The organism is Rouxiella sp. T17, assembly GCF_036663475.1.
Classification (GTDB): Bacteria; Pseudomonadota; Gammaproteobacteria; order Enterobacterales; family Enterobacteriaceae; genus Rouxiella.
The window spans coordinates 1-57,297 of record NZ_JAWUEA010000013.1; the positions used below are offsets into that span (position 1 = coordinate 1).

Here is a 57,297-nt window from a genome sequence, read left to right on the forward strand (position 1 = left end):
AGAAGTGAAACGCCGTAGCGCCGATGGTAGTGTGGGGTCTCCCCATGCGAGAGTAGGGAACTGCCAGGCATCAAATTTAACATCCTACTGTGAATTGACCAGTGAGATGTTGTAGTAGATTAGTATGCTGATATGGCTCAGTTGGTAGAGCGCACCCTTGGTAAGGGTGAGGTCCCCAGTTCGACTCTGGGTATCAGCACCAGAAATAAAGCGTCAAGTTTTAAAAGAATTTGCCTGGCGGCACTAGCGCGGTGGTCCCACCTGACCCCATGCCGAACTCAGAAGTGAAACGCCGTAGCGCCGATGGTAGTGTGGGGTCTCCCCATGCGAGAGTAGGGAACTGCCAGGCATCAAATAAACAAACAAGCCTCAGTCGAAAGACTGGGGCTTTTTTGTTTACCTAATACTTGCCGTTTACTGCTCGAGTCAGAGAGTAGGACTCCCGTCGAAGGCGGTTTACACTTTGCTTCATGAAGTAAAACGGCTCACCTATCCCGATTTCTGCTCAAAAATCCTGCTCTGCCCCCATTTCTTAATAGCTAAATTCCCCTTTTTCTGACTTATAAATAACCAATGGTTATGTAAATTCCTTCAAAGCTGAATAATTTTCACCTAGTAGATGCAAGCTCGACATAGAGGAAAAAAACCGTTATCTTCGGGCATCTAGATGTCTAAACGTATAAGCGGATGCAGTGAGGAAGTTGTTATGCCGATTCGGGTTCCAGATGAGTTACCAGCCGTGAGTTTCCTGCGCAATGAGAATGTCTTTGTGATGACATCTTCTCGTGCAAAAACTCAAGAAATTCGTCCTTTGAAGGTGCTGATACTCAATTTGATGCCGAAGAAGATCGAGACCGAAAATCAGTTTTTGCGTCTTCTATCCAATTCCCCTTTGCAGATTGATGTTCAGTTGTTGCGTATCGACAGTCGTGAGTCTAAAAACACGCCTGCCGAGCACCTGAATAACTTTTACTGCGATTTTGAAGATATTCAACACGATAACTATGATGGGCTGATCGTCACTGGTGCACCTCTAGGTCTGGTTGATTTCTGTGACGTTGCCTATTGGCCGCAAATTGAACGTATCGTGCATTGGGCCAAAGAGCACGTGACCTCCACGCTCTTCGTATGCTGGGCCGTGCAGGCTGCCTTAAATGTTCTTTATGGTACGCCGAAAATGACTCGTGAAACCAAGCTGTCAGGTGTTTATGACCATCAAACACTGCAACCTTTGGCTCTGCTAACCCGCGGATTTGACGAGAATTTCTTGGCACCTCATTCGCGTTACGCCGACTTCCCGATCGAGGAGCTGCGCAAATATACCGACCTGGATATTCTGGTTGAGTCGGAAGATGCAGGCGCTTATCTGTTTGCTACAAAAGACAAACGCATGGCCTTTGTTACGGGTCATCCTGAGTACGATGCAGGCACGTTGGCGGGTGAATACCTTCGCGATTTGGCCGCTGGTCTATCGCCAGATATGCCGCATAACTATTTTCCGAAGGACAATCCAGAGCTTGCCCCAAAGGCCAGCTGGCGTAGCCACGGACATTTACTATTTACTAACTGGCTGAATTATTACGTTTATCAGATTACACCGTTCGACCTCCGCCATATGAATCCTACGCTGGAATGAACTCTGCTCTGATTTAACGCTAACGGCCATTAATTTGGCCGTTAGCGTTTCTTCAAGTTACACCGGTCTTGGAATAGACCTCGAAGTTTTGAGAATGATGCCAGACTTTGTCGCGAGCAAGGCGCTTGGACAAGGTATGCTAGGGTTATTGTCGGTTTTTAAAGCATAAATGGCCGCGTAGACGGGCTTGGTGAAAGCAGCGACGCATTGCACGCAATGAGTGATGAGGCTAAAAGTGACGAATCGAGTGGACGCATTAAAGGCACAGCTGGCAAAACGCATCCTGGTCTTGGATGGCGGCATGGGCACCATGATCCAAAGCTATCGCCTTGAGGAAGAAGATTATCGCGGAGAACGTTTTGCCGATTGGGCAAGCGATCTCAAAGGTAACAATGACCTATTGGTGCTTTCAAAACCTGAAGTGATCGCCGCTATTCATTATGGCTATCTCGAAGCCGGTGCAGACATCCTCGAAACCAACACTTTTAACGCCACGCCCATCGCAATGTCCGACTACCACATGGCGTCGCTTTCTGCCGAAATTAACTATGAGGCCGCGCGTCTTGCTCGGGTTTGTGCCGACGAATGGACGGCGCGTACCCCTGAAAAGCCACGTTACGTTGCAGGCGTTCTCGGGCCAACGAACCGCACCGCCTCGATCTCGCCTGACGTCAACGATCCCTCTTTTCGTAACGTTTCATTTGATCAACTGGTTAACGCGTATTGCGAATCTACCCGCGCACTGATTGAGGGGGGTGTAGATCTGATCATGGTGGAAACGATCTTCGACACCCTCAATGCTAAAGCCGCTACTTTCGCTGTCGAAACCGTGTTTGAAGAGATGGGCGTTTTACTGCCGGTCATGATTTCCGGCACTATCACCGATGCTTCCGGACGCACGCTATCAGGCCAAACTACCGAAGCTTTTTATAACTCGTTACGTCACGTCAAGCCGCTGACTTTCGGGCTTAACTGCGCGTTAGGTCCTGATGAGTTACGTCAATATGTCGCTGAGTTATCTCGCATTTCTGAATGCTATGTTACGGCGCACCCCAATGCGGGTCTGCCAAACGCTTTTGGAGAGTACGATCTTGAGCCTAAAGAGATGGCCGAGCACATTGGCGAATGGGCGCGATCCGGTTTCCTGAATATAGTCGGCGGTTGTTGTGGTACTACGCCGCAGCATATTGCCGAGTTTGTAAAAGTACTCGAAGGGGTCGCTCCGCGTCAGCTGCCAGAAATTCCCGTTGCCTGTCGCCTCGCGGGCCTTGAACCTTTAAATATCGATCCCTCGACCCTGTTTGTTAACGTAGGTGAAAGAACCAACGTCACGGGTTCGGCGCGTTTTAAAAAACTGATTAAAGAAGAAAAATACTTTGAAGCGTTGGCCGTTGCTCAGCAGCAGGTCGAGAGCGGGGCGCAAATCATTGATATCAACATGGACGAAGGCATGCTCGATGCCGAAGCGGCCATGGTGAAATTCCTGAATCTGATTGCGGGTGAACCCGATATCGCTCGTGTGCCTATCATGATCGACTCCTCCAAATGGGACGTCATCGAAAAAGGCCTCAAGTGCATTCAGGGTAAAGGCATCGTTAACTCGATTTCAATGAAAGAGGGTGAAGAGGCCTTCCTTAAATACGCCCGCAAGGTGCGTCGCTACGGCGCAGCCATGGTGGTCATGGCTTTTGACGAAGCCGGGCAGGCAGATACCCGCGCGCGAAAAATTGAAATTTGCCGTCGCGCCTACAAATTGCTAACAGAAGAGGTGGGCTTTCCACCCGAAGACATTATTTTCGACCCCAATATCTTTGCCGTCGCGACAGGTATCGAAGAGCACAATAACTACGCCGTCGATTTTATCGAAGCCTGTGCCGATATCAAAAGCGAGCTGCCGCACGCGCTGATTTCGGGCGGTGTCTCCAATGTGTCATTCTCATTCCGTGGCAACGACCCTGTGCGTGAGGCCATTCACGCGGTATTCCTTTATCACGCTATCCGCAACGGCATGGATATGGGCATTGTTAACGCCGGACAGCTGGCTATTTATGATGATTTAGCCCCTGAACTACGCGAAGCCGTTGAAGACGTCATTCTTAATCGCCGCGAAGACGGCACGGAACGCCTGCTCGATCTGGCCGAAAAATATCGCGCGAATAAAGATGACGGCGAAGCCAACAAGCAGCAGGCCGAATGGCGGAGTTGGGAAGTCAGAAAACGCCTCGAGTATTCACTGGTAAAAGGCATTACAGAATTCATCGAGTTGGATACGGAAGAAGCTCGCCAGCTCTCTGCTCGTCCGATCGAAGTTATCGAAGGTCCGCTGATGGATGGCATGAACGTGGTCGGCGACCTGTTTGGCGAAGGGAAGATGTTTCTGCCGCAGGTCGTAAAATCTGCACGCGTCATGAAACAGGCCGTGGCCTATCTCGAACCTTATATTGAAGCCAGCAAAGAGAAAGGAAAAACTAACGGTAAAATCCTGCTGGCGACGGTTAAAGGCGACGTACATGACATCGGTAAAAATATCGTAGGTGTCGTGCTGCAATGTAATAACTACGAGATTATCGACCTCGGTGTTATGGTGCCAACCGATAAAATCCTTAAAACCGCTATTGAAGAAAACGTGGATATTATCGGGCTTTCTGGCCTGATTACGCCCTCACTCGACGAAATGGTCAACGTGGCTAAAGAGATGCAGCGCCGCGGATTCACCATTCCCCTGCTGATTGGTGGCGCCACAACGTCGAAAGCGCATACCGCCGTTAAAATTGAACAGAACTACAAAGGCTCGACGACTTATGTGCAAAACGCCTCACGCTCCGTGGGCGTGGTTTCTGCGCTACTGTCGGATACCCAGCGTGAAGCTTTTATTGAAAAAACGCGCAAAGAATATGAAACCGTGCGCATTCAGCACGCGCGTAAAAAGCCACGAACGCCGCCTGTGAGTCTTATAAAAGCGCGTGAAAACGCGACTCAGATTGACTGGGATAACTACACGCCGCCGGTGGCGAAATGTTTAGGTATTCAGCAGGTTGAAGCCAGCATTGAAACCCTACGCCATTACATCGACTGGACGCCATTCTTTATGACCTGGTCGCTGGCCGGCAAATATCCGCGCATTCTTGAAGATGAAGTGGTCGGCGAAGAAGCCAAGCGACTGTTCCAAGACGCCAACGAGCTGCTCGACAAACTTTCCAGCGAAAAGCTGCTTACTCCACGCGGCGTGTTTGGGCTTTTCCCTGCAAATCGTAACGGCGATGACATCGAAATCTATCGCGATGAAAACCGTGAAGAGGTGTTGGTTGTGAGTCACCATCTGCGCCAGCAAACCGAAAAAACCGATTTTGCCAACTATTGTCTGGCCGATTTCGTTGCGCCTAAAACCAGTGGCAAAGCTGATTACCTGGGCGCGTTCGCCGTCACTGGAGGTCTGGAAGAAGACGCGCTGGCCGAGGCTTACGACAAGCAGCACGACGATTACAATAAAATCATGATTAAAGCGCTGGCCGATCGTCTGGCAGAAGCCTTTGCAGAATATCTTCACGAGCAGGTGCGAAAGGAGTATTGGGGCTTTGCCGCGTTAGAAAATCTAAGTAACGAAGAGCTAATTCGCGAAAATTATCAGGGCATTCGACCTGCGCCAGGTTATCCGGCCTGTCCGGAGCATACCGAAAAAGGGCAAATCTGGCAGCTGCTTGATGTGGAAACCCATACCGGCATGCAGCTCACCGAATCCTTTGCCATGTGGCCGGGTGCCGCCGTGTCAGGCTGGTATTTCAGTCATCCAGACAGCAAGTATTTCGCCGTCGCACAAATCCAGCGCGATCAGGTTGAGGATTACGCCGCGCGTAAGGGCATGCCGATTGCCGACGTTGAACGCTGGCTAGCCCCCAATCTTGGCTACGATGCAGACTAGCTCCTTACTATTATATTTAACTTAAGCCTATCCAACTTCGACGTCGATATGTAAGGCGTCATAACGCCAATACTCGAGATCGCAGTCAATGATCCGATCCTTGAGATCACGATTGATCCGTGTAATAAACAGCGCCGGACTGCCTGCCGCTACTTTTAACGCGCTGGAGGCTTCTTCGGGTAAACGTGTTGGCACCATGTCAAAACGTACTTTTCCATACTTTATGCCGTAGCGAGAGAAGTAGAGATCGGTCAAAGATTGCGTGAGGTCGGCATCAATAATGGCGGGGAAAAATTGCGGATTCAGGTAGTGCTCAACGTATAACACCGCGCGGCCATCGATATAGCGCAGGCGACGAATACGGTAAACCGCACTCTGCGCGGGCAGGTTTAGCTTTTGACATATTCCGTCACTGGCCAGCATTTGACAGGCATCGATTAGCTCAGTGCGCGCAAGCCGACCCTGATCTTTCGCCATCGCTTGAAAATGACTGCGCTGCAGCGGGTTATAAAGCAGTCGCGGGGGCGAGATAAACCAGCCTCGACGCACCTCGCGATAGATAAGCCCCTGAGCTTCAAGCTGGCCTAAAGATTCCCTTAACGTAATTCGCGTCGTCGAAAATTGCTCGCTCAACGCCCGTTCCGAAGGCAGGCGTCGCTCGGCAGCATAAAGTCCGGCGGCTATATTTTCGCTTAACGTCTGACAGATAGTAGCAACGGTGGTCTGCGATTCACTCATCGGTCTTCAGCCTCATTTCAGTGCATTTTTGCACCACCATGACCATTAAAAGATGAAAGTTTGTGTCCTCGCTAACAACGCTCGACGGTAAAACTGTCGCTTTTTCGCGCTGTCATCTAAATATCACAAACGATCGTTAGATTGGCTTGGATCTTGCTGGACTAGACCAGCACCCCACACACTACCATCTGGAGCATCCGTTATGAAACAGTTGTTCGCTTCTGTGTTAACCACCACGCTCATCATGACCACCACCAGCGCATTTGCCGCCGATTCCATGGCAGACCTCGAAAAAGCCGCCAAAGCCGAAGGTATGGTAAACAGCGTCGGGATGCCTGATTCCTGGGCGAACTGGAAAGATACCTGGAATGATTTAACCAGCAAATACGGCATCAAACATAGCGATACTGACATGAGTTCGGCACAGGAAATCGCCAAGTTTATCGCGGAAAAAAGCAATGCCAGTGCAGATATTGGTGATGTGGGTGCCGCTTTTGGTCCCGTAGCGGTGAAGCAGGGCGTGACGTTGCCTTACAAACCTAGCACTTGGGATCAGGTGCCTGACTGGGCGAAAGATAAAGACGGCAACTGGGCGCTGGCCTATACCGGCACCATCGCCTTTATCATTGATAAATCACAGGTTAAAGATGAGCCGCACAGCTGGGCCGACCTGATGAAAGGCAAATACAAAGTGACTATCGGCGACGTGAGCACGGCTGCACAGGCTGCGAACGGCGTATTGGCAGCGACTTACGCGATGGGCGGCAATGAAAAGAACCTGAAACCGGGCCTGGAATATTTCGGCAAGCTGGCGAAAGCGGGCCGTTTAAGCCTTACCGATCCAGTTATCGCCTCGCTGGAAAAAGGCGAAGTTCAGGTCGGCATCGTCTGGGATTTCAACGGGCTTAACTATCGCGACCAGATTGATAAAAACCGTTTCGACGTCGTCATTCCGACTGATGGCAGCATCACTTCCGGCTATACCACTATCATCAACAAATACGGCAAGCACCCGAATGCCGCCAAGCTGGCGCGTGAATATATCTTCTCCGATGCAGGACAGATTAATCTCGCGAAAGGCTATGCGCGCCCGATTCGCGCAGAGCATTTGACCCTGCCAGATGACGTGAAGGCCAAACTGCTACCAAACAGCGAATACGCCAACGCGCATCCGATTGCGGATCCTGAAGCGTGGGCTAACAATGCCAAAACGCTTCCCCGTCTCTGGCAAGAAAACGTCATGATCAACCAACCACAATAAATCTTCGTCATCTTTCGCGCTGTAGATGCGTTGGCTACGCGGTCTCACCCCAGTCACTTACCCATGTAAGCTCCTGGGGATTCGCCCGCTTGCCACCTTCCTACAGCACGAAATATTTTGAAGATTTGGCAGGTTGTAATGTTTATAAAAATTAAAAAATTCTAAATAAAAACTATATTTCTACGTTATCAGGGCCTTCGTCATGAAAACTATCTTGGTGGTATTGGATGGCCTGAACTATCAGGTCGCTCGCGAAACAATGGGTTATTTGCATGCGCAGTGTGCGGTAGGGCGCGGGAGGCTTTATCAGCTGGAATGCGAGCTGCCTTCGCTTTCTCGTCCGCTGTATGAGTGCATTCTGACCGGCGTGCCGCCCGTATTGAGCGGTATTGTGGGTAATCATGTGGATAGGCTCTCGACCGGGCAAAGCGTGTTTCACTATGCGCGCGAAGCGGGGCTGACCACGGCGGCGGCGGCTTATCACTGGGTCAGCGAGCTCTATAATCGCACGCCGTTTGTGCCCGCCCGCGATCGTCATACTCACGATAAATCGTTGGCGATTCAGCACGGACATTTCTATTACGACGATACCTATCCCGATTCCCACCTGTTCGACGATGCCGAAAGCCTGCGTTTGCAGCACGATCCTGATTTCTTGTTTATTCACCCGATGAATATTGATGATACGGGCCATAAGTTTGGTCAGGACTCGATGCAGTATCGCAACAAGGCGCGGGTGGCGGACGGCATTCTTTCACACTATTTGGGCACTTGGCTTGAAGAGGGATATCAGGTCATCGTGACTGCCGATCACGGCATGAATAACGATCGCAGTCACGGCGGAATTCTGCCGGAAGAGCGACAGGTGCCGATGTTTGTCTTTGGCGCTGCGTTTAGTCAGCAAGAGGCCGCGCCGCTGCAAACTGAGCTGTGCGGCACGGTTTGCCAGCTGCTTGATATTAATCACGATAAACCTTACTGCGCTGATTTACTGGCCTGAATCGCGCGGCAAGGTCGAGGATAACGGATGAAAGCCAAGTGGCTCGCCCTGCTTTTTACGCTGCCTTTTGTAGTGTTTTTCATTGCCTTTCAGCTGGCGCCGCTGGCTTGGGTCGCGGTCAGCAGTTTTTATAGCAACACTTACGAAGCGTGGGGATTCGGTAATTACAGCGATATTCTCACCTCGCCGTTCTATCTGCAGGCGATGAAATACTCGCTGGATATTTCGGTATGGTCGAGCGTTTACGGGCTGCTGATCGCGCTGGTGGGGAGCTACTCGCTGCGCCAACTTGGCCCGACGAAGCTGCATGATTTCGTGATGTCTTTCACCAATATGACCAGTAATTTCGCAGGCGTGCCGCTGGCTTTCGCCTTTGTGATCCTGCTTGGTCTGAACGGCACGCTCACGCTTCTTCTACGCAAATATGGCCTGATGAGCAGTTTCAACCTCTATTCGAAAGACGGGCTGATCGTGCTTTACACCTATTTCCAAATTCCGCTGGGCGTGCTGCTGCTCTATCCGGCTTTTGATGGTCTTCGTGAAGACTGGAAAGAGTCCGCCGCGCTGCTTGGGGCCGGGAAATGGCGTTTCTGGCGCTACATTGGTTTACCTGTCATGGCGCCCGCCTTGATGGGCACTTTCGTGATTCTGCTCGCCAACGCGCTGGGTGCCTACGCCACGGTGTATGCGCTCACTACCGGCAACTTCAACGTGGTGCCTGTGCGTATTGCGGCGCTGGTTTCCGGTGATATCTCTCTCGACCCGAATATGGGCAGCGCGTTAGCCATCTTGCTGGTGCTGTTGATGGCCGTTATTACGCTGGTTCATCAGTGGCTATTACGCAGGAGCTATCTCAATGCACGTTAAGCCTTTTGTCATCAATACAACAAAGCCGGGGGCCCACGATGTCGAATGCTGAACGTCTTTATCATCGGCTGGTGGTGTGGATTTTATTCCTCGTCCTACTTTTGCCGCTCGCAGTCACGCTGATTTACGCGCTGGTGCAAGAGTGGGGTGCGACCATTTTGCCAAGCGGCTTTACGCTAAATTGGTTGATTGCGCTGTGGAGCGATCCGCGTTTTCTGGTGGCGCTCGGCCACTCGCTGCTTATCTGCCTCGGCACGCTGCTGTTCTCGCTGGTGCTGATTCTGCCGCTGATGTTTGTGATTGCTTACTATTTCCCAAAGCTAGACGTGCTGATGAATATCCTGATTCTGCTGCCGTTTGCCGTGCCGCCGGTGGTGTCCTCCGTAGGGCTGATGCAGCTCTATTCTGCACCGCCGTTTGAACTCACCGGCACGCCGTGGATCCTGATTGGCTGTTATTTCACTATCGCGCTGCCGTTTATTTATCGCGCCATTTCCAACAACATTCAGGCTATTAACCTGCGCGATTTAATGGACGCCGCGCATCTGCTGGGCGCCAGCACCTGGAAGGCCGCGCTGCTGGTGGTGTTGCCGAATCTGCGCAAGGGCGCGACCATCGCCGTGCTGCTCTCCTTCTCGTTTTTAATCGGCGAGTTTGTCTTTGCCAACTTGCTGGTGGGCAATCGCTATGAAACGCTTCAGGTTTATCTCTACAACATGCGCAACGGCAGCGGCCACTTCACCAGCGCACTGGTCATCTCCTATTTCTTCGTCGTGCTTATCTTTACTTGGGCGGCGAACTTATTGAATAAAGGGAAACGCTGATATGTCCTATCTCGACGTGACGCAGTTGAACAAACATTATGGGCAGACGCAGATTTTCAATAACATCGATTTCAGCGCCAAAGAGGGCGAATTTGTCACTCTGCTCGGGCCGAGCGGCTGCGGAAAATCGACGCTATTGCGCTGTCTCGCTGGATTAACTTCAGTCGACAGCGGACAGATTATTTTGCAGGGCCAGGATATCGTGCCTTTAACGCCTCAGAAGCGCGGCATCGGCATGGTGTTTCAGAGCTACGCGCTATTCCCGAACATGACGGTCGAGGGCAACGTCGCGTTTGGCCTCAAGATGCAGAAACTTTCATCGAGCGAGACGACACGCAGGGTGAACGAAGTGTTGGCGCTGGTGGAGCTTACCGAGTTTGCCCGCCGTTATCCGCACCAGCTTTCTGGAGGACAATGTCAGCGCGTGGCGCTCGCGCGTTCGCTGGTGACGCAGCCTCGCCTGCTGTTGCTCGATGAGCCGCTTTCGGCGCTGGACGCGCGTATTCGTAAGCATCTGCGCGAACAAATCCGCCGTATTCAGCGTGAAATGAACCTGACCGCCATTTTCGTGACACACGATCAGGAAGAGGCGCTGACCATGTCTGACCGTATTGTGCTGATGAATAAAGGGCAAATCGTTCAGAATGGCGACGCCGAAACATTGTATACTGCACCGGTCAACGCTTTTGCCGCCGGGTTTATCGGCAGTTATAACCTGCTGACGCCCGAACAGGCATTCACATTGACGGGGCAAAGTTATGGTTCACAGGTCGCTATCCGGCCCGAATCGATCGCACTTTGCGCGCCCAATCAGGGAATTACCGCCCGAATTCTTCACCATAGCCTGCTGGGCAACGTCGTGCGTTATCGTGTTGTGGCTCACAATGTCGAACTGTCGGTGGATGTTTTAAACCGTTCTGTCGAGGCTTTGCTCCCCGACGACACCGATATTGGTCTACAGTTAGATCTTGAAACTCTAAGAGAAGTTGCATGAATCTCGCGCTTTTTGATCTCGATGAAACGCTGATTAGCGGCGACTGTTCGAGCCTCTGGTCGGCCTTTATGGTTAAAGAAGGATGGGTCGAAAAACCCGATTTGTTCCTCGAGCAAGACGCTGAAATGATGCGACTCTACGCCATCGGCCAGATGGACATGACCGCGTACATGAACTGGACCTTAAGCCCGCTTAAAGGTCGCAGCGAAACCGAGGTGACGGCGATGGTCGAGCGCTTCGTCCATGAGATTATCGCCGCGCGCGTTTATGACGACGCGCGACAGTGCATCGACCAACACCGCGCCAATGGCGATCGCACGATTGTGATTTCCGCATCAGGCGAACACCTGGTGGCCCCGATTGCGAAATACCTTGGCATTGACGAGACGCTGGCAATCGGCGTCGAAACGGCCAACGGTCTGTATACCGGCTTTACCCAAGGCGTGCTGACTTTCCGGGAAGGAAAGGTGGCGCGGCTGATGACCCTGTTAAATCAGGACGCGACTCAGCTCGCCCACGCTATTTTTTATTCGGACTCACACAACGATTTGCCGCTGCTGAATCTGGTCGGCAAACCTTGCGTTGTTAATCCGGATGCTATCCTGCTCCAACACGCCAGGCAGGCAGGATGGCCTATACATGCCTGGCGCTAAAGGAGTTTTTATTTAGTGTTAACTCTTCTTCATTTACTTTCTGCAGTTTCTTTACTCGTGTGGGGTACGCATATTGTGCGTACAGGCATCATGCGGGTGTTTGGTGCCAACTTGCGGCGCGTGCTCAGTAGCAGCGTCGAGAAAAAGCCGCTGGCCTTTGTTTCCGGTATTGGCGTAACCGCGCTGGTGCAAAGCAGTAACGCAACCGCACTGCTGGTTACCTCGTTTGTGGCACAAGGTCTGGTCGCACTTTCTCCGGCACTGGTGATTATTCTCGGAGCCGACGTCGGGACCGCGCTGATGGCTCGCGTGCTGACCTTCGATCTCTCCTGGCTTTCGCCGCTGCTGATTTTCGTGGGCGTCGCCTTCTTCCTGAGTCGTAAACAGACACGCGCCGGCCAGATGGGCCGCGTCGGTATTGGCCTCGGGCTGATTTTGCTGGCACTGGAGCTTATCGTCACGGCTGCGACGCCGATTATGCAAGGCTCCGGCGTTAAAGTGCTGTTCTCCTCGCTTACCGGCGACAGTATTCTCGATGCGCTGACCGGCGCCGTTTTTGCGATTATCAGTTACTCGAGTCTGGCGGCGGTATTGTTAACCGCAACGCTTGCCGCGACGGGCGTGATTTCGCTGAAAGTGTCGCTGTGTCTGGTGATCGGTGCCAACCTTGGCAGCGGCATTTTAGCGATGATCAACGCCAGCAAACAGAATGCGGCGGGGCGTCGCGTGGCGCTCGGCAGCCTGTTGTTCAAGCTGATCGGCTGTATTATCGTGCTGCCGTTTATTGGGCCGCTGACCGATCTGCTGGCACGAATCGGCATTCCCGATGAAGAGCTGGTTATCTATTTCCACGTGTTCTACAACCTGATCCGCTGTCTTGCGCTCGTTCCGGCAGCAGAAATGATGGCGAAAATCTGCGAGCTGTGGATTGCCGAGCAGCCCGAAGATGACCCGCGTTTGCGTCCGCGACACCTTGATACCAGCGCAATCGACACGCCGTCACTGGCGCTGGCCAACGCCGCGCGCGAGACGCTGCGCATGGGCGACGTCGTTGAACACATGATGATTCTTCAGCATGAAGTGATGCACGGCAAGCTGGCGCAGGACCGCGAAATCCGTCGTTTGGACGATGACGTTGACGTGCTGTATACCGCAATCAAACTTTATCTGGCGCAAATCCATAAAGACGATTTGGGTGAAGACGATTCACGGCGCTGGGCCGAAATCATTGAAATGGCGCTGAATCTTGAGCAGGCGGGCGACATTATCGAGCGTATGACCGGCGATATCACCGCCAAGTCGCACGACACGCGCCGCGCCTTCTCGGCAGAAGGTTTGGGCGAACTTGATAACCTGCACGAGAAGCTGGTGGATAACCTGCGCTTGAGCCTGTCGGTATTTTTATCCAGTGATATCACCAGCGCGAAACGCCTGCGTCGCTCGAAACACCGTTTCCGCCTGCTAGACCGTCGTTATGCCCACGCGCACGTCGACCGTTTGCATCAGCATAACGTGCAAAGTATTGAAACAAGCTCGCTGCACCTCGGCCTGCTCGGCGACATGAAACGCCTCAACTCGCTGTTCTGTGCCGTAGCTTATAACGTGCTGGAAAAAGACGAGCAAGACGACGAGCGCGAAGATCTCGACGACGCCCGCAGCATGGTCAAATAACCTAAAATACCGCCATTAAAAAAGGGTCACGTTTATCGCGTGACCCTTTTTATTCAATGATTAAATTCAAGATTTCCTATCCAAGTCTGCGAAATCACCTCTTGTATAAAAAATCATGTATTTTGATTTGTTTGGCAGTCAGGTTTTTCAATTATGACTTTGGTCGAATCATCGCGGAGTTTTGCGTTAATTTCTATAATACGTGCCTCAGCTAGAGCCTGCTTGGTTGTAGCCGAAGGACGTTGCCTGTATTCCGCGAGTAGATTATTTGCTTTCATTAAGTTTCTCTCCGTTAGCTCTAGGCATTGTACTTTCGGTACAAACAATGAACAATTAACGTAAAGTATTTATCCTTGATTACCGCCATTAAAAAAGGGTCACGTTTATCGCGTGACCCTTTTTACTTTCAAAAACTGACGATAACAAATAGCCGCTAATTAGCGAGGAAGGCTATTTTTCTCGTCTTTATTGACCGGACGACCCGACCAGTAACCGGCCAGCAGCGAGCCGGAGAGGTTGTGCCAAACGGAGAAGATGGCGCCGGGCAGGGCGGCGATCGGGGTGAAATAGAGTTTACCGAGCGTTGCTGCCAAACCTGAGTTCTGCATGCCGACTTCAAGCGCGATGGTGCGGCAGGTGGTCTCGTCGAAACCAAACAGCTTGCCACCAAAGTAGCCGCTGAGCAGGCCAATCGCGTTGTGCAGGATTACGGCGATGACGACGACCAGTCCAACGGAGCCGATCAAACTCTGGCTGCCCGCGATAACCGCGCTGATGATGGCAAGAATACAGACCATCGAAAACAGCGGCAGGAAAGGTTCAATGCGTTTTACGGCTTTGGTGAACAGGTGATGAATAATAAGGCCCGCTAGAATCGGGATCACCACGATTTTCAGGATGCTCATCAGCATGCCTTCAACATCCACCTGAATGTGCGTGTCGACATACAAACGGGTAAGAAGAGGCGTGGCAAATACGCCGACCAGCGTGGAGACGGAGGAGATGGTCACGGAAAGTGCCACGTCGCCTTTAGCTAGATAAATCATTACGTTGGATGCCGTTCCGCTGGCCACGCTGCCGACCAGAATCATGCCGGCCGCCAAATCGTCAGGCATATGGAACAGCTTTGCCAGCAGCCACGCCGCGAGCGGCATCACCAGATAATGCAGGAAAGTGGCCGCCGCAACCGGCGCAGGACGCGAAAGAACGCGTTTAAAATCGCCAAACTCCAGCGTGACGCCCATCGCGAACATAATCAACATTAACAAGGTGCTGACGTGCGGGCCGATAGGCGTAAAGGTGTTTGGCGTGTAATAGGCGGCAACCGCCAGCAAAACGGCCCACAGGGGGAACAGACGTGTGATTTTGGCTAACATGCAGGGACTTCCTCAGTGTTTTATAGTTTTATGTTTCGATGTTGTGTATTTCTTATTTAGGGGGTCTTGCTCATTTAAAAAAAGCCGGGTCTTTCGACTCGGCTTTTCTTGTTACGCGCGGGAATCGAAAATCGATTAATCCTGCTCGAATAGGTTGTGGTGCAGCTTTTGCACGACCTGATTGGCGTCATCGCCCGGCACCAGGAAGCACAGGTTGTAGCTGCTCGCCCCGTAACAGATCATGCGGATGTTGAACGGGTCCAGCACGCCGAACACTTCTTTACCTACGCCGCAGGCCTGCGACAGCTTGTTGCCGATAATCGCGATCAGCGCCAGATTCTCTTCAACCTCAACGCGACACAGCGAAGAGAGCTCGGTCAGTAGCGAGGTGGTCAGCAGGCTGTCACCGGACGAGGTTGAGCCGGTGGTATCCAGCGTCAGCGCGATGCTGACTTCGGAAGTCGTAATCAGATCCACAGAGATATTATGGCGCGCCAAAATGCTGAACACTTCGGCGAGGAAACCCTGTGAATGCAGCATGGTCATGCTGTGCAGCGTCAGTAAAGTCTGCTTGCGGCGCAGGGCCAGCGCGCGGAACAGCGGCGGGTTTTCAGTGGTGTTGCACACCAGCGTGCCGCCGGCTGACGGGTCTTTGCTCGAGCCGACAAACACCGGAATGCCGCGACGAACCGCAGGCAGCAGCGTGGCCGGATGCAGCACTTTCGCGCCAAAGGTCGCCATTTCGGCGGCTTCTTCAAAGGCGATGCGATCGATACGTTTTGCGGCAGGCACGACGCGCGGGTCGGTCGTGTAAATGCCCGGCACGTCGGTCCAGATGTCAACGCGCACGGCACCCAGCGCTTCGCCCAGCAGGGCGGCGGTGTAATCGCTGCCACCGCGTCCGAGCGTCGTTGTGCGACCTTTAGGTTCGGCACCGATAAAGCCCTGCGTGACGATCAGCGCTTCGGCAATGCGCGGCGCCAACTGCTGGCTGGTCAGTTCGAGAAGCGCGTGCGTGTCTGGCTCGGCACGACCAAAACGGTCGTTGGTACGCATGATTTTACGCACGTCAAACCATTCGGCAGAAACCTGACGCTGACGCAGAATTTCAACAAACAGCAGGGTAGACATCATCTCGCCATGGCTGACCAGCTCGTCGGTCAACGCGGTCGAGGTCGCCAGACTGGCCGCTTCGGACAGCATGCCGATATTTTCGAGCATACGTTCGATTTCGTCGTGAATAACGGACGGCGTATCGAGACGGTCGATAATGGCGGTTTGGATGCGGCGAATCTCTTCCAGCAGCACGGCGCGGCGTTCGCTCTCTTTGCCTTCGGCCAGTTCTACCAGCAGATTAGTCACGCCAGCGGAGGCGGAAAGGACCACCACGCGAACGTCAGGATTGGAAAGCACCACATCGGCGCTGCGGTTCATGGCTTCGAAATCCGCCACGCTGGTGCCACCAAATTTGGCGATGACCGTTTTGCTCAGGGGAGACAGGTCTGCGTTGCGGGGTGCTGCTTGATTCATTTAAAACCTCGTGTCAGGGTCGTCCTTTTATAAGACGGCCTTTTTAATTGCATATTCCTTGGCACAAGGGTAGAGCGGGAAACGGGAGCAGGCGTAGAAATGCTACGGTACACCCAGAAGCGCCCCACCATGCCAATAGCTCTGAGAGCTATAGCGGTGACAACCCAGAGGATTCAGCCCCTGTAGTCGATCTTTTCCCAACCGTTGGGTGTCTGACCTCGGCGTCGCACCCCATAATGCACCTTCATCGGATACGGTTCCTCCGATACATTGCCTGGGCGACGCGCCTCTTCTGGCCTACACGCGCGGACGCGCATAAGTTAGGCGCCTAGAATTACCGGTTCTGCGCCTCCTGTCAACGATCAGAGGGCATCTGAACCACATTTTGAAGAATTGTCATCTATTCTTTCTTGCGGTAGTTGTCTATTGAGCGGCTTTGCCAACAGTTATTACCTATTGCAAGAAACGCAAGAAAAGGCATCTCATCTTCCGAAATAGCGGATACAATCAAGGCAGTTGCGCTAAATAATAGTCAAGATGTCACCTTACATTCTCAGCCTAAGAGCATTGCTATGAAAAATATCAATCCAACTCAAACCGCTGCCTGGCAAGCCCTGCAGCAGCATTTCGACCGAGTAAAAGATGTAGAAATCAGTCATCTGTTTGCTGAAGATGGCGATCGTTTTTCCAAGTTCTCGGCGACCTTCGACGATCAGATTCTGGTCGACTATTCAAAAAACCGCATCACCACAGAAACGCTGGAAAAACTACAGGCGCTGGCGAAAGAGACCGAGCTGCAGGAAGCGATTAAGTCGATGTTCTCCGGTGAGAAAATCAACCGTACCGAAGACCGCGCCGTGCTGCACGTCGCGCTGCGTAACCGTAGCAACACGCCCATTGTCGTTGATGGCAAAGACGTGATGCCGGAAGTCAACGCGGTGCTGGCAAAAATCAAAAGCTTCACCGAGCGCGTGATCGGCGGCAGCTGGAAAGGTTATACCGGCAAGCCAATCACTGATGTGGTTAACATCGGTATCGGCGGCTCCGACCTGGGTCCATTCATGGTGACCGAGGCGCTGCGTCCTTATAAAAATCATCTGAACATGCATTTCGTTTCCAACGTTGACGGTACACACATCGCCGAAACGCTGAAACCGCTGGACCCTGAAACCACGCTGTTCCTGGTGGCGTCCAAAACCTTCACCACGCAAGAAACCATGACCAACGCCCACAGCGCGCGCGACTGGTTCCTGAAAACCGCCGGTGACGAGCAGCACGTCGCGAAACACTTCGCCGCGCTCTCGACCAATGGCAAAGCCGTTTCCGAATTTGGAATCGATACCGACAACATGTTCGAATTCTGGGACTGGGTCGGCGGTCGTTATTCACTGTGGTCCGCGATCGGTCTTTCTATCGCACTGTCCGTCGGTTTCGAAAACTTCGAGCAGCTGCTGAGCGGCGCGCACGCGATGGACAAACACTTCGCCGAAACGCCTGCCGAGAAAAACCTGCCGATTATTCTGGCGCTGATTGGTATCTGGTATAACGATTTCTACGGCACCGAAACCGAAGCGATTCTGCCATACGACCAGTATCTGCACCGCTTTGCTGCCTATTTCCAGCAGGGCAACATGGAATCCAACGGCAAATACGTTGACCGTAACGGTTCGCCAGTGGATTACCAAACCGGCCCAATTATCTGGGGCGAGCCGGGCACCAACGGCCAGCACGCGTTCTATCAGCTGATTCATCAGGGCACCAAAATCGTCCCTTGTGACTTCATCGCGCCCGCTATCAGCCACAACCCGCTCAGCGATCACCACTCCAAACTGCTGTCTAACTTCTTTGCACAAACCGAGGCGCTGGCCTTTGGTAAGTCACTGGAAACAGTAGAAGAAGAGTTCGCCGCGCAGGGTAAAAAGCCGGAAGAGGTCAAGCACGTTGCGCCTTTCAAAGTGTTCGAAGGCAATCGCCCAACCAACTCAATCCTGCTGCGCGAAATTACGCCGTACAGCCTGGGCGCGCTGATTGCGCTGTATGAGCACAAAATCTTTACGCAGGGCGCTATCCTGAACATCTACACCTTCGACCAATGGGGCGTAGAGTTAGGTAAGCAGCTGGCTAACCGTATTCTGCCAGAGCTTGAAAACAATGAAGAAATCAGCGGTCATGATGCATCGACCAATGGTTTGATCAACCGTTTCAAAGCGTGGCGTTAAGGTTTTTTGCCGATAAAAAGGCAGTAAAAGTTTAACAAGACCGACCTTATTTCTGCCGCCTCAAACCACTAGGTTTAGGCGGCAGACTTGTTTTTTATTTATAGAATTGTTTGGTTTATCAAAACCGCATGTTGTTTATAATAATATTTGCCCCCGCTTCCATCGGCATTGCCGACTCGATATTTAGCAACAAATTATCCTGCTCAATAAAATAGCCCGGCGCAGAAAATGCGTTTGCTGCGAATCGGCGCTGACCCTGAACAAAGGTCGCGTACCGCGCCTGATAGTAATTAATGCCGCCTTCAATCTCGAGATGCAGCCCGTCAGCGTGAGATAATTCGCTGTGCAGCGGCCCCAAAAGCCAACTCACTGGACCCTCGCCGCGCCTCGATATTCGCGCCAGCGATGAAGGATCGGCGTTTATCGTCGTTTCGCCATTAATCACCAGCTTTTGCGCTATTTCGCCCGCCATAATCAACGCCAAATTATTGATTTGGCAGGCTGAAAAATGCGTTTCCTGATTATTCAGCAGCAGCGACGTTTCGGCGTGGACGCCCTCAAAATGGCAGTGCGAAAAATAGACTCGTGATGCGCCCTGCAACGAGTTGCGCAGCGTAGGGGAAGGATGAGAACCAATGTAAGGATCGTCGCGTTCGAGATCGCTGATGGTGGAGTCGTGGCGAGCATCGAGCGTAAACGCGCAGTTATCCAGCAAAGTCATTTTCTGGCTAAGCTGCTGATGCTGAACCAGCGTTAACTCGCCGTTTACGCTACAGTTTCTGACCGTCAGGCCGTCACAGTGCAGGCGCAATATGCCTAATCCGCCGTGGGTATCGTTGCGATAAATCTGCACGTCGGTGAGAGTTAAGTCGCTGATAAAGGTATTGGCGATCAGGACGGAACAGACGTGCTGACTGATAGCGATTCTGGCGGCGGACTGCCCCCATTCAATGCCCGAATTGGCGAGCGTGATGATGCCGGAATTGCCAATAAACTGTAAATCGTGCTCGTATTGGCCGTGGGTGACAAAAGCGCCGGTGCTGTCACCGTCGCTGTGACAATTTTGCACCACGCAGGAAGAGCTGGCGGTTAAGTCATTGAGATGACGCGCATTAGAGGTCGTGCAATCGACAATATTTCCATACTGACAGTAAATTTGCTGCGTCAGATAACCCGCGCCGCCCCATGAAACCGAAGGCGGATTGCTCAGCGAACACTGCTCGGTGCGAAAGAACGTGTTCCAACGGCGAAAAATCACCGACCAGAAAGTGCCTTGCGCATGAATTCGGTAAACGTCGCAGTAAATCGCGTATTCGAAGGTGATCGGCTGCGAACTGACGTCAGCCAGCTGGCCCTGGCCGATAAACTGCATATTTTGAATCGAGACATTTTTTATCGGCGTCACTTTGCGCCACGTTAAGGTTTCTCCCGTTTCCAGCTGCCAGCCGTTTCGATAATTTAAACGCACGTGGCTGGCGTCAATGTGCGCCGTTATTTGCACCAGCCGCTGGATTTTTCGCTGCCAGCGACCGGCCAGCTTGGCGGATTCAAGACAGTACCACTGCCCGACCGGAAACTGGCTACTGTCATCGACAGGGTAAATTTCATTGAGTAACGGCAGCGGTTGGCGCAGGGCGCGGGTGGTTACGCTTTTTTCTACCTCACCGCGAAAGGAGAAAATAGCCGACAGATAGTTCTCTTTCCTGTTTTCGAGCGGCGTAAGGCCCGAGGTAGTAATCGTATGGCCGCCAAAATCGAGGATAATATCGGAACGGGTAAAGAGGTGGCGCACGGAAAAGTTAAGCGACGTGTGCGCTTCAATTCGATGAATCAGTGGGTCATTGATCATCGCGTCCAGCGCGTCGTCGGCAGCATTGTCGCCATTGAAAATGCCAAACTGGCGGAAATCCATTACGCCGTTGTGCAGTTGCAGCCAGCGGCCTTTGATAATGCCCTGCGCCGAAATTATCGTGCCGTCGTTGGCGGGCTGTTCGTTTACGGCGTCCCAGTACATCAGCTTGCCGCCGCCGTCGCCCGCAAAATGGTAGCCGAGAACCACGGCGCAAAGCCTGTCTGGCGGCGCAGCGCGCTTTCTCAAAGCCGAGACATTATTGACGCTGACCATGCTGGTTGGATTCGCCGCCGCCGCCGTTAACAATCCGGCCGACACCACGCCGCCTGCCAGCCCTGAAAGCAGCTCTCGTCGATTTATCATCAGGATCCTTACGGAAGAGGGCGTGCAAAGGGTTTTTTGCAAACCGAGCCGCCAACGTTGAGTATCCGTGCTGGGCAAATAATAAGCAAACGTACGGCTGGCCTCACAACCCGCTTTCGCCACGCAAACGCTGTGGTATTCTGCTGACATTCAACAATAAGTGGGATCTGGATCACATGGCAGGATCAAAGAGGGCGACCGCGATCGCCGTCGTTATGCAGCGTTTATTAAACGTTTTTCTTTTAGGGTTGGCAGCAATTTTAATGCTGTTTTTAGGCCGGGAAACTTATCACCTTGCCTTGGTGCTGTTCGTTAATAACGATGAATCTTCGTCTTATATGCTGATTGAAGGCATCGTCATTTACTTCCTGTACTTCGAGTTTATCGCCTTGATTGTTAAGTATTTTGCCTCGGGTTATCACTTCCCGCTGCGCTATTTTATTTACATCGGCATCACGGCGATTATTCGCTTTATCATTGTCGATCATAAAAGCCCGATCGACACGCTGCTCTACACTGCCGCCATTCTGGTGCTGGTAGTGACGCTGTTCCTCGCCAATGGCGAACGCCTGAAACGCGAATAAATGATGACCCCGGCGGGATTACCGCCGGGAGTTTCTGCGCTAGAATGCCCGCCTGAATCCCTTTTTTGGTAGCGATCACTACCTGCTCGGAGTGTTAATGTCTGAGTCTTATGTGCCTTTTCCCAATGCTATTCACTGGTTCGAATTTACCGCCGATGTTCCGCCCGGGGTCGTAGACTGGCTGCTGGAGATGGGCTCGATGACCCGTCGTTTCGAGCAGCACTGCACCAAAGTCAGCGTCACGCCGCAGCGCGAATGTTTTATTGCACGCGCCGAGCTGAGCGACGGAGAAGCGGCACAACTGCCTGAAAGTGAACGTTATTGGCTGCGTGAAATCGTGCTGTTTGGCGATGAAGAACCCTGGCTGCTGGGGCGCACGGTGATTCCACTCGAAACGTTGACCGGCCCCGATCAGGCGCTGGTGGACCTCGGCACCCTGCCGCTCGGACGCTATTTGTTTAGCGGTAATCAACTTAGCCGTGACTATATTCATCTGGGCCAACAGGCTAAACACTGGGCGCGCCGCTCGCGGCTACGGCTGTCGGACAAGCCGCTGCTGCTGACCGAAATATTCCTGCCCGCCTCGCCGGTCTATTTTTGTACGGAAAAACCAGCGTAGCAAAACCGTCAAACTTGACTGATTATTTTATGCCTCAAGGAGAACACCACGTTGATAGGGACCAAAACACGGGGACAATGGCGCGATTATTGTCGCCTGATGCGAATTGACAAGCCGATTGGGTCGCTGCTGCTAATGTGGCCGACGCTGTGGGCGCTGTGGCTGGTTAGCGGCGGAATGCCGCCTATAAAAATTCTGATTATCTTCGTGCTGGGCGTGTTTTTCATGCGCGCGGCGGGTTGTGTCATCAATGATTACGCCGACAGAAAGGTCGACGGCCACGTAAAACGCACCGCCGGACGACCGCTGCCGAGTGGTGCTATCACCAGCAAACAGGCAAAAATGCTGTTCGGCGGCCTGGTGCTGGCCTCTTTCCTGCTGGCGCTGATGCTGAACGGTAAAACGATTCTGCTGTCGTTTGTCGCGCTGGGGCTGGCGTGGGTTTATCCGTTTATGAAACGGGTGAGTCATCTGCCGCAGGTGGTGCTGGGCGCGGCGTTTGGCTGGGCAATTCCGATGGCTTACATGGCGGTGGGTGAAACCTTGCCGCTGAGTTGCTGGCTGCTGTTTATCGCCAATCTGTGCTGGACGGTCGCCTATGACACGCAGTACGCCATGGTGGATAGAGACGACGACCTGAAGATTGGCGTCAAGTCGACCGCGATTCTGTTTGGACGCTACGACAACCTGATTATTGGCCTGTTACAGCTGGCGACGCTGGCGCTGATGATGATTATCGGCCATTTAAATCAGCTGGGCGCGCCGTTTTACTGGTCGCTGCTGCTGGCCGCCTGCCTGTTTGTTCATCAACAAAAAATCACTGCCAAACGCCAGCGCGATCTCTGCTTCCAGGCGTTTCGCAATAATAACTATGTCGGCATGGTGATGTTCATCGGCATCTTTCTGAGCTTTTATATGCGCTAAGCCTTTGTATATCTAGTTAATAAGTTTAGAAAGCAGAAAAGGAAAACCCCGCTAATCGCAAGACTGGCGGGGTTTTTTATTGGCTTTCAACGCGCAATTCACGCGAAACGAAAAAGTTTAGTGGTCGGTATCTCGCACGTCGATCTTCGGTTCGTCTGGCGGTTCAGTCGCAGCAGGCAACTCAGAAGGCATGCCGGCGCTTTCGATGGTCAAGCGAATGTCGGGCGTGATCAGGTCGCTGAGAATGGTGTAAATCTCGCGCGTGTGCTCCGGAATCGCATCACCAATATCGTTGATGTAGCCTTCGTTACGCAGCGTGCCGACCAGCGTGGTGAATACCGCCTTGTCGAAGAACTCCGGCGCATTAATCCCGTGCAGCACCGAAAGACGCTGCGCCATGATCCGGCTCTCTTTCTCGAGCGCGCCGCGACTTATGCTCGGATTATTGCTCAGTAAGGAGAGCGTAATCGCGTAGCGTTGCAGGGTTTCACGCACGCCCGCCGCCAGCAGTTGCAACGGACGGTTGCGCAGCGGATTCAGCGACAGACGATCGCCGGTAATCAGAATCAGCTCCTGACGTGCCAGTTCGCTGCTTAATACCTCTAACAATTCAGGCAGCTGCGCCTTATCGTAGTGCATAAACAGTTCGGCTTTCATCATCGGATAAATCAGCTCGACCTGACGCAGCAGCTCGGTTTTACTAACTTCACCGTGATGCAGCACGATGCTGGCAATCAGTGAAGGCATCACCAGCAGGTGATGAATATTGTTGCGATAATAGGTCATCAGCACCGCCTGCTCGCGCGGCAGAATGATGATATCGCCAATATTGTCCTTCTCGACCTGGAACTTGTTCATGTTCAGGGCGTGATCCAGCAGCGCGTCGGCGGTGTGTTCCGGCACGGTGGAATCCTGATTGTAAGGCACGTTGCGCAGTAGTTGCAGGTAGCAGTCGAGCTGTTCAATCAGCTGTTCGCGGGTCAAAGAACGTTGGCGCGAAGCCAGCAGCGCCGTCGAGCAGAGATTCATCGCGTTGGCCGCAGCCGAGTTATTGATGCGCACCATAATCTTGTCCGCAATGTCCTGCACGGTTGGCGTCAACCAGCTCGGACGATGGGCTTCGATAGGGTCGATAGAGTCGCGCCACTGCGGCACGTTCTGGTTTAGGTACGGCGTTAAATGCAGCGGCTCGCCAAAGTTGACGTAGCCCTGACCCAGATTGCGCAATTTACGCAAGCCGTTGATCATCTGCATGAAACTCTCTTTCTCTTTGGTCGCACCGCGCAGCTCTTTGGCGTAGGTACCGACCTCCATTACATGCTCGTAACCGATATAAATCGGCACAAGAGTAATCGGACGCGAACCGCCGCGCAGCATGGCCTGAATGGTCATCGACAGCGTGCCGGTTTTCGGTTCGAGCAGGCGACCCGTGCGTGAACGTCCACCTTCAACAAAGTATTCTACCGAGTAACCCCGGCTAAACAGTTCGCCCAGATATTCGCGGAATACCGTGGAGTAAAGTTTATTGCCTTTAAAGGTACGACGAATAAAGAACGCGCCCAGACGACGGAAAATCGGGCCCGCCGGCCAGAAATTCAGGTTGATACCCGCCGCGATGTGCGGAGGAACCAGACCCTGATGATAGAGCACGTAGGAAAGCAGCAGGTAGTCCATGTGGCTGCGATGGCAGGGCACATAAACGATTTCCTGACCGTCCTGCGCTAACTGACGCACGCGCTCGGCGTTGTTAACGTTGATACCTTTATAAAGACGGTTCCAGGTCCAGCTCAGCACGCGGTCGGAGAGGCGCACGGCTTCATAGTTGAAGTCGGCGGCAATTTCTTCCATCAGCGCTATCGCGTTCTGCTGCGCCTTGTCGTAAGAGATCTTTTTGGTTCGCGCTTCATCTTCAACCGCTTTTTCAATGGCTTTCGAGGCCAGTAGCTTGTTGAACAGGTCTTGACGCACCGGCAGACGAGGCCCGACAGCGGCGTGACGTTGACGCGAGAAGTGCATCCGCGCGACGCGAGCAAGCTTGTGGGCGATGGTTTTATCCGTGCCGTGCTGGGTCGCCATATCGCGCAGAGAAACGGTGTTGGAGAAACGCACAAAGCTGTCGCGCCCCAGCCAGAGCACCGCGAAGAACTTCTGGACGCCGTTCAGCACGCGCAAATGTGGCGTGTCTTGACCTTCACGACCCGGAGCACGGCCAAACATAACAGACACCGGCAGCATCTGAATGTCGAGATTTGGATTATTGCGATGCAGATCGAGATAATCGTGGAACAGCTTTACCGATTCCTGCTGATGCTGGTAATAAGGGAAGACGCGCGGCCCTTCACCGATGAAAACGTGGCTCGGCAGCTGCACGCCGTCGATTTCCAGCGGAATGAGAGGGTCGGGCAGATTCTGCGCCAGGCACTGGGCCCGCAGCGTCAGAAGGTCGGCCTTGGAGTTATAAGGCAAAACATACAGAATCGGGCGCGTTGGGTCCAAACGCATTTCCGTCACCGGATCTGTAGGAATGACCTTGCTGCTTACCAGCATTTTTAGCGGTAAATTCAGTAAGGTATAATAAAGTCTACGCCATCCTGACATAAAAAATGTGAAGCCTCTTGTTAGCAATTCGCGGCAAGGATACCAGAAAGCCGGTATGAGATCTGTGGTGATAGGACAACCGATTCAGGCTAAAATGCCTGAAAATCACTTTAAGACGCAAAATATAATGACAAATCAGGTCACCGGACTCACCCGAATTTACAAGGCTGCCGGATATTCTTTAAAAGGATTAACCTCGGCCTGGAAGCACGAAGCCGCCTTTCGACAGGAAGCCGTGGTCGTCATTCCCGCCATCTTACTGGCATTTTACCTTGATGTGAGCAGCATCGAGCGTATTTTAATGATCGGATCACTGATTTTGGTGCTGGTGGTTGAATTATTGAACAGCGCCATAGAAGCCGCCATTGACCGAATCGGGCCAGAATTTCACACCCTTTCGGGCAGGGCGAAAGACATGGGCTCCGCCGCCGTGCTGATCGCCATTTTATTTGCACTTTTTACCTGGTTAACGATCCTCGTGCCGCACTGGCGCTAGAGTTACGGCAAAAGTTGGCGAAAGTGACGGCAAAAGAATATTGAATATTTAAAAGCCGCTTAATGTTTGTTTTTTGTGTACTCTCTGGTTTTCATTCCAGCTTTACCTGTATATACTCACAGCTAGACTGTATAAACAAACAGGGGGCGACATGAAAGCACTTACAGCTAGACAACAAGAGGTCTATGACCTTATTCGCGATCATATCGCCACCACCGGTATGCCGCCAACGCGTGCAGAAATTGCTACCCGACTCGGGTTCCGTTCTCCCAACGCGGCAGAAGAGCATTTGAAAGCTCTGGCGCGCAAGAACGTCATCGAGATTGTTTCCGGTGCGTCACGCGGTATTCGCCTGTTAATGGAAGAAGAAGACGGTTTGCCGCTAATTGGCCGTGTTGCTGCCGGTGAGCCTTTGCTCGCGACTCAGCACATCGAAGCGCATTATCAGGTCGATCCTGCAATGTTCAAACCTAACGCCGACTTCCTGCTGCGCGTCAGCGGCATGTCGATGCGTGATATCGGTATTCTCGACGGCGATCTGCTGGCTGTCCACAAAACCCAGGATGCCCGTAATGGTCAGGTTGTGGTTGCGCGTATCGACGACGAAGTGACAGTAAAACGTCTCAAAAAGCAGGGCAATATTATTCAGCTGCTGCCTGAAAACAGTGACTTCGAGCCAATCGTTGTCGACCTGCGCGAGCAGAGCTTCAGCATTGAAGGCTTGGCCGTAGGCGTAATTCGTAACGGCGACTGGTCCTAGTTTTTATTAGCTGCAATCGAGCGTGACGGCTCTTCTATGTCGTCATGCTGCATCCTTGTCACACGTTAAGGATTACGCGTTACGTCATTACGCGTTAAATGATGACGTGTTAAGTCATTGCGTGTTAAGTCTGGCTTTACTTTAAAAGCGTTGCTGCTTAAGTTGGGATCGACACCCATTTATTGAGCGCCGCCTTTCATGTCTGCATTTTCTAGCCTGTCCTTGATTTAGAAAATAACATGCCCCTACTTCATAAAATAAAAAGCACCTTTCTAAGCCCGACCGACAAAGCGCTGTGGTTGCTGGCTCTCCCGATGATTTTCTCCAATATTACCGTGCCGCTATTAGGACTGGTCGATACTGCCGTCATCGGCCATCTCGACAGCCCCGACTATCTCGGCGGCGTCGCGGTGGGTGCCATGGTAACCAGCTTCCTGTTTATGCTGCTGCTTTTCCTGCGCATGAGTACCACAGGTTTAACCGCGCAGGCGCTCGGCGCACAAGATAATGTTCGGCTAGCCCGCGCTTTCGTGCAGCCTTTTTTATTGGCGCTGATTGCCGGGGCGCTGATCTTCCTGTTTCGCCACCCTTTGATTTCGCTCGCTTTACAGATTGTGGGCGGCAGTCAGGCCGTGTTGCAACAGGCGCAGATTTTCTTGTCTATTCGCTGGTATAGCGCGCCGGCCTCTTTGGCGAATCTGGTGATTCTGGGCTGGTTGCTGGGCATTCAATATGTGCGTGCGCCGGTCATTATGCTGATCGCCGGAAACATGCTTAACGTGATTCTAGATTTGTGGCTGGTCGTTGATCTTGGCTGGAATGTGAAAGGCGCTGCGGTCGCGACGGTCTGTTCAGAATATGCCACGCTGGTGCTCGGCCTGTGGCTGGTTTCGATTGTTATGAGAAGGCGCGGCATCACCTGGCTGATGTTGAAACAGGCGTGGCGCGGCAATCTGCGTAAACTCTTTGCTCTAAACCGCGACATCATGCTGCGTTCGCTGCTCATCCAGCTGTGCTTTGCGTCGCTAACGGTGATCGGTGCGCGTTTAGGTAGCCAAACTGTGGCGGTAAATGCCGTATTAATGAATTTGCTGACCTTCACGGCGTTTGCGCTGGACGGCTTTGCTTACGCGGTCGAGGCGCATTCCGGCCAGGCGTTTGGCGCGAAGGATAAAAGCCAGCTGCTCAAAGTCTGGCATGCGGCCTGTCGTCAGGCAGGGTTGGTTGCGGTAGGTTTTGCCATCGTTTATGCCGTAGCGGGTGAGCAAATCGTCAACCTGCTGACCTCGCTGCCCGAGTTAAGAACTCTCGCCGATCGCTATCTTGGCTGGCAAATCGTGTTACCGCTGGTCGGCGTGTGGTGTTATCTGCTCGACGGCATGTTTATAGGCGCCACTCGCGGCAAAGAGATGCGTAACAGCATGGCGGTTGCGGCGGCGGGTTATGCGATTTCCTTACTGACATTACCCGTGCTTCACAATCACGCGCTGTGGCTTGCGGTTGCCGTCTTTCTTTCACTGCGGGGTTTGGCGTTGGGCTGGGTCTGGCGACAATATTGGCGTCGCGATAGCTGGTTTTAAATGCTTTGGATTATTCCGAGTTATAAGCAGATTGACTCAATATCCCTGCATTTCCGAAACTCTCTACTACAATTAGTACTGTTGAAAGGCATTAAACAAGTGCCACATAACCAGAGCTAATACAGGAGAGTTTACGATGAATAAGGATCAAGCAGACGGTAACTGGAAACAATTTAAAGGCAAAGTTAAAGAAAAATGGGGCAAGCTAACCGACGACGATCTGACTGTCGTAGAGGGTAAGCGCGACCAGCTGGTCGGTAAAATCCAGGAACGTTATGGATACCAGAAAGACGAAGCCGAGAAAGAACTCAAATCTTGGGAAACGGACAACAAGTACCACTGGTAGTCGAGTAAAGAGTGGTAGTCGTTAGTTTCTCAAAAGCTGCATCCTGAAATTTAAAAGCTGCTCCTACCCAAGGTGCTTTTCAGGATGCAGGGTACAAGGATGTACCTACCCGTTTTTTACCCTTCTTAGGCCATTTTCCCCGCTTCAACTTTTTTTCAATTTCTTCATCAACTTCGCCATCAACTTCTCTATCAACACTTTTACTCTTTTGTCGGCACAAACAGCAAATGACCTCTTTCTAGAGATTTCGATCCCGCTGGCCCATCTTGTGGGTGCGAAACACCGTTCATGACAGGAATATCAGTAAAGTCAAAAGGTGAGATATTTTCAAGGCAGGCGACATTTACGCCGTATTGCGTGGGAGTAGAGCGACGCTGGTGGTGCGTGTAAATGCCACAAATCGAGCAAAAGTAGTGTCTTGCCGTCATGGTATTGAAGCGATATTCGGTAAGTTTATCTTCGCCCTGCAAAATTTCTATGTCTGCCAATTCTGCTGAAACCACTACCGCGCCGCGCATTCTGCAATAAGAGCAATCGCAGCGTCTGGCGGTCTTAAAGCCGTCGGTAAGTTTGACGCTGAATTTTACTGCGCCGCAGTGACAACTGCCGTTAAGTGCGTTTTCCATATAAAAGCTCCCCGTCTCATCGTGACTGAAAGCTTAGTACATTTGTGTGACTCGTAGATGGCATTACGCGCAGGTGTCGAGATTTTTGAATAGGCGAAACTTAGCGTTTTTTAACCGCGATGCTGTGATCGTGCTCGCAATGGTCGTGACTTTCGCAGGCTTCAACGACCGAGCAGTCGGCACACAGGCCGTGAGCTTCGACCACGGAATGGCGCAGCACAAAGCCTGACTCTTTCGCCAGCTTGCCGAGGCGCTCTTCAATACCGTCGGTGGTTTTTTCAGTGACTAAACCGCAGCGATCGCAGATATACAGCGCCGAAGTGTGGCTCGGTTCTTCAAAATGATGGCAGACAACATAGCTATTGGCCGACTCGACGCGATGGATAAAACCCTGTTCGAGCAGGAAGTCGAGTGCGCGATAAACGGTAGGCGGTTTAGCCTGCGGCTCGGTTTTACGTAGCAGGTCGAGCAGGTCATAGGCGCTGATGGCACCGGGTTGTTCCGTCATCAGACGCAACACTTCAAGCCGCTGCGGGGTAAGCCGAACGCTACGTTGCTGGCAAAGGCGCTCAGCTTGAATGAGGATATTTTCCGTAGTGGTTGAGTTCATCGCGACGTCTCTGCATAAATAGAATGCCGATTTTACCATGCTTCCGGCTATTCTCCGAGGGGTACGCCGCAGTATCCTTTTTAACCCTGAATTTAATCGTCAATAATTAATCCTGCTATTTGGCTGCTGGCTTGTCGCGCTGTTTAGCGGCCTTTATTGCTGTCGATAACCCCTTTTCGTATCCGGATTTATATCCCGCCTCAAAGTCTATCTTGGCGTTTCGAATGCGAGGGATCGCATACTGTTGACGTCGACGAATAACCGCCTCTGCGTTATCGGAAACTATTTCATTCATATACTCTTCGAATGCTGTCATGTGTTGCCTTTGCTGCGTGAGAGGGGCTATCTGACTTTCAGCCATTCGCCTTCAGTGCCCAAATGCGCGCAGACGCCACGCCCGGGCGCGACCACCAGTTTGGGAACTCCGTCATCGTCAATAATGCGGCATACGAAACCAAACTTTGCCCACACGGGATAAAATTTTCCGGCCGTAAAGTAGTCGCAGTCGGTGTAGCGGGTAAGAATATATTCATCAGGATCTTTCATGGGATATTCTCTTCGTCGCGGCTCATTAAGCGGCATGGCGAAATAGAGAGGATGTAAAAAATTAACCAGTGACAGGTGTTACGTCTTTATTATGGAAGCCAGCGCAGGAAATGATTAGGTGGAATCATTCCTTATTTATATGCAGATTCCTTCGGCTTTAGAGGCCAGCACCCTTGAGCGCGAATATGATACAATAGGCCATACTTCAGCCAATTCTCGTGCCCACGCCTTGTAATTTTGCAGGCAATATCTTGTGCCGGGAACGCCTTACTTAGCCAAATAGATCCTAAATAGATAAAATGCTCGAAAATAAACCTAATACTGTCAAATCCGAGTTTAGCACCCAGCGTTTTTCCATTGCGCCGATGCTGGACTGGACCGATCGTCATTGCCGTCATTTCCATCGCCAGATGAGCCGCGAGGCGCTGCTGTACACCGAAATGGTGACTACCGGCGCGATTATTCACGGTAAGGGCGATTATCTCGAGTTTGGTCAGGAAGAGCATCCGGTGGCACTTCAGCTTGGCGGCAGCAATCCGCAAGATTTGGCCACCTGCGCCAAACTCGCCGAAGCGCGCGGCTATGATGAAATCAATTTAAACGTGGGCTGTCCATCAGACCGCGTACAAAACGGCATGTTTGGCGCCTGCCTGATGGCGCAGGCTTCGCTGGTCGCAGACTGCGTCAAGGCAATGCGCGACGTGGTGTCGATTCCGGTCACTGTCAAAACCCGTATCGGCATCGACGAGCTCGACAGCTACGAATTCCTCTGTGACTTCGTTCAACAAGTTTCGGGTCACGGCGAGTGCGACACCTTTATTATCCACGCCAGAAAAGCTTGGCTGTCGGGGTTGAGTCCTAAAGAGAACCGCGAAGTGCCGCCGTTGGACTATCCGCGCGTGTATCAACTCAAACGCGATTTCCCGCATCTGACGATGGCAATTAACGGCGGCATCAAAACGCTGGACGAAGCTGCGCAGCATTTGCAGCACATGGATGGCGTGATGATGGGCCGCGAAGCCTATCAGAATCCGTCGATTTTGCTGGATGTCGACCGTCAACTGTTTGGCAGTGACGCGCCTGCGCTGACCGGGCCAGACGTGATCCGCTCGCTTTACCCTTACATCGAAGCGGAGCTGTCGAAAGGCACTTATCTGGGTCACATTACCCGTCACATTTTGGGTATTTTCCAGGGGATCCCGGGTGCGCGTCAGTGGCGTCGTCATTTGAGTGAAAACGCTCATAAACCGGGCGCAGGTATTGACGTGGTAGAGCAAGCTTTGGCGATGGTGACCCGACCGCAAATGGCGGCCAGTGACACGCAGCACACGCTAAAAATTAACTAACTGTTAGTCTGTCTGACTAACAAAAGCAGTATCACTTTAAACCCGTCCTCATGGCGGGTTTTTTATTGCTTATATTTCAATGGGTTATATATGTGATTAACTGGCACGCTTCTTGATATATCTCCTGTAGTAATTGTTTTTAATGCGTGGCTTTATTAAAACGTTTTGATGTTGACGCGCACCTGCTACAGGAGTGATGTGATGGCTGAAATACTGTTCGTGCTTGGCTTTTTCTTTATGCTGCTGATGACCGGCATCTCTTTAATCGGCATGATCGCCGCGATGGTCGTTGGTTTCGCGCTGATGATGGTCGGCGGGTTATTTACGGTTGTTATTAAAATGTTGCCGTGGTTGCTTCTGGCGATCGCCGTGGTGTGGATTTACCGCGCCTATAAACAGCCGGAAAAACAGCGTTATAAATCTTCGCGTTATAAAAACAGGCGTCTGCCGTAACGACAATTCGCTGACCGATTGAAATATAAGCAGCTGTTAAATGGCGCTATTACCTTGAGGCTTTTTACGCATTGGCTTGTAAGCAAGCTGTCATAGCTTTTACTTATGTGGGCTCGATCACAGGTTGAGTTTTTAAATGCTTTTAAAGCAAATTAATCATATTTTTTAACAAAGGTGACTGCTAGGATGAATTTCTCGTCATTCGCCGTGCGCGCTTGTCGAACCTAATTCATCCAATCCGGTGAGACTCTACAATAGTTGCTTAAGCAACATCGTCCCCGGATTTACCTTGCAGTAACCTACAGGCGGTACCGTTCTACCTCGATATGATTGAGAACAGAACAGCATAAGAGGGCTCCTTTATCGGGGCCCTCTTTGCTTTTACAGATTGCAGTTTTTACTTGTACAGATTGCAGCGGTTATTTGCCCGGAATCAACAGGCTTGAACCGGAGGTGGCACGACTTTCCAACGTTTCATGGGCTCGTCGCGCTTCTGAAAGCGGGAATTTCTGCGACTCTTTCACGTCAACTTTGATAGCGCCGCTGGCGATTAGCGAGAACAGTTCCTGACTGGCCGCCGCCAGCTCTTCCTGATTGGTAACGTAATTGTTCAGGGAAGGGCGGGTGACAAACAGCGAACCTTTTTGGCCCAGAATACCCAAATCTACGCCGGTCACAGGACCCGATGCATTTCCGAAACTCACCAGCAGCCCGTGACGTTTCAAGCTGTCGAGCGAGGCTAGCCAAGTACTTTTCCCTACCGAATCATAGACTACCGACACCTTTTCGCCGTGCGTCAGCTCTGCCACGCGTGCGGCAATATCTTCGGTTTGATAGTTAATGGTTTCCCAGGCACCGGCTTCTTTCGCCAGCTTGGCTTTTTCTTCAGAACCCACGGTTCCAATCAGCTTCACGCCCAGCGCTTTGGCCCACTGACAGGCAATCAATCCAACGCCGCCTGCCGCAGCTTGAAACAGAATGGTATCGCCGGATTTTACTTTGTGAGTTTGACGGAACAAATATTCTACCGTCAGCCCTTTCAGAAACGAGGCGGCGGCCTGCTCGAAACTAATGCCTTCCGGCAACACGGCCACCTTGAAAGCGGGCACGTTATGAATTTCGCTGTACGAGCCCAACGGAGACTGCGCGTACACCACGCGATCGCCGACTTTTATATGGCTAACGTTAGCGCCAACTTTGCTGACCACGCCCGAGGCTTCGGTGCCAAGGCCCGAGGGTAGAGAGGCGGGAGCGTAAAGACCGCTGCGCACGTAAGTATCGATGTAGTTAATGCCTATTGCCCGATTCTCGACCTGCACTTCATCCGCTGCAGGATCTTTAGCTTCAAAATCAACGTACTCTAAAACTTCAGGACCGCCGGTGGCGCTAAATTGAATTCGCTTAGCCATTATTTTTCCTCGCATTTAGGGATGAATTTCACCCTACGCTAATTAATCTGGGTGATCTAGTCGCCATGTGCTGCGGCTAATACCGTTTGGAAATGAGTCATCATTAGGAATTATAATTCGGTATACTGAGGCGTTATTCACGTTCGTCCTGACCCTCAGGCAGACGTCGCCACGCCCGTTATTCAGAGTAGGAAAGCATTTATCAATGGCCGGAAACAACAAACCAAATAACAAAACGCATGAACCCCGCGATCGTCAGATGGAAGGGCTCAAGCTTCCGCCACACTCTATCGAGGCCGAGCAGTCCGTGCTGGGTGGATTAATGCTGGATAACGAACGCTGGGACAATGTCGCAGAACGTGTTGTAAGCAATGACTTTTTCAGCCGTCCGCATCGACTGATTTTCACCGAAATGCAGCGTTTGCTGGAAATGAGCAAGCCTATCGACCTGATTACGCTTTCCGAATCGCTTGAGCAAAAAGGCGATTTGGATTCGGTCGGCGGCTTCGCTTATTTGGCCGAACTTTCCAAAAATACCCCGAGCGCCGCCAACATCGGCGCTTACGCCGACATCGTGCGCGAGCGTGCCGTGGTTCGCGAGATGATTTCCGTTGCCAATGAAATCGCCGATGCCGGTTATGACCCGCAGGGCCGCAGCAGCGAAGATCTGCTCGACCTGGCCGAATCCCGCGTCTTCCAGATTGCAGAGAGCCGCGCCAACAAAGACGAAGGCCCGAAAAGCGTCGATCGTATTCTCGAAAGCACCGTCGCGCGTATCGAAGAGCTGTTCCAGCGTCCGCACGACGGCGTTACCGGCGTGTCGACCGGCTACAGCGATCTCGACAAGAAAACTGCCGGTTTGCAAAAATCCGACCTGATTATTGTCGCGGCGCGTCCATCGATGGGTAAAACTACTTTCGCGATGAACCTGTGTGAAAACGCCGCGATGATGCAGGAAAAACCGGTGCTGATTTTCAGCCTCGAGATGCCCGGCGATCAGCTGATGATGCGTATGCTGGCGTCGCTGTCGCGCGTCGACCAGACCCGAATTCGTACCGGCCAGCTTGACGACGAAGACTGGGCGCGTATCTCGAGCACCATGGGTATTCTGCTCGAAAAACGTAACATGTACATCGATGACTCTTCAGGCCTGACGCCGACCGAGGTGCGTTCGCGCGCGCGTCGTATCTTCCGCGAGCACGGCGGACTGAGCATGATCATGATCGACTACCTCCAGCTGATGCGCGTGCCGTCGCTTTCCGACAACCGTACGCTCGAAATCGCCGAGATTTCCCGCTCGCTGAAAGCGCTGGCTAAAGAGCTGCAAGTGCCGGTGGTGGCGCTTTCCCAGCTGAACCGAAGCCTTGAGCAGCGCGCCGACAAACGCCCGGTTAACTCCGACTTGCGTGAATCGGGTTCCATCGAGCAGGATGCCGACTTGATCATGTTTATCTATCGTGACGAGGTTTATCACGATAACAGCGAAGAAAAGGGCATTGCGCAGATTATCCTGGGTAAGCAGCGTAACGGCCCGATCGGCACCGTTCGCCTGACGTTTAACGGCCAATGGTCGCGGTTTGATAACTATGGTGGCCCTCAATACGACGAAGATTAAGTTTAGGGCAACTTTGGCTGGGCTAGCTTGCTTGCCAGCTTGAACTCGGGCAGTGCTCGGAATCCTCACGTACTTTATGTACGCTGCGGTTCCTCCGCGCTGGCCGCGTCCAATCTGGCTGCGCCGCCGACGCCCCGTGACAAAGAGATCCTTAAAGTCTAATAACTTTGACGACCCTTAAAATAAGCAAAACGGTCAACTTAAATTATCTAAAAGGACAAAGCATGAAGGCGGCAACGGCGGTGATCGATCGCGGCGCTCTGCGTCATAATCTGCAACGCATTCGGCATGTTGCGCCTCAAAGTCGCGTGGTCGCGGTGGTGAAAGCCAATGCTTATGGACACGGGCTGCTTGAGGCGGCGCACAGTTTGCAAGATGCCGATTATTACGGCGTGGCGCGACTTGGCGAAGCGCTGGCGCTGCGTGCAGGCGGTATTCACAAGCCGATTTTGCTGCTGGAAGGCTTTTTCTCTGCCGAAGATTTGCCGCTGCTGGTTAAGCACGGCATTGAAACGGCGGTACATTGCGTCGAACAGCTCGAGGCGCTTGAAGCCGCCGTGTTAGCGACGCCGCTAAAAGTGTGGATGAAACTCGACAGCGGGATGCATCGGTTGGGCGTCGCGCCTCACGAGGCCGAGGCGTTTTATCAGCGCCTTTCTGTTTGTCGAAATGTCATTCAGCCGGTGAATATGATGAGTCATTTTAGCCGCGCCGATGAGCCTGAAAGTGATTACACCTTAACGCAGCTACGCTGTTTCGCCGCGTTTACGCACGGAAAAACGGGAGTAAAAACCATTGCCGCGTCGGGTGGCACGCTGCTGTGGCCCGCGTCACATCTGGATGTCGTCCGTCCGGGCATTATCCTTTACGGCGTTTCGCCGATGGGCAGTGCCGAAGCCAGCGACTATGGCTGTCGTCCGGCGATGACACTCTCCTCCAGCCTGATTGCCGTGCGCGATCACTTGGCGGGCGAGCCGGTCGGCTATGGCGGCCTTTGGACCAGCCCGCGCGACACCAAACTTGGCGTGATCGCCATGGGTTACGGCGACGGCTATCCACGCAGTGCGCCAAGCGGCACGCCCGTTTTAATCAACGGCCGCGAAGTGCCGATTGTTGGCCGCGTCTCAATGGACATGATTTCCGTCGATTTAGGCCCCAACGCAACGGATAACGTCGGCGACGAAGCGATTCTCTGGGGAGCCGAGCTGCCCGTCGAACGCATTGCCGTGGCTACCGGCATCAGCGCCTATGAACTCATCACCTCGCTCACCTCCCGCGTGAACCGTCTTTATCTCGGCGACTAGCCGAGATTTTCTCCGACTTTCCAATCCGGCATCGTTATTGCAATTCACCTTCTCTTTCAAGCTACAGAAAAAGCGCTTTCATTTGAAAAACCAGACGTTAGCGCATAAAGCCACAGTTTGAGCCAAAAAAACTGGTAGTGTATTTAGCAATAAAATCTATAAGCAGGTGAGCAGCCATGTACAGCATTGACGATTATGACCTGAAAATCCTGACCTTACTGCAGGCCAACGGGCGTTTAACCAATCAAGAACTGAGCGAAATTGTAGGGCTTTCGGCATCACAATGTTCGCGCAGAAGAATCAGTCTCGAGCAGCAGCAGATGATCTTGGGCTATCACGCTCGCCTTGCGCCAGAGGCATTGGGTTTGGGCATGATCGGGCTGATAGAAATCAGGCTCATCAATCACTTACCTGAAAATGTAAGCGAATTCCATCAGATGCTGGAGCAGGTTGATGCCGTTATCGATGCTTATAAAACCACTGGCGATGCCGATTATCTGCTAAAAGTTGCCGTTGCCGACCTTGCGGGCCTCAGCACGTTAATCAGCCATATTCTCTCTGTGCACAAAAGCGTGGCGCACATCAAAACGTCGGTGGTATTAAACCGAATTAAAGAAAATGGCCTGTTAACATCATCGATTGAATAAACCTGCTTTTATCATCACCATCATGCGCCAAAGAGGGTGAGGGAATATGATCCAGGATGGTGCAAATTCCCTGTCTTGGTGCATGAAACCTAAAGATTATGCATGGAAAAAGCAGTTAGTCGTCTTGTGGTGCGCGAGTTAGCTATAAATTAACGTTTATATGCTCATTTCGCGCGAAATCGATTGCCTTATTAAGTCCTGTCGTTAATTATCTATGCGATCCGTCACACATAGCGCTGACGTAGCAGAGGAATATCGCCTGCTGCGTTGTTTCATATTTAAAGACCACAGGCATTTTAAGGCGACCCACATTTCTATGGATAACACCGATAACCTCACTCAGCCGCAAATCGCGCACACCTGGCTTGAAGACGTGCTCGCTATTTTAATGGGCACATTAATGGTTTCGTTTGGCGTCATGATGCTGCGCCAGTCGGGCGCGCTGACCGGCAGCACGGCGGGTCTGGCATTCCTGATACATTATCTGACCCACTTTTCGTTTGGTGCGGTGTTCTTCACCATTAATCTGCCGTTTTACTGGCTTGCCGTTCGTCGCATGGGCTGGGCTTTCACCCTGAAAACCTTTAGCGCCGTGGCACTGGTTTCCGTTTTCACCAGCCTGCATCCGATGTTTATCCATTTTGATCACCTCGAACCTTTCTACGCGGTGCTGTTCGGCAACGTCATTATGGGCATGGGCTTTATCGTGTTATTCCGCCACAAGGCCAGCCTCGGCGGCATGAATATTCTGGCGCTCTATCTGCAGGATAAATACGGCATCCGCGCGGGCAAGCTGCAAATGGGCGTCGATTTTGTCATCGTGCTGGCCTCGTTGTTTGTCGTGAGTATTCCAATGCTTATCGCCTCGATTATGGGCGCGTTCGTTCTGAATCTGATTATTGCGATGAACCACCGTCCGGGCCGTTATACGGTGTAATGACAGACAATAAAATCAAAAATCACCACAAGCGGCGGGTTCTGGAATAAGCCTCGCAACATCGCAACTTAATCGTGATTTTTTACTGTTTTTTGTTAGTCTGAACAACAATTCAAAAAAGCTATTCCATAAAGCTATTCCAAAAAGAACTTCAAGGAGAAATACCGTGTTCCAACATGTTGATGCTTATGCTGGTGATCCTATTCTGTCACTGATGGAGAGCTTCAAGAACGACCCAAGAGAGCAGAAGGTAAACCTGAGCATCGGTCTGTACTATGACGACAAAGGTATCATTCCACAGCTGGGCGCCGTTGAAGCCGCTGAAAATCTGTTAAATGCCCAGCCGCAAACCGCGTCTGTTTATCTGCCGATGGAAGGCCTGACCGCCTATCGCAGCAGCGTGCAAACCTTGCTGTTCGGGGCTGAACACGCCGCATTGCAGCAGCAGCGTATCGCTACGATTCAAACCGTGGGCGGTTCCGGCGCGCTGAAAGTCGGTGCCGATTTCCTGAAGCACTATTTCCCGAATTCAGAAGTGTGGGTGAGCAATCCGACCTGGGATAACCACGTTGCGATTTTTGCTGGCGCGGGCTTTAACGTGCACACCTATCCTTATTTTGATGCCGAAAAACTGGACGTGAACTTTGCGGGCATGATCGACGCGCTGCAAGCGCTGCCAGCGCAAAGCATCGTGCTGTTGCACCCTTGCTGCCATAACCCGACCGGCTCCGATTTGACCCAGTCCCAATGGGATCAGGTCATTGAACTGGTGAAACAGCGTGAGCTGATCCCGTTCATGGACATCGCCTATCAGGGCTTCGGCGACGGCATGGCAGAAGACGCCTATGCTATCCGCGCGATGGCCGCTGCCGGTGTCAACATGCTGGTAAGCAACTCGTTCTCTAAAATCTTCTCTCTTTACGGCGAGCGCGTTGGCGGTCTGTCAGTGGTTTGCGAAGACAGCGAAGCCGCCAGTCGCGTATTGGGCCAGCTGAAAGCAACCGTGCGTCGCAACTACTCAAGCCCGCCAAACTTTGGTGCCAAAGTCGTTTCTACTGTATTGGCAGACGCTGCGTTAAACGCCCAATGGTTGAGCGAAGTTGAAATCATGCGTACCCGCATTATCGAAATGCGTCAGACGCTGGTTAACAGCCTGAAGAAAGCCTTGCCGAGCCGTAACTTTGACTACCTGCTGCAACAGCGCGGGATGTTTGGTTATACCGGTTTTAGCGCAGCACAGGTCGATCGCCTGCGCGAAGAGTTTGGCGTTTACCTGATTGCCAGCGGCCGCGTTTGCATGGCGGGTCTGAACCATCATAACGTTGAGCAGGTTGCCGCGGCGTTTGCTGCCGTTCAGTAAGCGTTAACGGCGGGGCCGGTTTTCTTCATCAGAAAGCGTTAACAATCGGTTCCAAATAACAATCGGTTCCAAATAACAAGAGCGGCGCTATCTCAGGATCGCGCCGCTCTTGTTTTACGACATAACTATTGTTTTACGACATAACTATTATTTTCCAGCAAAAATATTGTTTCCTACATAAATATCGTTTTCTGCTTTTCTATCGCGACCGGTTACTGGATTTTGACCACCACGCGACCTCGAATTTCACCTTTCATCAGGCGCTGCGCGGCTTCGAGAGTTTCTTCCAGCGTAATTTCCTGACTGATACTTTCCAGCAATGAAGGGTCGACCAGCTCGGCAAGGCGCGACCAGGCAACCTGTCGCTCTTCGGCAGAGCGCGTGACGCTGTTGATGCCCGCCAGCGTGACGTTACGCAAAATAAAGGGCGCGACGCTGCCCGGAAAATCCAGCCCTTGCGCCATGCCGCAGGCCGCAACGACACCGTTTTCTTTAATGCTGGCACAGACGTTGGCCAAGGTATGACTGCCTACCGAATCGATAGCTGCTGCCCAACGCTCTTTTTGCAGCGGTTTTCCGGCTTCGCTCAGCGTGTGGCGATCGATAATTTCACTGGCGCCAAGTTGAGATAAATAGTCAGACTCATCCGGTCGACCCGTAGATGCCGCCACCTGATAGCCCAGGCGTGAGAGCAGGGCGACAGCAAAACTGCCTACGCCGCCGTTGGCTCCGGTCACTAGCACCGGCCCTTTTTCTGGCGTCAGGCCATTTTTTTCCAGCGCGATAATCGCCAGCATCGCGGTGTAACCTGCGGTGCCGATTATCATGCTCTCTTTGAGGCTGAGCGCGGCCGGAACGTGCGTTAAATAGCGCGCGTCGATGCTGACCTTTTGTGCTAATCCGCCCCAGGCTTTTTCGCCGAAACCCCAGCCGTTAAGCAATACGCGATCGCCGGTGGCTAGCAAGGGATTGCTGCTTTGGGTGACAATGCCCGAAAAATCGATGCCCGGCACCATCGGAAAGCTGCGCACTATCGGCCCGCCGTTGGTGATCGCTAATCCGTCTTTGTAATTCAGCGTCGAGTAATGCACCTCAACCTGTACTTCACCGGCGGGTAATTGGCTGTCGTCGAGCTCTTTCAAGGAAGTGTGGATGTGGTCGTCAGCTTTCTCGATATAGATGGCTTTAAACATTTTTAACTCCAAACAAGAAATGTAATGTACGGCCTGATCATCGGCTAGCGAGGCAATCCGGCGAGGAAGAAATGAATGAATTGGGTGAGCGGCTGCGCATTGCCGTTAAGCTTGGCGCGCATCACCGCACCTTCCCAGCCACTCCAAAAATAGGCGGCGAGAGCATCGCAGTCGACCGACGCGGCCAGCTCGTTTTGCTGCTGGGCGGCCTGCAAACAGTGACTCAGGCGCGATTCCCACTCAGTCAGAATACTCAGTAACTGCTGCCGATAGTTGAAGGGCAAATTCGCGACTTCCTGCCCGAGGTTGCCCACCAGACAGCCACGGGCAAACTGATATTTCGCCATGCCGCGCGCTGCATCATCGACAAAGGCCTGAATGCGTTGCAGCGGAGAAAGAGTTTCATTGAGCAGGCATTTATCCAGCTTGTGGGCAAAAAAGCGGGCATAGTTCTCAATAATCGCTAGCCCAAAGGCCTCTTTGCTGTCGAAATAGTAGTAAAACGAGCCTTTTGGCACGCCGACCTGCCGCAGAATGCCGTCGATACCGGCAGCGGCAAAGCCCTGTTCGGTGAGCACGGCGGTTCCGCTGCGGATCAGCATTTCGCGGGTGTCAGTATTTTCGCGTCCAGCTTTGGGTGGACGACCACGGCGTGGCTTTATCGGTTCAATCGTCATCGGATAAATATAGACCGATCGTATTGTTAAATCAAAAACCGCCTTTCTTTGTTTATACTTTTAATGATCTGAATCAAAAAGGAGAACGTTATGTGGTTCCAGAAAGAGCTGAAACTTAAACAGCGGGCACGCGGTTTTCATCTGGTCACGGATGAAATCCTTCAGCAGATCCCGGAAATTCGCCAGCTTTCCATCGGCATGTGTAACGTATTTATCCAGCATACTTCAGCGGGTTTGACGATTAACGAAAACGCCGATCCCACAGTGAGGATAGATTTCGAGAGCCATTTCAATAAGATGGTGAAAGAGGATGAGCCTTGGTATCAGCACGATTATGAAGGCAGTGACGATATGCCGGCGCATCTGAAAAGCAGTATTTTAGGCTGTAGCCTGAATATTCCGATCAGTAACGGGCGACTAAATCTCGGCACCTGGCAGGGGATTTATCTGTGTGAACATCGCAATCACGGCGGTTCACGGCGTCTCATCATCACCCTTAATGGAAATTGATTACGATCTGTTAAGCGTCTTGCAGTTGAGTGTTTTTTGTCCAGCTATACTTTCCTTTCGATTCTCAATGGAAAGAGTAAAAGACATGAATAATGATCAACTGCTTGACTACTGTTTATCTAAACCGGGTGCTCATCAGAGCAATGAAAATCAGTGGCAGGCGAGTCAAATCAAGGTCGCTGGCGTCATGTTTGCGATGTTGCGCGACATCGACGGGCATCCGGCTATTTCATTGAAAACCGGTCATCAGGCAGCCGAAAATCTCCGCCATCAACATCCCGAAATTATTCCCTGCGACTGTCTGAACAAGGCGCATTGGAACAGCGTACTGCTTGATGGCAACCTGCCGGATTCGCAGTTTTACGCGCTGATCGACAGCTCCTATCAGCTGGTGGTTTCACATCTGCCCGAAGAAAAGCGCCACGCTATTTCGGGTTAGCCGAGCCTTATTTTTGCGTCCAAATACCGGTGGCGAGCGTTGCGGGAGAATACTCGAGAATTTCGCCGCGCCACGGCAGCATGGCCGGAAATCGCCACGCACGCGTTACTTTTAGCTGCCAAAAACGCTCGGCACCTTCAAGGCTATTCTTCTGTAGATGTGGCTGTAAATGTGGCTGCCAGCTTACTTCGGTTAGCCCTTGCAGATGTAAAACCTCGCCGCTTGTGAAGTCGATAAACAGCAGGGCGGCGCGAGGCTGCGCCAGCATATTACCCAGCGTGTTCATATAACGGTTGCCGCTAAAATCCGGGATCCACAGCGTATCGCCCTCAATTTGCACAAAACCCGGCTTGCCACCGCGATGCGAAATATCGGCTCCCCCGCTGGCCAATTCGCCGTGGGCGTAAGACGCAACGAAAAAGGTATCGGCTGAGGCGATAAGCTTTTTGGCTTTTCCGTCCAGCCGATCAAGATGCTCAATCGGTTCTGGCTCTGTAGTCGCCTGCGAAATAACGCGCCGCTGAATGTATTTCGGGCAGTTACCGAAGCTTTGTTTTACCGCTATCTCCAACCGATTTTTGTCCAGTCGCGTAATATCGCCGTTCACTCTATTCCTGCGCCGATTGGTAAAATCCAGCCCCAGCGCGCCCAGTGGATTACCGATTTTCAGCGCCGACAGGGCGGGATCATCCTCGCGGCGCGGCGCATTAATTCGTAGATGAGATTGATCGACGGTGCTGATAAATCCCGGCGGTCCGCTCAATACGGTGGCAACCGGCCAGCCATTGGCGTCGAGCGTCGCGATAAAAAATGCCGGCAAACCGGCAAAAAAATCGCGGTGCTGCTGCGGCATGGCCGGGTAAATTCCCGCCGCGCCAAGCACAAAACCGGCCATCGACTGCGCGCGTTGTTCATCGGGGTGGAAAATATCCATCGTGTTGCCTCACAGATTTATTTGATCGGGCAAGGGCAAAGGCGGCGTGGCGATAAAGCCCGGCAAGGCTTCAATACGTTGCAGCCACTGGTTAATGGCGGGGAAAGCGGTCAGGGCAATCCCGCCTTCGGGCGCGCGCGCAACATAGGTATAACAGGCGAGATCGGCGACGGTCGCTTGCGCGGTGACCAAAAAATCACGCCCTTGAAGATGCTGTTCAAGCTGCGGTAAAAAACGCGCGGCAACTTTCAGCGCCGAGGCGTAATCTTCAGGCGTGCCAAACTGTTTGATCAGTCTGGCCGAGGCCACGCCGTAGCGAATCTCTCCCGCCGCCTTGCCCAGCCACTGTTGAAGCAGCGCCGCATCCACCGCCGATTGCGGCAGCCATTGGCTATCTGGCGCATAGGTTTTTGCCAGATAAACCAAAATGGCGTTGCTGTCGCCGAGCACCACGTCGCCATCGACCAGCACTGGAATTTGGCCGAAAGGATTGAGCCGCAAAAATTCAGGCGATTGGCGAAACTCTGCTCCGGCTTCGATAAATTGATGGTCCAAATTCAGCATACGAAGCAGCAGCGTGACGCGATGAACGTGGCCTGACAGCGGCGTACCATAAAGTTTTAAAGTCGGCATATCGATTCCCCCAGTAGTTGAGTCACCAGATTACTCTTGCAACGGATGAATGAAATCCGTGATGATTGAAATTGATAATTTCGCTAACTGGAAGAATCTATGGATCGTTTGGACGAGCTGGCCATCTTTTTGGAAGTGCTGAGTCAGGGCAGCCTGTCGGGCGCGGCGCGTAAATTACGCCGTTCTGCGCCAGCGGTGACCCGCGCTATCGCCTCGCTCGAACAGCGTTTCGGCACGCGGTTGGTGGAGCGCACGACGCGCCGATTAGCGCCTACCGAAGCCGGTTCACGGCTGGCCGAGCACGCCGCTATTGTGCTGAGTAGCTATCAAGACGCGATGCAGGATACGGCGGAAATTCAGCTGAAAGGGCTGCTGCGTATCACGGCGCCGGTGCTGTTTGGCCGTCGTCACATCGCGCCGCTGGTTATGGATTTTCAAACTTTACACCCTGAGATCCAGATCGAGCTGATCCTCAACGATCGCAATCTTGAGTTGATCGAGCAGGGCGTGGACGTCGCGGTTCGTATTGGTCATCTGCAAGATTCTACCAAAGTGGCGCGCCGATTAGGGCAGGTTAACGTGGTGCTGGTGGCAAGCCCTGACTATTTGGCGGGCCGCGCGCCGGTGACTCATCCAGCCGATCTGGCGCTGCATCAAACCATTCTCAGCACTAATGACACCTTTAACGAATGGCGTTTTGGGCCGCAGGAAGAGGGTTCTCGGGTCCGGCTTTCACCACATCTGCTATTTAATGATGTCGACACGCGTCGCCTTGCCGTGCTGACGGGCAAAGGGATCGCGCGCTTTCTCTCTTATCAGGTCGCCGACGAGTTGGCTGAGGGCAGCTTAATTCGTTTATTACCTGATTTTGAACCTCTTCCGCTGCCGGTCCAGCTGGTAGTGCAGAATATTCGTCGTATGCCGCTGAAAGTCAGAGCCTTTTGGGATTTCGCGCTAGCGCGATTAACCACATTGCCGGTAATTCATCTTTGAAGTGATGATGACTCGCATCAAATAATGGGTAACATTATTCCGTAACACCTGTTTGGGTGATATTGATCACATTTAGTTGCTGCAAAAATAACCTAAGCTCGTTTTCGTCAACACATTTAAAAAATCTATAAAGCTTGTTTAAAAAATCTATAAAGCTAGCCCTGCAATATTTGGGCGAGGCACCCCTACGCATTTTTTTATTTATCCATTAGCTTTACGTGAAAATAAGGGTTAACTATGAACGATGAAATTGTTCTTCTGCCATGGTATCGCCGTGTAACAGGAGCGCAATGGAAGGCATTCTGGGCTGCATGGATGGGATATTTGCTGGACGGCTTTGATTTCGTCATTATCACTTTAGTATTAACCGAAATAATGGCTGAGTTTCATTTAACCACTCTTGAAGGCGCAGCGTTAATATCAGCGGCATTTATATTGCGCTGGTTTGGCGGATTAGCGCTGGGTGCAATGGGCGATAGGTTTGGTCGTAAAAGCGCGATGATTACCAGCATATTATTATTTGCTGGCGGCACGCTCGCCTGTGGTCTTGCACCTAATTACAGCGTGATGTTTATTGCAAGAATTGTGGTTGGCGTAGGCATGGCCGGGGAATATGGCACCAGCTCCGCGTATGTTATAGAAACCTGGCCCAAAGATATGCGTAATAAAGCCAGCGCATTTTTAAATTCGGGATTTTCAGCAGGCGCGATATTATCGGTAGTCGCTTATAGCGCCATTGTGCCTATTTGGGGATGGCGCGCACTGTTTTATATCGGCATTATTCCCGTATTTTATGCTCTCTGGTTGAGGCGTGCTATTCCAGAAGCGGAGGAATGGGAGAATAATCGAAAAGCCAATGCTAAACCCGTAAGAACCATGGTCGACGTACTTTATCGAGGGGCAAGTAAAAAGGTTAATTTTATTAATGTATCCCTTTCAATTCTTGCTTCCGTCGCCCTTTATCTCTGTTTCAGCCATCCCAGCGCATTATGGATAATGGCCTTGCTGACTATTTTCATCGCCTTTGTTTTTATCAGCTTTCTTCGACAAAGCGGCGGTCAACGATGGCCAACCAGTATTATGCTAACCGTCATTATTCTTTGCGTATTTTTATATGGCTGGCCAATTCACGCATTATTACCGACTTACCTCAAAACGGATATGCATTATTCTCCAGAAATTGTCGCACTGGTATTTTCATTCAGTCGCTTTGGCATGGGACTAGGCTGCTGTGTCGCAGGGATTGCCGGAGACTGGCTAGGAACCCGAAAAACTTACGTAATCAGCCTATTGGCGGCGCAGGTGTTGATCATTCCGGTCTTTGCCATTACCGGCGCTCACGTTTGGCTGCTGTGCCTGCTTATCTTCCTGCAACAGTTATTTAGCCAGGGCGTAGGAGGATTATTAGCCAAAATGATCAGCGGCTATTTTGATATCGACGAACGCGCGGCCAACCTTGGCTTTATCTATAACATCGGTTCGCTGGGTGGCGCATTGGCGCCGGTATTAGGCGCTTTTATCGCCAGTAATTACTCGCTGGGTACTGCACTCGGCGGCCTCTCTTTCACGCTAACTTTCGTGGTTATTCTACTGATTGGTTTCGACATGCCATCTCGCGTACAGCGTTGGATTAAACCCGAAGCGCTGCGTTATTACGACGCGGTCGACGGCACGCCTTTAAGCGGCGCATTTACTAAAAACAGTGTCCGTGAACCTCAGGTTCTCGCCGATTCCCTGAAACGAGACTGACTTTAACAGGAGTTATTATGACTATTGGCAATCGCGTATTTTTAAAAAGACCTCTTGAGGCGGCGCAGTATTTAGAGGCGTTCCGTCAATTACCCGCCGCAGTGGTCGCAGATTGCATGAGCAGACTGCCCGCGCTGTCGAGTGATATTAAGTTGATGAGTAAACCGTCCAAGCCCGTAATGTGCGGTTTGGCGCTTACCGTAAAGTCGCGTTCAGGTGACAATTTAATGTTGCATAAAGCCATCGATTTGGCAGGCAAAGATGACATTATTATTTTATCCAATGAGGGCGATCGCAGTCAGTCATTAATGGGTGAAGTGATGACGACGTTTTCACGGCATCGTGGTATTGAAGGAATCGTTCTGGATGCGCCGATACGCGACATAGAAGGTATTTCGAAGATGGATTTTCATCTTTACGCGGCAGGTCATACGCCCGGCGGACCTTTTAAAGATGGCCCCGGAGAAATCAATGTGCCAATAGCCTGCGGGAAAATTCACGTCTCGCCCGGGGATATTGTTTTAGGCGATGCCGATGGTGTCATTATTATTCCGCGTCAGGATGCCGCAGAAATTCTCGCTGCTGCGCAGGCTTATCTGGTGGTGGATAACCATAATTTCCAGCTGGCGCAAACCGGTGAACTTCCGCGTGGCTGGATTGACGAGACATTACAACAGAAAGGCGTGCAGGTGATTGACGGCCCTTATTCGGCCTAATAATAATCCGACATGGCGAATAATAAAAAAGGGCAAGGATTTCTCCTTGCCCTTCTTGTACGTCAAAACCTAGCCACGACTAAAATGCTTAGGCCGATTTCTTGTGTTTCTGCACGTGACGCTCAAGCAGCGGCTTCAGGAAGCGCGCCGTGTGCGACTCTTTGCATTCGGCCACGGTTTCAGGAGTGCCGGAAACCAGAATCTGGCCGCCGCCCTGACCGCCTTCCGGCCCTAAATCGACAATCCAGTCCGCCGTTTTAATCACGTCGAGGTTGTGTTCAATCACCACAATCGTGTTGCCCTGATCGCGCAGCTGATGCAGAACCTGAAGCAACTGCTGAATATCGGCGAAGTGCAGACCGGTCGTCGGCTCATCGAGGATATAAAGCGTTTGACCGGTGCCGCGTTTCGACAGCTCGCGCGCCAGTTTCACACGCTGCGCCTCACCGCCGGACAGCGTCGTCGCTGACTGACCCAGACGAATATAGGAAAGGCCCACGTCGATCAGCGTTTGCAGCTTACGCGCCAAAGCAGGGACGGCGTCAAAGAACTCGCGCGCCTCTTCGATGGTCATATCCAGCGTTTCGTGGATGCTCTTGCCTTTGTACTTAATCTCCAGCGTTTCACGATTGTAGCGCTTGCCTTTACAGTGATCGCAAGGGACATAAATGTCGGGCAGGAAGTGCATCTCGACCTTGATTACGCCGTCGCCCTGACAGGCTTCACAGCGTCCGCCTTTCACGTTAAAGCTGAAACGGCCCGGCGTATAACCGCGCGAACGCGATTCCGGCACGCCGGCAAACAGCTCGCGCACCGGCGTAAAGATTCCGGTGTAAGTCGCGGGGTTGGAGCGCGGCGTACGGCCAATCGGGCTCTGGTCGATATCGATGACTTTATCGAACTGTTCCAGACCCTGAATGTCGCGATAAGGCGCAGCTTCGGCAATGGTCGCGCCGTTTAGCTGACGCTGAGCCAGCGGGAACAGCGTGTCATTAATCAGCGTCGATTTACCCGAACCGGACACGCCGGTTATACAGGTAAACAGGCCAACCGGCAGCGACAGCGTGACATCTTTCAGGTTGTTGCCCGTTGCGCCAATCAGTTTCAGCACTTTCGTCGCATCGGCCGGAACCCGTTGTTCGGGAACAGAAATCTCACGTTTTCCGGAAAGATATTGCCCCGTCAGAGACTCTTCCTTCGCCATGATATCTTCCGCCGTCCCTTCGGCGACGACTTCACCGCCGTGTACGCCAGCTCCCGGACCGATATCAATAATATGGTCGGCAGCGCGGATGGCGTCTTCGTCGTGCTCAACCACAATCACCGTGTTGCCAAGGTCGCGCAGGTGGATCAGCGTTTCAAGAAGGCGTTCGTTATCGCGCTGATGCAGGCCGATTGACGGCTCATCCAGCACGTACATCACGCCAACTAATCCCGCACCAATCTGGCTTGCCAGACGAATACGCTGCGCTTCGCCGCCGGACAGCGTTTCAGCCGAACGCGACAGCGACAGGTAATTAAGCCCGACGTTGACCAGGAATCGCAGACGATCGCCGATCTCTTTGAGAATCTTCTCGGCAATCTGCTTGCGCTGACCGCTGAGATTCATGCTCAGGAAAAAGTCCATCGCATGACCGATGCTGAAATCGGAAATTTCAGGCAGGGTGGTCTCTTCAACGAAGACGTTGCGCGCTTCTTCACGCAGGCGCGTCCCTTTACAGGAGGCGCAGGGGCGATTGCTGATGTATTTAGCCAGCTCTTCGCGCACGGCGCTGGATTCCGTCTCTTTATAACGGCGCTCCATGTTGTGCAGCACGCCTTCAAACGGATGGCGACGCACGGAAGTATCGCCGCGATCGTTAATATATTTAAACTCGATGGTCTGCTTGCCCGAACCGTGCAGAATGGCGTGAACCACGTCCTGACTCAGGTCGTTAAACGACGATTCGACATCAAATTTATAGTGCTCGCCCAGAGAACGCAGCATCTGGAAGTAGTAGAAATTACGGCGATCCCAGCCACGAATGGCACCGCCCGCCAGCGACAGCTCCGGATTCTGGATCACGCGTTCAGGGTCAAAGAACTGCTGCACGCCCAAGCCGTCACAGGTCGGACAGGCGCCCGCCGGGTTGTTGAACGAGAACATACGCGGTTCAAGCTCGCGCATGCTGTAGCCACAGACCGGACAGGCAAAGTTGGCCGAGAACAGCATTTCAGGCGCTTTCGCGTCGTCCATGTCGGCGACCACGGCGGTACCGCCAGAAAGTTCCAGCGCCGTTTCAAAGGATTCGGCCAGGCGCTGCGCGAGATCGTCACGCACTTTAAAGCGGTCGACGACCACTTCAATGGTATGTTTTTTCTGCAATTCCAGCTTTGGCGGATCGGAGAGATCGCACACTTCGCCGTCGATCCGCGCGCGGATATAACCCTGCGCCGCCAGATTCTCCAACGTTTTGGTGTGCTCGCCTTTACGATCTTTAATAATAGGCGCGAGCAGCATCAGGCGCTGGCCTTCAGGCTGCGATAGCACGTTATCGACCATCTGGCTGACGGTTTGCGCCGCTAGCGGCACGCCGTGTTCCGGACAGCGCGGCTCACCCACGCGAGCGAACAGCAGGCGCAGGTAATCGTGGATCTCGGTGATGGTACCGACCGTCGATCGCGGGTTGTGCGAGGTTGATTTCTGCTCGATGGAAATTGCCGGTGACAACCCTTCAATGTGGTCGACGTCGGGCTTTTCCATCAAGGATAAAAATTGGCGCGCATACGCAGAAAGTGATTCGACGTAACGACGCTGACCTTCGGCATACAGGGTGTCAAAAGCGAGTGAGGACTTGCCAGATCCGGATAATCCGGTGACAACAATCAGTTTGTCGCGCGGAATAATCAGGTTGATATTCTTGAGATTATGGGTACGTGCGCCCCGAACTTCGATCTTATCCATTCATCATTCCCGGAATAACGTGAAAGCTCACCGTGCCGGTGACTGTCCGTGATGCGCGTAGGGAAGTGGATACCCGTTTACCGAATGAATCGGGTATATCCGCCCCAGTTACTGCATCTGAATCAGAAAATTGGGCACAGAAAGTACGAAACGAGTAAGTATGACACAAAAAAACCTGAATGGATATCCAGTATAAAGATGCAACAGTGTCGACTCTGTAAACATTCTTTCGATCCGTATCTAAGGTATTATCTAGAATCTGCCCATGCTAAAATTGATCGTTTATACTGTATAAAATTAACTCATCAGGAGAGTCGACATGGCCAGCAGAGGCGTAAACAAAGTGATTCTGGTTGGGAATCTCGGTCAGGATCCCGAAGTCCGCTACATGCCTAACGGCGGTGCTGTTGCCAATATCACCCTGGCAACTTCCGAAAGCTGGCGCGACAAGGCGACCGGCGAGCAGAAAGAGAAAACTGAATGGCACCGCGTTGTGCTGTTCGGCAAACTGGCCGAAGTCGCGGGCGAATACCTGCGTAAAGGTTCTCAGGTTTATATTGAAGGCGCATTGCAGACCCGCAAATGGACCGATCAGGCTGGCGTAGAAAAATACACCACTGAAATCGTGGTCAACGTTGGCGGCACCATGCAGATGCTGGGCGGCCGCGCAGGCGGTGGCGCTCCGGCAGGCGGCGGTCAGGCCAACCCTGGTCAGTCTTCCGGCGGCCAGCAGGGCGGTTGGGGTCAGCCTCAGCAGCCACAGGGCGGCAATCAGTTCAGCGGCGGTCAGCAATCACGTCCGGCAGCGCAGAACAACAATGCGCCTGCGCAAAGCAACGAACCGCCAATGGATTTCGACGACGACATTCCTTTCTAAGAATGAGAGTTACCGAAATCTCGACCCCGCTTCTGGCGGGGTTTTTTTTGTCCAAAATTTGGCGTAATCTTTTTTGGCTGGCTCAATTTTTGTTTTTATATAAAGAGTTTTAAAGAAGAGCCTTTTGCCCGTAAAGTAAATTGCCCGTAAAGTAAATTTTACAGAATTAAATGTTAGATCTTCAGGATCAAAGGCGATCGGGACAGACAGGATGAGCATCAGGGATCGTAGCTTCAACTTTGAACACGTTATGGCCGAAAAAGCCGCTGAAAATCAAATGGTTCTGGATCCTTCCCAGCGCCAGGTCATTGCCGACCTGAATGCTTTGGTTAATCTGCCTCAACCTGTTAAAACGCGATTATTTAAAAAACCGGAGCCGCAAATTCGTGGCCTCTATATCTGGGGCAAAGTAGGGCGCGGCAAGAGTTTTATTGTCGACAGCTTCTTTGCTGCCGTGCCCATCGAGAAAAAGCGGCGGGTGCATTTTCACGATTTTCTGCGTGAACTGCACAAACGATTAAACGATTTTAATAATCCGGATAACAGCCTCGAAAGCGTGCTAAAAATCCAGTTGGGTGACTGCCAGTTGCTCTGTTTTGACGAGCTGCATCTGCACGACGTCGGCGACGCGATGCTGGTGAAAAAGCTGCTTGAGCTGATTGTCGAACGGGAAATTCTCTTCGTTGCCACCTCTAACTATCCGCCGGATCAATTATTGTCGAACCCGCTTTATCACGCGCGATTTGAACCCGCCATCAAGCTGATTAAACAGTATATGAACATCACGACGTTGGAAGGTGGGCAAGATTATCGGCTGCTGGGCACCAATCAATTCACGCCATTTTGCGAAGGGGTTTTTCTTTCGCAGGGTAACGCGGCACAGCGTCGCGCGTTGCAACTGCCTGATGCAGAAATTATTGCGCCCAATATCGTTGTCGGCCATCGCGCTCTGAAATTGCTTTCCACGCCTGAAAAATATCTGCATTTTTCTTTCGACGATCTTTGCCGTGCGCCAACCGCTGTGATGGATTATTTAGCGCTTTGCGAAACGCATCGTCGCTGGATTATAGACGGTGTGCCGAGGCTGTCAGCCGAAACGCCCGCCGTTCAGCAGCGTTTTATCAATGTTATCGACGTGCTCTATGACCAGCACTGCCAGCTGTTTTTATTGAGTGAATATTCACTGGCGACGATAACGCAGGACGTACAACAGGAAGATATTCAACGCACCATCAGCCGCCTGAGCCAGCTACAACATCAGACTAATTCATAGCGCTTTGTTTTAACCGCCCGATTTTGTCGGCAGCTCGAATTTTGCCCCTTTAACTACGATTTCGTCGAACTGCAAATGATGCATAAATTCGCGCAGGATGAGCAAGGTTGCGGCAAAATCGTTGCCATCCGGTATTCCCTCGAAGCTCGCCGGACGACCATTAATCACCAGCGCCAGACGATCAAAAGTGCGTTCGACGGCGTCGAGTGACAGGTGCATCGCTTCATCTTCAGCGATGCCAGAGAGTCGCGCAATCGCTCGGATCTCATTGTCTTCACTGTATAAACTGGCGCGTGGCATGATGTTGTGACGCAGACGAACGACCTCATCTTCGACCACCATAATCGCGGTTTCCATCTCTTCCGGCGTGGGCGGTTGATGACGAAAATAACCCACCGACGTTAACTCCGACCCAAGAGTCAAACATTGCAGCTCGCCGTCGATTGTGACCTGCGTTTCTTCCCGACCAATGTGCAGAAAAACCTTTGAAGATCCCTGAGCCATGAACGCCTCGTCTAAGTGAACTAATTTACTGTTCCAAAAGAATTAACCTATTCCTTCATGTCCGCAAGTCAAACAGCATTCAATGACGGTTTCCTCACGCTCTTGCATGTGCAAAATTCAAGCGCATACTCGTGGCAGAAAGAAATCTTTTATTGGAGAAAACATGTGTGAATTACATGAAAAAGACGACAGTTTAGCCTTACATCAGTCCTGTAAAGTGAAGACTATTTCTGATTTAAAGGTGATAGAGGGGACTAATACCCACATCGATGAAAAATCACTATTAATCCGTAAAATAGAAAGAAATTTTTTGGGTGAAAACAAGCTATTGGAAGGAATATCAGCTTATAAAGCACATAGCGATGAAGTTGCGAGATCTGTAGGTAGGGAGTGGGATTATTGATTTTTCTATCGACATTAGGCGAATGCGTACTGGTATAAACGATCGCCGCGATCCTTGGTAATACGATGGATAGAAAGGATCGCAGCGAAGCACAAGCTAGTTTAGCGCAGCCGTCGGTTTGCCGCGTTGGGTCAGCCATTTTGGGCGATAGAACATCACCAGATTGCCGAACAGAATCAGTATCAATCCAATTACCGCGTTGGTATGCCACTGATAGCCTTCATAAAATGTGGAAACGGTTAACGCAACCAGTGGAAACAGCAGCGTGCTGTAAGCGGCCTGACTGGCTCCTATGCGGCCCACCAAACTGAAATAGATCCCAAAACCGAGTACCGAGCCGAATACCGCCAGATAAATCAGCGAGCCGGTGTAAGCTGGCGTCCATTCGATTGCAAAAGAAGCGCCCTGCGCCAGACTTAATAGGGCCATCACCGCCGCGCCGTAGCCCATCGCGTAAGTATTGGTACTCATCAAATCCAGCCCGTGCAGCTTGTGGCGAGTGCTGATCATATTGCCCAGAGAAAAACCGTAGGTGCCGAGCAGGCTAAGGCCGACGCCTTTGAGTAATTCGGGCGCAACGTGCGTGGCGCTCAGGTCGTGCCAGAAAAGCATCACGATGCCTGCGAGACCTAAAATAGAGGCGGGGATTAGCGCGGGCGAAAGTTTTTGACGGAAAAACAGCATGCCATTGAAAGCGTTAAACAGTACCGCCATCGAAAAAATCACTGACTCCAAACCGCTGCTGATATAGGCGGCCGCGTGATAAAAACAGTAAAAGTTAAAGGCAAACACGCAGCAACCCTGCGCTACGCAAAAAAGATGGTCTTTGAAGGCCAGTTTGCGCAAGCGGCGGGTGATGAGCAGGGCGGCCAACATCAGCAAAGAAGCCAGTAAAAAGCGGTAAAAAATTGAGACTGTGATGGCAACTTCGCCCTGTTGCAGGTAAATGGCAAACCAGGTGGTGCCCCAGATAAGGATGACGGAGATATAGAGCAGCGCGTTCATAAGGTGTCCTGAGAAAAGGGATTCTGCGGCGATTATTCCCCTCTTTGACGCTTCGCGCCTGCACCGGCTTGCGATCGGTTGCATATTCTTGCGCTTTTTTGCTGCCATTTTCTGACAAAGCTCGCACTCGACCTCGGCTAAACATTACACTAGCGCTATTCATCAACCAGGCTGTTTATTATTGGGAGTCACGTCATGGCGAATAGCTATCAGGCGTTTGAAACGCTGAAAAAGCATCAGGCCGTTCTACATGACAGCCTGCACCTCGGCTCGGGCATGCAATTGGCGGCCTGGTCGAATAAAAATGACGTGGTAACGCAGGAAGATCCCGATCATCACACATTGAGCCTGTATATCGCCGACGGCTACGAGTGCTACCACAAGACGCGTTCGGGTTGGCAGAACGGCGGCGGACCGGATCGCTTTTGCATCATGCCGAAACACACGGTTTCTAGCTGGGACGTGCGGGGGGATCTGTCGTTTGTTCACATGTATTGTACCGACGAACATCTGCGTCGCGTAGTAGAACAGACGTGGGATCGCAGCCCGGCCACTATTCTGGTTGATGAACAGACTTTCAAGGAAGATCAGCAAATTACGCAGCTTTATCGCCACTTTCTGCTGAGCTGCAACTGGCAGGAAAAAAGCAATCGGCTGCTGTTAAGCACCGCGACCAATTTGCTGGTGACCCATCTGGCGCGCCATTATACCCAACTGCAATGGGCGCTGCCGACCGTGCGCGGTGGCCTGTCGCCGACAATATTAAATCGAGTTAAAGAGTATATTCACGGCCATCTTTCCTCGACCTTGCAGCTGTCCGAGCTTGCTGCCGTCGCAGAATTAAGTGAATTTCACTTTGCACGGATGTTTAAGCAGTCGATGGGCGTGGCGCCGCATCAATATGTGATGAATGCTCGCCTAATCCGGGCAGAAAGCCTGTTGCGGCACAGCACGTTAGACATCACGACTATCGCGCTCGACTGCGGTTTTAGTTCTCCGAGCCATTTCAGCAATCGATTCAAAACATTGCGCGGCTTCGCGCCTTCCGCCCTTCGACAAGATTCTTCGCGCTAACTTTCACTGCACCTCATCCCGCCTTTTATCGGACGATTAATGCCATTTTCCCGTTTCTCCTTTATCATTTTTCATCGGTTTATCTTATTGTCGAAAGATCTCTGCTTGGAAAGTATCCAGTGAGGTTTGACTACGATAAACTGGACCGATTAAGTCATCCAAAGGGTGGCAACAGCGCAGGATTAAAGGAATTTCGTGCGGGGTGATTCCCTCGCGCGCATAAATAAGGTACAAGGCTGCATGAAAATCCCAAATAGAATCCAACCTCTGGTGGATGACGGCCTGATCGATGATGTGGTCCGTCGACTCAAAAGTGGCAAAGAGGCCGACGTGTACACCGTTTTATGCGGTGAGGAAATCCGTTGCGCCAAAGTTTACAAAGAGGCGACCCAGCGGAGCTTCAAGCAAGCCGTTCAGTACCAGGAAGGACGCAAAGTACGCAACAGTCGCAGTGCGCGTGCGATGCAAAAAGGGTCTAAATTTGGCCGCAAACAGCAGGAAGAGACTTGGCAGACCGCTGAGGTCGATGCACTGTTTCGTTTAGCTAATGCGGGTGTTCGTGTGCCGCAGCCTTACATCTGTCTTGACGGCGTGCTGTTGATGGAACTGATCACCGATGGCGAAGGGCTGGTGGCACCGCGTCTGAGCGACGTGACTTTTACCGAGCAGGAAGCGGTTGAAGGCCACGACATCATGATCCGCAACATCGTGCGCATGCTGTGTGCCGGTATCGTGCACGGCGATCTGTCAGAATTTAACGTGCTGCTCGATGCAAAAGGTCCGGTAATCATTGACTTGCCGCAGGCGGTGGATGCTTCTGCAAACAACCATGCAGAATCGATGTTTGAGCGCGACGTTAATAACATGACCGATTTCTACGGCCAGTTTGCGCCGCAGCTGCTCAAAACCCGTTACGCCAAAGAGATTTGGGCGCTGTATGAAGAGGGTAAACTGACGCCGCAAAGCATTCTGAGCGGGGATTTCGTTGAAGACACCCATTCTGCCGACGTCGATTCACTGCTCGACGAAATTACCGCCGCCGAAGACGAATATTACGATCGTCAACGCGCGTTGAAAGAGCGCGATTAAACGCGCTCGTCAAAGTCTTTTACTTTGCTACAGTCACTTGCCTAGCTAAAGTCACTTACCTAGCTAAAATCACTAGCCCCGCTGCTGTAACCTTGAGTCTCTAAATACTCTCTCACCGCTGTCGTTAATAGAAATTCTGACAGCGGTGCTGCTCGCGCGTGACACTGCGCAAAAGCATAATCCGCCCGAATATTATATTCCTCAGCAATATCAAGCACCCGCAACTCAGAACACTTTTCCAAACGTCGCGCATAGCTGGCGTAGCCAATAAATAAATCACACTGCCCGCTGCGGATAAGCCAGTCGGCGGCGAGTTCACCTGCGGGAATCGGTGCGCTTTCAGGCCCGCCCACCAGCGTTTTCGCTTTGTTTCGCAACAATTCCCCCAAGCCCGGTTCGCCAACGTCCGAAAAGCGTTTATCGATGTTGTCGAACAGCTGCCACGTGTAATCGCCAGACGGATCGGCCAGCGGCGTAGACGTGCCTAAGGTTAAACGCGGATCGCGAAGCAAATCGAGCCAGGTCGCGGATGCATCGAGCCGCTCTTTGCGCGCCGTCAGACACAGCCGATTATGGGTAAAAATTTCTACCCGCTGCGCTAAACCTTGCGCCAGCAAACGT

The 57,297-nt window shown here is 52.1% G+C and carries 53 protein-coding genes, 1 tRNA gene, 1 rRNA gene and 1 riboswitch (1 of these 56 only partly in view); of the genes, 36 read left to right on the forward strand and 19 right to left on the reverse strand.

Annotated elements, in window-relative coordinates:
* Positions 1–126 precede the first annotated feature (126 nt).
* From SC206_RS04115 to metH, 4 genes are all read left to right on the forward strand, one after another.
* Positions 127–202, forward strand: a tRNA-Thr gene (locus SC206_RS04115).
* Between the two features lie 31 nt (positions 203–233).
* Positions 234–349 (forward strand): 5S ribosomal RNA (gene rrf, locus SC206_RS04120).
* A 357-nt stretch (positions 350–706) separates the two neighbouring features.
* A complete protein-coding gene (gene metA / locus SC206_RS04125) occupies positions 707–1,636 on the forward strand; it encodes a homoserine O-acetyltransferase MetA (RefSeq protein WP_332734450.1) in 930 nt (309 codons plus the stop codon).
* Positions 1,637–1,859: 223 nt separating this feature from the next.
* Positions 1,860–5,555, forward strand: coding sequence for a methionine synthase (gene metH, locus SC206_RS04130; protein WP_332734452.1), 3,696 nt, complete (start codon positions 1,860–1,862; stop codon positions 5,553–5,555).
* 27 nt (positions 5,556–5,582) lie between these two features.
* Here the strand turns inward: metH and SC206_RS04135 are convergent, their stop codons facing one another.
* A complete protein-coding gene (locus SC206_RS04135) occupies positions 5,583–6,293 on the reverse strand; it encodes a UTRA domain-containing protein (protein WP_332734454.1) in 711 nt (236 codons plus the stop codon).
* A 202-nt stretch (positions 6,294–6,495) separates the two neighbouring features.
* On the opposite strand from SC206_RS04135, the gene SC206_RS04140 reads away from it, so the two are divergent.
* From SC206_RS04140 to SC206_RS04170, 7 genes are all read left to right on the forward strand, one after another.
* A complete protein-coding gene (locus SC206_RS04140; RefSeq protein ID WP_332734455.1) occupies positions 6,496–7,554 on the forward strand; it encodes an ABC transporter substrate-binding protein in 1,059 nt (352 codons plus the stop codon).
* A gap of 202 nt (positions 7,555–7,756) precedes the next feature.
* A complete protein-coding gene (locus SC206_RS04145; protein ID WP_332734457.1) occupies positions 7,757–8,554 on the forward strand; it encodes an alkaline phosphatase family protein in 798 nt (265 codons plus the stop codon).
* A gap of 27 nt (positions 8,555–8,581) precedes the next feature.
* Positions 8,582–9,421 carry an ABC transporter permease gene (locus SC206_RS04150; RefSeq protein ID WP_332734459.1) on the forward strand — a complete coding sequence of 280 codons (840 nt, stop codon included), beginning with the start codon at positions 8,582–8,584 and terminating at the stop codon, positions 9,419–9,421.
* Positions 9,422–9,459: 38 nt separating this feature from the next.
* Positions 9,460–10,245 (forward strand): ABC transporter permease, encoded by a 786-nt coding sequence (locus tag SC206_RS04155; RefSeq protein WP_332734461.1) that lies wholly within the window; start codon positions 9,460–9,462, stop codon positions 10,243–10,245.
* Between the two features lies 1 nt (position 10,246).
* Positions 10,247–11,239 carry an ABC transporter ATP-binding protein gene (locus tag SC206_RS04160; RefSeq protein ID WP_332734463.1) on the forward strand — a complete coding sequence of 331 codons (993 nt, stop codon included), beginning with the start codon at positions 10,247–10,249 and terminating at the stop codon, positions 11,237–11,239.
* A complete protein-coding gene (locus tag SC206_RS04165; protein WP_332734465.1) occupies positions 11,236–11,892 on the forward strand; it encodes an HAD family hydrolase in 657 nt (218 codons plus the stop codon). Before SC206_RS04160 ends, SC206_RS04165 begins: the two co-directional genes overlap by 4 nt.
* Positions 11,893–11,907: 15 nt before the next feature.
* Positions 11,908–13,563, forward strand: coding sequence for a Na/Pi cotransporter family protein (locus SC206_RS04170; RefSeq protein WP_332734467.1), 1,656 nt, complete (start codon positions 11,908–11,910; stop codon positions 13,561–13,563).
* A gap of 113 nt (positions 13,564–13,676) precedes the next feature.
* Here the strand turns inward: SC206_RS04170 and SC206_RS04175 are convergent, their stop codons facing one another.
* The 3 genes from SC206_RS04175 to lysC form a co-directional block, all read right to left on the reverse strand.
* On the reverse strand, positions 13,677–13,841 hold the full coding sequence (locus SC206_RS04175) for a hypothetical protein (protein ID WP_332734469.1): 165 nt from the start codon (positions 13,839–13,841) through the stop codon (positions 13,677–13,679).
* A 159-nt stretch (positions 13,842–14,000) separates the two neighbouring features.
* On the reverse strand, positions 14,001–14,939 hold the full coding sequence (gene panS / locus SC206_RS04180) for a ketopantoate/pantoate/pantothenate transporter PanS (protein ID WP_332734471.1): 939 nt from the start codon (positions 14,937–14,939) through the stop codon (positions 14,001–14,003).
* Positions 14,940–15,074: 135 nt separating this feature from the next.
* Positions 15,075–16,469 (reverse strand): lysine-sensitive aspartokinase 3, encoded by a 1,395-nt coding sequence (gene lysC, locus SC206_RS04185; protein WP_332734473.1) that lies wholly within the window; start codon positions 16,467–16,469, stop codon positions 15,075–15,077.
* Positions 16,470–16,578: 109 nt separating this feature from the next.
* Positions 16,579–16,769: riboswitch (Lysine riboswitch) on the reverse strand.
* Positions 16,770–17,041: 272 nt separating this feature from the next.
* On the opposite strand from lysC, the gene pgi reads away from it, so the two are divergent.
* Positions 17,042–18,688, forward strand: coding sequence for a glucose-6-phosphate isomerase (gene pgi, locus SC206_RS04190; RefSeq protein ID WP_332734475.1), 1,647 nt, complete (start codon positions 17,042–17,044; stop codon positions 18,686–18,688).
* A gap of 118 nt (positions 18,689–18,806) precedes the next feature.
* Here the strand turns inward: pgi and SC206_RS04195 are convergent, their stop codons facing one another.
* Positions 18,807–20,903, reverse strand: coding sequence for a hypothetical protein (locus SC206_RS04195; RefSeq protein WP_332734477.1), 2,097 nt, complete (start codon positions 20,901–20,903; stop codon positions 18,807–18,809).
* 176 nt (positions 20,904–21,079) lie between these two features.
* Between SC206_RS04195 and psiE the strand changes: the two genes are divergently transcribed.
* The 3 genes from psiE to ubiA all read left to right on the forward strand — a co-directional run bounded on the left by psiE (position 21,080) and on the right by ubiA (position 23,030).
* Positions 21,080–21,487, forward strand: a complete 408-nt coding sequence (gene psiE / locus SC206_RS04200; RefSeq protein WP_332734479.1) for a phosphate-starvation-inducible protein PsiE — start codon at positions 21,080–21,082, stop codon at positions 21,485–21,487.
* Between the two features lie 97 nt (positions 21,488–21,584).
* Positions 21,585–22,106: a chorismate lyase gene (ubiC, locus tag SC206_RS04205; RefSeq protein ID WP_332734481.1), complete on the forward strand. Its 522-nt coding sequence runs from the start codon at positions 21,585–21,587 to the stop codon at positions 22,104–22,106.
* Between the two features lie 51 nt (positions 22,107–22,157).
* On the forward strand, positions 22,158–23,030 hold the full coding sequence (gene ubiA / locus SC206_RS04210; protein ID WP_332734483.1) for a 4-hydroxybenzoate octaprenyltransferase: 873 nt from the start codon (positions 22,158–22,160) through the stop codon (positions 23,028–23,030).
* 117 nt (positions 23,031–23,147) lie between these two features.
* Here the strand turns inward: ubiA and plsB are convergent, their stop codons facing one another.
* The gene (plsB, locus tag SC206_RS04215; protein WP_332734485.1) at positions 23,148–25,628 is read right to left on the reverse strand and encodes a glycerol-3-phosphate 1-O-acyltransferase PlsB; all 2,481 of its coding nucleotides are present in this window, start codon (positions 25,626–25,628) and stop codon (positions 23,148–23,150) included.
* Positions 25,629–25,755: 127 nt separating this feature from the next.
* On the opposite strand from plsB, the gene SC206_RS04220 reads away from it, so the two are divergent.
* The 4 genes from SC206_RS04220 (at position 25,756) to SC206_RS04235 (ending at position 28,810) form a co-directional block, all read left to right on the forward strand.
* On the forward strand, positions 25,756–26,124 hold the full coding sequence (locus SC206_RS04220; RefSeq protein ID WP_332734487.1) for a diacylglycerol kinase: 369 nt from the start codon (positions 25,756–25,758) through the stop codon (positions 26,122–26,124).
* Positions 26,125–26,275: 151 nt separating this feature from the next.
* Positions 26,276–26,884 carry a transcriptional repressor LexA gene (lexA, locus tag SC206_RS04225; RefSeq protein ID WP_332734489.1) on the forward strand — a complete coding sequence of 203 codons (609 nt, stop codon included), beginning with the start codon at positions 26,276–26,278 and terminating at the stop codon, positions 26,882–26,884.
* 239 nt (positions 26,885–27,123) lie between these two features.
* A complete protein-coding gene (gene dinF, locus SC206_RS04230; RefSeq protein ID WP_332734491.1) occupies positions 27,124–28,464 on the forward strand; it encodes an MATE family efflux transporter DinF in 1,341 nt (446 codons plus the stop codon).
* Positions 28,465–28,600: 136 nt separating this feature from the next.
* A complete protein-coding gene (locus SC206_RS04235; protein ID WP_045048264.1) occupies positions 28,601–28,810 on the forward strand; it encodes a CsbD family protein in 210 nt (69 codons plus the stop codon).
* 200 nt (positions 28,811–29,010) lie between these two features.
* Here SC206_RS04235 and SC206_RS04240 read toward each other — a convergent pair whose 3' ends face one another.
* From SC206_RS04240 to SC206_RS04255, 4 genes are all read right to left on the reverse strand, one after another.
* Positions 29,011–29,436: a GFA family protein gene (locus tag SC206_RS04240; protein ID WP_332734495.1), complete on the reverse strand. Its 426-nt coding sequence runs from the start codon at positions 29,434–29,436 to the stop codon at positions 29,011–29,013.
* Between the two features lie 100 nt (positions 29,437–29,536).
* Positions 29,537–30,046, reverse strand: coding sequence for a zinc uptake transcriptional repressor Zur (gene zur, locus SC206_RS04245; protein WP_332734497.1), 510 nt, complete (start codon positions 30,044–30,046; stop codon positions 29,537–29,539).
* Positions 30,047–30,161: 115 nt separating this feature from the next.
* Entirely contained in the window at positions 30,162–30,362 is a 201-nt protein-coding gene (locus SC206_RS04250) for a hypothetical protein (protein ID WP_332734499.1), read from the reverse strand.
* 26 nt (positions 30,363–30,388) lie between these two features.
* Entirely contained in the window at positions 30,389–30,592 is a 204-nt protein-coding gene (locus tag SC206_RS04255; protein WP_332734501.1) for a hypothetical protein, read from the reverse strand.
* A gap of 299 nt (positions 30,593–30,891) precedes the next feature.
* On the opposite strand from SC206_RS04255, the gene dusA reads away from it, so the two are divergent.
* Both dusA and pspG read left to right on the forward strand, forming a co-directional pair.
* The gene (gene dusA, locus SC206_RS04260; protein ID WP_332734503.1) at positions 30,892–31,938 is read left to right on the forward strand and encodes a tRNA dihydrouridine(20/20a) synthase DusA; all 1,047 of its coding nucleotides are present in this window, start codon (positions 30,892–30,894) and stop codon (positions 31,936–31,938) included.
* Positions 31,939–32,139: 201 nt separating this feature from the next.
* Positions 32,140–32,391: an envelope stress response protein PspG gene (pspG, locus tag SC206_RS04265; RefSeq protein WP_332734505.1), complete on the forward strand. Its 252-nt coding sequence runs from the start codon at positions 32,140–32,142 to the stop codon at positions 32,389–32,391.
* Between the two features lie 419 nt (positions 32,392–32,810).
* Here pspG and SC206_RS04270 read toward each other — a convergent pair whose 3' ends face one another.
* Complete coding sequence (locus SC206_RS04270; protein ID WP_332734506.1) at positions 32,811–33,800, reverse strand: quinone oxidoreductase; 990 nt, start codon at positions 33,798–33,800, stop codon at positions 32,811–32,813.
* A gap of 205 nt (positions 33,801–34,005) precedes the next feature.
* Here SC206_RS04270 and dnaB point away from each other — a divergent pair, with 205 nt between their 5' ends.
* The 5 genes from dnaB (at position 34,006) to SC206_RS04295 (ending at position 39,663) form a co-directional block, all read left to right on the forward strand.
* Entirely contained in the window at positions 34,006–35,415 is a 1,410-nt protein-coding gene (dnaB, locus tag SC206_RS04275; protein WP_332734508.1) for a replicative DNA helicase, read from the forward strand.
* Between the two features lie 224 nt (positions 35,416–35,639).
* Positions 35,640–36,719 carry an alanine racemase gene (gene alr / locus SC206_RS04280; protein ID WP_332734511.1) on the forward strand — a complete coding sequence of 360 codons (1,080 nt, stop codon included), beginning with the start codon at positions 35,640–35,642 and terminating at the stop codon, positions 36,717–36,719.
* A gap of 176 nt (positions 36,720–36,895) precedes the next feature.
* A complete protein-coding gene (locus SC206_RS04285; RefSeq protein WP_332734513.1) occupies positions 36,896–37,366 on the forward strand; it encodes an Lrp/AsnC family transcriptional regulator in 471 nt (156 codons plus the stop codon).
* 316 nt (positions 37,367–37,682) lie between these two features.
* A complete protein-coding gene (locus SC206_RS04290; protein ID WP_332734515.1) occupies positions 37,683–38,303 on the forward strand; it encodes a YitT family protein in 621 nt (206 codons plus the stop codon).
* A gap of 166 nt (positions 38,304–38,469) precedes the next feature.
* The gene (locus SC206_RS04295; RefSeq protein WP_332734517.1) at positions 38,470–39,663 is read left to right on the forward strand and encodes an amino acid aminotransferase; all 1,194 of its coding nucleotides are present in this window, start codon (positions 38,470–38,472) and stop codon (positions 39,661–39,663) included.
* A gap of 212 nt (positions 39,664–39,875) precedes the next feature.
* Here SC206_RS04295 and acuI read toward each other — a convergent pair whose 3' ends face one another.
* Together acuI and acuR are read right to left on the reverse strand one after the other, a co-directional pair.
* Entirely contained in the window at positions 39,876–40,856 is a 981-nt protein-coding gene (gene acuI / locus SC206_RS04300; protein WP_332734519.1) for an acrylyl-CoA reductase (NADPH), read from the reverse strand.
* A 44-nt stretch (positions 40,857–40,900) separates the two neighbouring features.
* Positions 40,901–41,533, reverse strand: a complete 633-nt coding sequence (gene acuR / locus SC206_RS04305) for an acrylate utilization transcriptional regulator AcuR (RefSeq protein WP_332734521.1) — start codon at positions 41,531–41,533, stop codon at positions 40,901–40,903.
* Positions 41,534–41,623: 90 nt separating this feature from the next.
* Between acuR and SC206_RS04310 the strand changes: the two genes are divergently transcribed.
* Together SC206_RS04310 and SC206_RS04315 are read left to right on the forward strand one after the other, a co-directional pair.
* Positions 41,624–42,043 carry a secondary thiamine-phosphate synthase enzyme YjbQ gene (locus SC206_RS04310; RefSeq protein WP_332734523.1) on the forward strand — a complete coding sequence of 140 codons (420 nt, stop codon included), beginning with the start codon at positions 41,624–41,626 and terminating at the stop codon, positions 42,041–42,043.
* Between the two features lie 85 nt (positions 42,044–42,128).
* A complete protein-coding gene (locus tag SC206_RS04315; protein WP_332734525.1) occupies positions 42,129–42,482 on the forward strand; it encodes an MmcQ/YjbR family DNA-binding protein in 354 nt (117 codons plus the stop codon).
* 7 nt (positions 42,483–42,489) lie between these two features.
* On the opposite strand, the gene SC206_RS04320 is transcribed toward SC206_RS04315, so the two are convergent.
* Positions 42,490–43,416 carry a pyridoxamine 5'-phosphate oxidase family protein gene (locus SC206_RS04320; RefSeq protein ID WP_332734527.1) on the reverse strand — a complete coding sequence of 309 codons (927 nt, stop codon included), beginning with the start codon at positions 43,414–43,416 and terminating at the stop codon, positions 42,490–42,492.
* 9 nt (positions 43,417–43,425) lie between these two features.
* Positions 43,426–44,049 (reverse strand): glutathione S-transferase family protein, encoded by a 624-nt coding sequence (locus SC206_RS04325; protein ID WP_332734529.1) that lies wholly within the window; start codon positions 44,047–44,049, stop codon positions 43,426–43,428.
* A 99-nt stretch (positions 44,050–44,148) separates the two neighbouring features.
* On the opposite strand from SC206_RS04325, the gene SC206_RS04330 reads away from it, so the two are divergent.
* From SC206_RS04330 to SC206_RS04340, 3 genes are all read left to right on the forward strand, one after another.
* Entirely contained in the window at positions 44,149–45,042 is an 894-nt protein-coding gene (locus SC206_RS04330) for a LysR family transcriptional regulator (protein ID WP_332734531.1), read from the forward strand.
* A gap of 237 nt (positions 45,043–45,279) precedes the next feature.
* The gene (locus tag SC206_RS04335) at positions 45,280–46,791 is read left to right on the forward strand and encodes an MFS transporter (RefSeq protein WP_332734533.1); all 1,512 of its coding nucleotides are present in this window, start codon (positions 45,280–45,282) and stop codon (positions 46,789–46,791) included.
* 17 nt (positions 46,792–46,808) lie between these two features.
* Positions 46,809–47,507 (forward strand): RraA family protein, encoded by a 699-nt coding sequence (locus tag SC206_RS04340; protein WP_332734535.1) that lies wholly within the window; start codon positions 46,809–46,811, stop codon positions 47,505–47,507.
* Positions 47,508–47,595: 88 nt separating this feature from the next.
* Here SC206_RS04340 and uvrA read toward each other — a convergent pair whose 3' ends face one another.
* Positions 47,596–50,451: an excinuclease ABC subunit UvrA gene (gene uvrA / locus SC206_RS04345; protein WP_332734537.1), complete on the reverse strand. Its 2,856-nt coding sequence runs from the start codon at positions 50,449–50,451 to the stop codon at positions 47,596–47,598.
* A gap of 319 nt (positions 50,452–50,770) precedes the next feature.
* On the opposite strand from uvrA, the gene SC206_RS04350 reads away from it, so the two are divergent.
* Positions 50,771–51,328, forward strand: a complete 558-nt coding sequence (locus SC206_RS04350; RefSeq protein WP_332734539.1) for a single-stranded DNA-binding protein — start codon at positions 50,771–50,773, stop codon at positions 51,326–51,328.
* A 211-nt stretch (positions 51,329–51,539) separates the two neighbouring features.
* Entirely contained in the window at positions 51,540–52,601 is a 1,062-nt protein-coding gene (gene zapE, locus SC206_RS04355) for a cell division protein ZapE (RefSeq protein WP_332734541.1), read from the forward strand.
* A gap of 9 nt (positions 52,602–52,610) precedes the next feature.
* Here the strand turns inward: zapE and SC206_RS04360 are convergent, their stop codons facing one another.
* Positions 52,611–53,105: a hypothetical protein gene (locus tag SC206_RS04360; protein ID WP_332734543.1), complete on the reverse strand. Its 495-nt coding sequence runs from the start codon at positions 53,103–53,105 to the stop codon at positions 52,611–52,613.
* Positions 53,106–53,268: 163 nt separating this feature from the next.
* On the opposite strand from SC206_RS04360, the gene SC206_RS04365 reads away from it, so the two are divergent.
* Positions 53,269–53,508 carry a hypothetical protein gene (locus tag SC206_RS04365; protein WP_332734545.1) on the forward strand — a complete coding sequence of 80 codons (240 nt, stop codon included), beginning with the start codon at positions 53,269–53,271 and terminating at the stop codon, positions 53,506–53,508.
* Positions 53,509–53,604: 96 nt separating this feature from the next.
* On the opposite strand, the gene SC206_RS04370 is transcribed toward SC206_RS04365, so the two are convergent.
* Positions 53,605–54,513, reverse strand: a complete 909-nt coding sequence (locus SC206_RS04370) for a DMT family transporter (protein WP_332734547.1) — start codon at positions 54,511–54,513, stop codon at positions 53,605–53,607.
* A 195-nt stretch (positions 54,514–54,708) separates the two neighbouring features.
* Here SC206_RS04370 and SC206_RS04375 point away from each other — a divergent pair, with 195 nt between their 5' ends.
* Positions 54,709–55,587, forward strand: a complete 879-nt coding sequence (locus SC206_RS04375; RefSeq protein WP_332734549.1) for an AraC family transcriptional regulator — start codon at positions 54,709–54,711, stop codon at positions 55,585–55,587.
* 240 nt (positions 55,588–55,827) lie between these two features.
* Complete coding sequence (locus SC206_RS04380) at positions 55,828–56,676, forward strand: PA4780 family RIO1-like protein kinase (protein WP_332734551.1); 849 nt, start codon at positions 55,828–55,830, stop codon at positions 56,674–56,676.
* 59 nt (positions 56,677–56,735) lie between these two features.
* On the opposite strand, the gene SC206_RS04385 is transcribed toward SC206_RS04380, so the two are convergent.
* A protein-coding gene (locus tag SC206_RS04385; protein WP_332734553.1) for a substrate-binding domain-containing protein crosses the window boundary here: on the reverse strand, positions 56,736–57,297 show its 3' portion. The gene runs 188 nt beyond the window's last position; the window shows 562 of its 750 coding nt (coding positions 189–750); its start codon lies off the right edge, out of view; the stop codon is at positions 56,736–56,738.

Excerpts from the sequence above, each read along its gene's own strand:
- metA (WP_332734450.1), top strand. The coding sequence starts at position 707 with ATGCCGATTCGGGTTCCAGATGAGTTACCAGCCGTGAGTTTCCTGCGC.
- metH (WP_332734452.1), top strand. The coding sequence starts at position 1,860 with ATGAGGCTAAAAGTGACGAATCGAGTGGACGCATTAAAGGCACAGCTG.
- SC206_RS04135 (WP_332734454.1), bottom strand. The coding sequence starts at position 6,293 with ATGAGTGAATCGCAGACCACCGTTGCTACTATCTGTCAGACGTTAAGC.
- SC206_RS04140 (WP_332734455.1), top strand. The coding sequence starts at position 6,496 with ATGAAACAGTTGTTCGCTTCTGTGTTAACCACCACGCTCATCATGACC.
- SC206_RS04145 (WP_332734457.1), top strand. The coding sequence starts at position 7,757 with ATGAAAACTATCTTGGTGGTATTGGATGGCCTGAACTATCAGGTCGCT.
- SC206_RS04150 (WP_332734459.1), top strand. The coding sequence starts at position 8,582 with ATGAAAGCCAAGTGGCTCGCCCTGCTTTTTACGCTGCCTTTTGTAGTG.
- SC206_RS04155 (WP_332734461.1), top strand. The coding sequence starts at position 9,460 with ATGTCGAATGCTGAACGTCTTTATCATCGGCTGGTGGTGTGGATTTTA.
- SC206_RS04160 (WP_332734463.1), top strand. The coding sequence starts at position 10,247 with ATGTCCTATCTCGACGTGACGCAGTTGAACAAACATTATGGGCAGACG.
- SC206_RS04165 (WP_332734465.1), top strand. The coding sequence starts at position 11,236 with ATGAATCTCGCGCTTTTTGATCTCGATGAAACGCTGATTAGCGGCGAC.
- SC206_RS04175 (WP_332734469.1), bottom strand. The coding sequence starts at position 13,841 with ATGAAAGCAAATAATCTACTCGCGGAATACAGGCAACGTCCTTCGGCT.
- panS (WP_332734471.1), bottom strand. The coding sequence starts at position 14,939 with ATGTTAGCCAAAATCACACGTCTGTTCCCCCTGTGGGCCGTTTTGCTG.
- lysC (WP_332734473.1), bottom strand. The coding sequence starts at position 16,469 with ATGAATCAAGCAGCACCCCGCAACGCAGACCTGTCTCCCCTGAGCAAA.
- pgi (WP_332734475.1), top strand. The coding sequence starts at position 17,042 with ATGAAAAATATCAATCCAACTCAAACCGCTGCCTGGCAAGCCCTGCAG.
- SC206_RS04195 (WP_332734477.1), bottom strand. The coding sequence starts at position 20,903 with ATGATAAATCGACGAGAGCTGCTTTCAGGGCTGGCAGGCGGCGTGGTG.
- psiE (WP_332734479.1), top strand. The coding sequence starts at position 21,080 with ATGGCAGGATCAAAGAGGGCGACCGCGATCGCCGTCGTTATGCAGCGT.
- ubiC (WP_332734481.1), top strand. The coding sequence starts at position 21,585 with ATGTCTGAGTCTTATGTGCCTTTTCCCAATGCTATTCACTGGTTCGAA.
- plsB (WP_332734485.1), bottom strand. The coding sequence starts at position 25,628 with ATGTCAGGATGGCGTAGACTTTATTATACCTTACTGAATTTACCGCTA.
- SC206_RS04220 (WP_332734487.1), top strand. The coding sequence starts at position 25,756 with ATGACAAATCAGGTCACCGGACTCACCCGAATTTACAAGGCTGCCGGA.
- lexA (WP_332734489.1), top strand. The coding sequence starts at position 26,276 with ATGAAAGCACTTACAGCTAGACAACAAGAGGTCTATGACCTTATTCGC.
- dinF (WP_332734491.1), top strand. The coding sequence starts at position 27,124 with ATGCCCCTACTTCATAAAATAAAAAGCACCTTTCTAAGCCCGACCGAC.
- SC206_RS04235 (WP_045048264.1), top strand. The coding sequence starts at position 28,601 with ATGAATAAGGATCAAGCAGACGGTAACTGGAAACAATTTAAAGGCAAA.
- SC206_RS04240 (WP_332734495.1), bottom strand. The coding sequence starts at position 29,436 with ATGGAAAACGCACTTAACGGCAGTTGTCACTGCGGCGCAGTAAAATTC.
- zur (WP_332734497.1), bottom strand. The coding sequence starts at position 30,046 with ATGAACTCAACCACTACGGAAAATATCCTCATTCAAGCTGAGCGCCTT.
- SC206_RS04250 (WP_332734499.1), bottom strand. The coding sequence starts at position 30,362 with ATGACAGCATTCGAAGAGTATATGAATGAAATAGTTTCCGATAACGCA.
- SC206_RS04255 (WP_332734501.1), bottom strand. The coding sequence starts at position 30,592 with ATGAAAGATCCTGATGAATATATTCTTACCCGCTACACCGACTGCGAC.
- dusA (WP_332734503.1), top strand. The coding sequence starts at position 30,892 with ATGCTCGAAAATAAACCTAATACTGTCAAATCCGAGTTTAGCACCCAG.
- pspG (WP_332734505.1), top strand. The coding sequence starts at position 32,140 with ATGGCTGAAATACTGTTCGTGCTTGGCTTTTTCTTTATGCTGCTGATG.
- SC206_RS04270 (WP_332734506.1), bottom strand. The coding sequence starts at position 33,800 with ATGGCTAAGCGAATTCAATTTAGCGCCACCGGCGGTCCTGAAGTTTTA.
- dnaB (WP_332734508.1), top strand. The coding sequence starts at position 34,006 with ATGGCCGGAAACAACAAACCAAATAACAAAACGCATGAACCCCGCGAT.
- alr (WP_332734511.1), top strand. The coding sequence starts at position 35,640 with ATGAAGGCGGCAACGGCGGTGATCGATCGCGGCGCTCTGCGTCATAAT.
- SC206_RS04285 (WP_332734513.1), top strand. The coding sequence starts at position 36,896 with ATGTACAGCATTGACGATTATGACCTGAAAATCCTGACCTTACTGCAG.
- SC206_RS04290 (WP_332734515.1), top strand. The coding sequence starts at position 37,683 with ATGGATAACACCGATAACCTCACTCAGCCGCAAATCGCGCACACCTGG.
- acuI (WP_332734519.1), bottom strand. The coding sequence starts at position 40,856 with ATGTTTAAAGCCATCTATATCGAGAAAGCTGACGACCACATCCACACT.
- acuR (WP_332734521.1), bottom strand. The coding sequence starts at position 41,533 with ATGACGATTGAACCGATAAAGCCACGCCGTGGTCGTCCACCCAAAGCT.
- SC206_RS04310 (WP_332734523.1), top strand. The coding sequence starts at position 41,624 with ATGTGGTTCCAGAAAGAGCTGAAACTTAAACAGCGGGCACGCGGTTTT.
- SC206_RS04315 (WP_332734525.1), top strand. The coding sequence starts at position 42,129 with ATGAATAATGATCAACTGCTTGACTACTGTTTATCTAAACCGGGTGCT.
- SC206_RS04320 (WP_332734527.1), bottom strand. The coding sequence starts at position 43,416 with ATGGATATTTTCCACCCCGATGAACAACGCGCGCAGTCGATGGCCGGT.
- SC206_RS04325 (WP_332734529.1), bottom strand. The coding sequence starts at position 44,049 with ATGCCGACTTTAAAACTTTATGGTACGCCGCTGTCAGGCCACGTTCAT.
- SC206_RS04330 (WP_332734531.1), top strand. The coding sequence starts at position 44,149 with ATGGATCGTTTGGACGAGCTGGCCATCTTTTTGGAAGTGCTGAGTCAG.
- SC206_RS04335 (WP_332734533.1), top strand. The coding sequence starts at position 45,280 with ATGAACGATGAAATTGTTCTTCTGCCATGGTATCGCCGTGTAACAGGA.
- SC206_RS04340 (WP_332734535.1), top strand. The coding sequence starts at position 46,809 with ATGACTATTGGCAATCGCGTATTTTTAAAAAGACCTCTTGAGGCGGCG.
- uvrA (WP_332734537.1), bottom strand. The coding sequence starts at position 50,451 with ATGGATAAGATCGAAGTTCGGGGCGCACGTACCCATAATCTCAAGAAT.
- SC206_RS04350 (WP_332734539.1), top strand. The coding sequence starts at position 50,771 with ATGGCCAGCAGAGGCGTAAACAAAGTGATTCTGGTTGGGAATCTCGGT.
- zapE (WP_332734541.1), top strand. The coding sequence starts at position 51,540 with ATGAGCATCAGGGATCGTAGCTTCAACTTTGAACACGTTATGGCCGAA.
- SC206_RS04360 (WP_332734543.1), bottom strand. The coding sequence starts at position 53,105 with ATGGCTCAGGGATCTTCAAAGGTTTTTCTGCACATTGGTCGGGAAGAA.
- SC206_RS04365 (WP_332734545.1), top strand. The coding sequence starts at position 53,269 with ATGTGTGAATTACATGAAAAAGACGACAGTTTAGCCTTACATCAGTCC.
- SC206_RS04370 (WP_332734547.1), bottom strand. The coding sequence starts at position 54,513 with ATGAACGCGCTGCTCTATATCTCCGTCATCCTTATCTGGGGCACCACC.
- SC206_RS04375 (WP_332734549.1), top strand. The coding sequence starts at position 54,709 with ATGGCGAATAGCTATCAGGCGTTTGAAACGCTGAAAAAGCATCAGGCC.
- SC206_RS04380 (WP_332734551.1), top strand. The coding sequence starts at position 55,828 with ATGAAAATCCCAAATAGAATCCAACCTCTGGTGGATGACGGCCTGATC.